61 protein-coding genes (2 of these 61 only partly in view) are annotated in these 54226 nt (G+C 63.9%); 31 read left to right on the top strand and 30 right to left on the bottom strand.

From position 1 onward, the window contains the following. The 4 genes from KUW17_RS12815 to KUW17_RS12800 all read right to left on the bottom strand — a co-directional run. Positions 1-110 carry the start of an aldehyde dehydrogenase gene (locus tag KUW17_RS12815; RefSeq protein WP_222479766.1) on the bottom strand. 1333 nt of this gene lie to the left of the window's left edge, so the window shows 110 of its 1443 coding nt (coding positions 1-110); its start codon is at positions 108-110; its stop codon lies beyond the left edge, outside the window. Next, complete coding sequence (locus KUW17_RS12810; RefSeq protein WP_222479637.1) at positions 17-1636, bottom strand: tripartite tricarboxylate transporter permease; 1620 nt, start codon at positions 1634-1636, stop codon at positions 17-19. Before KUW17_RS12810 ends, KUW17_RS12815 begins: the two co-directional genes overlap by 94 nt. A gap of 9 nt (positions 1637-1645) precedes the next feature. Continuing rightward, positions 1646-2176 (bottom strand): tripartite tricarboxylate transporter TctB family protein, encoded by a 531-nt coding sequence (locus KUW17_RS12805; protein WP_222479635.1) that lies wholly within the window; start codon positions 2174-2176, stop codon positions 1646-1648. A gap of 69 nt (positions 2177-2245) precedes the next feature. Next, the gene (locus KUW17_RS12800; protein WP_222479633.1) at positions 2246-3193 is read right to left on the bottom strand and encodes a tripartite tricarboxylate transporter substrate binding protein; all 948 of its coding nucleotides are present in this window, start codon (positions 3191-3193) and stop codon (positions 2246-2248) included. A gap of 161 nt (positions 3194-3354) precedes the next feature. On the opposite strand from KUW17_RS12800, the gene KUW17_RS12795 reads away from it, so the two are divergent. Both KUW17_RS12795 and KUW17_RS12790 read left to right on the top strand, forming a co-directional pair. Then, complete coding sequence (locus tag KUW17_RS12795) at positions 3355-4134, top strand: IclR family transcriptional regulator (RefSeq protein WP_222479630.1); 780 nt, start codon at positions 3355-3357, stop codon at positions 4132-4134. Positions 4135-4178: 44 nt separating this feature from the next. Further along, positions 4179-5534, top strand: a complete 1356-nt coding sequence (locus KUW17_RS12790) for an aspartate aminotransferase family protein (protein WP_222479627.1) — start codon at positions 4179-4181, stop codon at positions 5532-5534. A gap of 161 nt (positions 5535-5695) precedes the next feature. Here the strand turns inward: KUW17_RS12790 and KUW17_RS12785 are convergent, their stop codons facing one another. The 3 genes from KUW17_RS12785 to KUW17_RS12775 form a co-directional block, all read right to left on the bottom strand. Continuing rightward, entirely contained in the window at positions 5696-6007 is a 312-nt protein-coding gene (locus KUW17_RS12785) for a 2Fe-2S iron-sulfur cluster-binding protein (protein WP_222479625.1), read from the bottom strand. Positions 6008-6026: 19 nt separating this feature from the next. Then, on the bottom strand, positions 6027-7316 hold the full coding sequence (locus KUW17_RS12780) for a glutamine synthetase family protein (protein ID WP_222479623.1): 1290 nt from the start codon (positions 7314-7316) through the stop codon (positions 6027-6029). 110 nt (positions 7317-7426) lie between these two features. Further along, complete coding sequence (locus tag KUW17_RS12775; protein ID WP_222479621.1) at positions 7427-8686, bottom strand: cytochrome P450; 1260 nt, start codon at positions 8684-8686, stop codon at positions 7427-7429. An 81-nt stretch (positions 8687-8767) separates the two neighbouring features. Here KUW17_RS12775 and KUW17_RS12770 point away from each other — a divergent pair, with 81 nt between their 5' ends. Beyond that, complete coding sequence (locus KUW17_RS12770; protein ID WP_222479619.1) at positions 8768-9475, top strand: type 1 glutamine amidotransferase; 708 nt, start codon at positions 8768-8770, stop codon at positions 9473-9475. 101 nt (positions 9476-9576) lie between these two features. Here KUW17_RS12770 and KUW17_RS12765 read toward each other — a convergent pair whose 3' ends face one another. Both KUW17_RS12765 and KUW17_RS12760 read right to left on the bottom strand, forming a co-directional pair. Beyond that, the gene (locus KUW17_RS12765) at positions 9577-10227 is read right to left on the bottom strand and encodes a GntR family transcriptional regulator (protein WP_222479617.1); all 651 of its coding nucleotides are present in this window, start codon (positions 10225-10227) and stop codon (positions 9577-9579) included. Between the two features lie 129 nt (positions 10228-10356). Beyond that, positions 10357-11982, bottom strand: a complete 1626-nt coding sequence (locus KUW17_RS12760; RefSeq protein ID WP_222479615.1) for a sulfatase-like hydrolase/transferase — start codon at positions 11980-11982, stop codon at positions 10357-10359. Positions 11983-12108: 126 nt separating this feature from the next. Between KUW17_RS12760 and KUW17_RS12755 the strand changes: the two genes are divergently transcribed. From KUW17_RS12755 to KUW17_RS12645, 23 genes are all read left to right on the top strand, one after another. Further along, positions 12109-12636, top strand: coding sequence for a GNAT family N-acetyltransferase (locus tag KUW17_RS12755; protein ID WP_222479613.1), 528 nt, complete (start codon positions 12109-12111; stop codon positions 12634-12636). 272 nt (positions 12637-12908) lie between these two features. Beyond that, positions 12909-14111 carry a 3-oxoadipyl-CoA thiolase gene (gene pcaF, locus KUW17_RS12750; RefSeq protein WP_222479611.1) on the top strand — a complete coding sequence of 401 codons (1203 nt, stop codon included), beginning with the start codon at positions 12909-12911 and terminating at the stop codon, positions 14109-14111. A 24-nt stretch (positions 14112-14135) separates the two neighbouring features. After that, complete coding sequence (gene paaA, locus KUW17_RS12745) at positions 14136-15113, top strand: 1,2-phenylacetyl-CoA epoxidase subunit PaaA (RefSeq protein ID WP_222479609.1); 978 nt, start codon at positions 14136-14138, stop codon at positions 15111-15113. 73 nt (positions 15114-15186) lie between these two features. Then, a complete protein-coding gene (gene paaB, locus KUW17_RS12740; RefSeq protein ID WP_008557866.1) occupies positions 15187-15471 on the top strand; it encodes a 1,2-phenylacetyl-CoA epoxidase subunit PaaB in 285 nt (94 codons plus the stop codon). Continuing rightward, a complete protein-coding gene (gene paaC / locus KUW17_RS12735) occupies positions 15471-16232 on the top strand; it encodes a 1,2-phenylacetyl-CoA epoxidase subunit PaaC (RefSeq protein WP_222479607.1) in 762 nt (253 codons plus the stop codon). Before paaB ends, paaC begins: the two co-directional genes overlap by 1 nt. A 127-nt stretch (positions 16233-16359) precedes the next feature. Then, positions 16360-16833: a 1,2-phenylacetyl-CoA epoxidase subunit PaaD gene (paaD, locus tag KUW17_RS12730; RefSeq protein WP_222479605.1), complete on the top strand. Its 474-nt coding sequence runs from the start codon at positions 16360-16362 to the stop codon at positions 16831-16833. A gap of 10 nt (positions 16834-16843) precedes the next feature. Continuing rightward, the gene (gene paaE / locus KUW17_RS12725; protein WP_222479603.1) at positions 16844-17917 is read left to right on the top strand and encodes a 1,2-phenylacetyl-CoA epoxidase subunit PaaE; all 1074 of its coding nucleotides are present in this window, start codon (positions 16844-16846) and stop codon (positions 17915-17917) included. 24 nt (positions 17918-17941) lie between these two features. Continuing rightward, positions 17942-18703, top strand: a complete 762-nt coding sequence (locus KUW17_RS12720) for a Phenylacetic acid catabolic protein (protein WP_222479601.1) — start codon at positions 17942-17944, stop codon at positions 18701-18703. Between the two features lie 200 nt (positions 18704-18903). Then, positions 18904-19416, top strand: coding sequence for a VOC family protein (locus tag KUW17_RS12715; RefSeq protein WP_222479599.1), 513 nt, complete (start codon positions 18904-18906; stop codon positions 19414-19416). 205 nt (positions 19417-19621) lie between these two features. After that, on the top strand, positions 19622-20485 hold the full coding sequence (locus KUW17_RS12710) for a branched-chain amino acid aminotransferase (protein WP_222479596.1): 864 nt from the start codon (positions 19622-19624) through the stop codon (positions 20483-20485). Positions 20486-20616: 131 nt separating this feature from the next. Beyond that, entirely contained in the window at positions 20617-21072 is a 456-nt protein-coding gene (locus KUW17_RS12705) for a universal stress protein (protein ID WP_222479594.1), read from the top strand. A 21-nt stretch (positions 21073-21093) separates the two neighbouring features. Next, complete coding sequence (locus KUW17_RS12700; protein ID WP_222479592.1) at positions 21094-21693, top strand: 2-hydroxychromene-2-carboxylate isomerase; 600 nt, start codon at positions 21094-21096, stop codon at positions 21691-21693. A 69-nt stretch (positions 21694-21762) separates the two neighbouring features. Continuing rightward, positions 21763-22329, top strand: a complete 567-nt coding sequence (locus KUW17_RS12695) for a NifU family protein (protein ID WP_222479590.1) — start codon at positions 21763-21765, stop codon at positions 22327-22329. 21 nt (positions 22330-22350) lie between these two features. Next, on the top strand, positions 22351-22947 hold the full coding sequence (gene tsaB, locus KUW17_RS12690; RefSeq protein WP_222479588.1) for a tRNA (adenosine(37)-N6)-threonylcarbamoyltransferase complex dimerization subunit type 1 TsaB: 597 nt from the start codon (positions 22351-22353) through the stop codon (positions 22945-22947). Next, positions 22940-23365: a GNAT family N-acetyltransferase gene (locus tag KUW17_RS12685; RefSeq protein ID WP_261397172.1), complete on the top strand. Its 426-nt coding sequence runs from the start codon at positions 22940-22942 to the stop codon at positions 23363-23365. Before tsaB ends, KUW17_RS12685 begins: the two co-directional genes overlap by 8 nt. Before the next feature lie 155 nt (positions 23366-23520). Further along, the gene (locus KUW17_RS12680) at positions 23521-24516 is read left to right on the top strand and encodes a BMP family protein (protein WP_222479586.1); all 996 of its coding nucleotides are present in this window, start codon (positions 23521-23523) and stop codon (positions 24514-24516) included. A 17-nt stretch (positions 24517-24533) separates the two neighbouring features. Further along, positions 24534-24887: a nuclear transport factor 2 family protein gene (locus KUW17_RS12675; RefSeq protein WP_222479583.1), complete on the top strand. Its 354-nt coding sequence runs from the start codon at positions 24534-24536 to the stop codon at positions 24885-24887. Beyond that, positions 24884-26413 carry an ABC transporter ATP-binding protein gene (locus tag KUW17_RS12670; protein ID WP_222479581.1) on the top strand — a complete coding sequence of 510 codons (1530 nt, stop codon included), beginning with the start codon at positions 24884-24886 and terminating at the stop codon, positions 26411-26413. The genes KUW17_RS12675 and KUW17_RS12670 overlap by 4 nt, the downstream gene beginning before the upstream one ends. After that, positions 26414-27508, top strand: coding sequence for an ABC transporter permease (locus KUW17_RS12665; RefSeq protein ID WP_222479579.1), 1095 nt, complete (start codon positions 26414-26416; stop codon positions 27506-27508). Continuing rightward, the gene (locus KUW17_RS12660) at positions 27508-28473 is read left to right on the top strand and encodes an ABC transporter permease (RefSeq protein WP_222479577.1); all 966 of its coding nucleotides are present in this window, start codon (positions 27508-27510) and stop codon (positions 28471-28473) included. The genes KUW17_RS12665 and KUW17_RS12660 overlap by 1 nt, the downstream gene beginning before the upstream one ends. A 378-nt stretch (positions 28474-28851) precedes the next feature. Next, positions 28852-29775: a sulfite exporter TauE/SafE family protein gene (locus KUW17_RS12655; protein WP_222479575.1), complete on the top strand. Its 924-nt coding sequence runs from the start codon at positions 28852-28854 to the stop codon at positions 29773-29775. 109 nt (positions 29776-29884) lie between these two features. After that, a complete protein-coding gene (locus tag KUW17_RS12650) occupies positions 29885-30808 on the top strand; it encodes a sulfite exporter TauE/SafE family protein (protein WP_174146096.1) in 924 nt (307 codons plus the stop codon). Between the two features lie 2 nt (positions 30809-30810). Beyond that, entirely contained in the window at positions 30811-31596 is a 786-nt protein-coding gene (locus tag KUW17_RS12645; RefSeq protein WP_222479573.1) for a TIGR02186 family protein, read from the top strand. A gap of 214 nt (positions 31597-31810) precedes the next feature. On the opposite strand, the gene KUW17_RS12640 is transcribed toward KUW17_RS12645, so the two are convergent. From KUW17_RS12640 to KUW17_RS12615, 6 genes are all read right to left on the bottom strand, one after another. Continuing rightward, the gene (locus tag KUW17_RS12640) at positions 31811-32548 is read right to left on the bottom strand and encodes an SDR family oxidoreductase (RefSeq protein WP_222479571.1); all 738 of its coding nucleotides are present in this window, start codon (positions 32546-32548) and stop codon (positions 31811-31813) included. Continuing rightward, on the bottom strand, positions 32545-34083 hold the full coding sequence (locus tag KUW17_RS12635) for an ATP-dependent RecD-like DNA helicase (RefSeq protein WP_222479569.1): 1539 nt from the start codon (positions 34081-34083) through the stop codon (positions 32545-32547). The genes KUW17_RS12640 and KUW17_RS12635 overlap by 4 nt, the downstream gene beginning before the upstream one ends. A 63-nt stretch (positions 34084-34146) precedes the next feature. After that, a complete protein-coding gene (locus KUW17_RS12630) occupies positions 34147-34788 on the bottom strand; it encodes an acyl-homoserine-lactone synthase (RefSeq protein ID WP_222479567.1) in 642 nt (213 codons plus the stop codon). A gap of 93 nt (positions 34789-34881) precedes the next feature. Continuing rightward, positions 34882-35601 carry a helix-turn-helix transcriptional regulator gene (locus KUW17_RS12625; RefSeq protein ID WP_222479565.1) on the bottom strand — a complete coding sequence of 240 codons (720 nt, stop codon included), beginning with the start codon at positions 35599-35601 and terminating at the stop codon, positions 34882-34884. A gap of 354 nt (positions 35602-35955) precedes the next feature. Then, positions 35956-37242: a crotonyl-CoA carboxylase/reductase gene (gene ccrA / locus KUW17_RS12620; RefSeq protein ID WP_222479564.1), complete on the bottom strand. Its 1287-nt coding sequence runs from the start codon at positions 37240-37242 to the stop codon at positions 35956-35958. Positions 37243-37355: 113 nt separating this feature from the next. Beyond that, positions 37356-38786, bottom strand: coding sequence for a 1-acyl-sn-glycerol-3-phosphate acyltransferase (locus KUW17_RS12615; RefSeq protein ID WP_222479563.1), 1431 nt, complete (start codon positions 38784-38786; stop codon positions 37356-37358). 169 nt (positions 38787-38955) lie between these two features. On the opposite strand from KUW17_RS12615, the gene KUW17_RS12610 reads away from it, so the two are divergent. The 3 genes from KUW17_RS12610 (at position 38956) to deoD (ending at position 42085) form a co-directional block, all read left to right on the top strand. Then, positions 38956-40923 carry a protein meaA gene (locus tag KUW17_RS12610; RefSeq protein ID WP_222479561.1) on the top strand — a complete coding sequence of 656 codons (1968 nt, stop codon included), beginning with the start codon at positions 38956-38958 and terminating at the stop codon, positions 40921-40923. A 119-nt stretch (positions 40924-41042) separates the two neighbouring features. After that, positions 41043-41360, top strand: a complete 318-nt coding sequence (locus tag KUW17_RS12605) for an H-NS family nucleoid-associated regulatory protein (RefSeq protein ID WP_222479558.1) — start codon at positions 41043-41045, stop codon at positions 41358-41360. Between the two features lie 20 nt (positions 41361-41380). Further along, a complete protein-coding gene (gene deoD, locus KUW17_RS12600) occupies positions 41381-42085 on the top strand; it encodes a purine-nucleoside phosphorylase (protein WP_222479556.1) in 705 nt (234 codons plus the stop codon). Positions 42086-42263: 178 nt separating this feature from the next. Here the strand turns inward: deoD and KUW17_RS12595 are convergent, their stop codons facing one another. From KUW17_RS12595 to KUW17_RS12530, 14 genes are all read right to left on the bottom strand, one after another. Further along, complete coding sequence (locus tag KUW17_RS12595; protein WP_222479554.1) at positions 42264-43121, bottom strand: urea carboxylase-associated family protein; 858 nt, start codon at positions 43119-43121, stop codon at positions 42264-42266. A 90-nt stretch (positions 43122-43211) separates the two neighbouring features. Further along, entirely contained in the window at positions 43212-43406 is a 195-nt protein-coding gene (locus tag KUW17_RS12590) for a hypothetical protein (protein WP_222479551.1), read from the bottom strand. 71 nt (positions 43407-43477) lie between these two features. Continuing rightward, positions 43478-43633 (bottom strand): hypothetical protein, encoded by a 156-nt coding sequence (locus KUW17_RS12585; protein WP_222479549.1) that lies wholly within the window; start codon positions 43631-43633, stop codon positions 43478-43480. 123 nt (positions 43634-43756) lie between these two features. Then, complete coding sequence (locus tag KUW17_RS12580) at positions 43757-44467, bottom strand: ZIP family metal transporter (RefSeq protein WP_222479547.1); 711 nt, start codon at positions 44465-44467, stop codon at positions 43757-43759. 44 nt (positions 44468-44511) lie between these two features. Then, a complete protein-coding gene (locus KUW17_RS12575; RefSeq protein WP_222479545.1) occupies positions 44512-44781 on the bottom strand; it encodes a hypothetical protein in 270 nt (89 codons plus the stop codon). A gap of 111 nt (positions 44782-44892) precedes the next feature. Then, entirely contained in the window at positions 44893-45672 is a 780-nt protein-coding gene (locus KUW17_RS12570; RefSeq protein WP_222479543.1) for a succinate dehydrogenase iron-sulfur subunit, read from the bottom strand. Between the two features lie 11 nt (positions 45673-45683). Next, positions 45684-47489 (bottom strand): succinate dehydrogenase flavoprotein subunit, encoded by a 1806-nt coding sequence (sdhA, locus tag KUW17_RS12565; protein ID WP_222479541.1) that lies wholly within the window; start codon positions 47487-47489, stop codon positions 45684-45686. 19 nt (positions 47490-47508) lie between these two features. Next, positions 47509-47880: a succinate dehydrogenase, hydrophobic membrane anchor protein gene (sdhD, locus tag KUW17_RS12560; RefSeq protein ID WP_222479539.1), complete on the bottom strand. Its 372-nt coding sequence runs from the start codon at positions 47878-47880 to the stop codon at positions 47509-47511. 19 nt (positions 47881-47899) lie between these two features. After that, positions 47900-48283, bottom strand: coding sequence for a succinate dehydrogenase, cytochrome b556 subunit (gene sdhC, locus KUW17_RS12555; RefSeq protein WP_222479537.1), 384 nt, complete (start codon positions 48281-48283; stop codon positions 47900-47902). 194 nt (positions 48284-48477) lie between these two features. After that, the gene (locus KUW17_RS12550) at positions 48478-49179 is read right to left on the bottom strand and encodes a DUF1194 domain-containing protein (RefSeq protein WP_222479535.1); all 702 of its coding nucleotides are present in this window, start codon (positions 49177-49179) and stop codon (positions 48478-48480) included. 138 nt (positions 49180-49317) lie between these two features. Continuing rightward, on the bottom strand, positions 49318-50349 hold the full coding sequence (locus KUW17_RS12545) for a MaoC family dehydratase (RefSeq protein ID WP_222479533.1): 1032 nt from the start codon (positions 50347-50349) through the stop codon (positions 49318-49320). Next, entirely contained in the window at positions 50349-50552 is a 204-nt protein-coding gene (locus KUW17_RS12540) for a DUF1737 domain-containing protein (RefSeq protein ID WP_027235108.1), read from the bottom strand. Before KUW17_RS12540 ends, KUW17_RS12545 begins: the two co-directional genes overlap by 1 nt. Before the next feature lie 23 nt (positions 50553-50575). After that, complete coding sequence (locus KUW17_RS12535) at positions 50576-51124, bottom strand: NnrU family protein (RefSeq protein WP_222479531.1); 549 nt, start codon at positions 51122-51124, stop codon at positions 50576-50578. 34 nt (positions 51125-51158) lie between these two features. Then, positions 51159-52013 carry an HpcH/HpaI aldolase/citrate lyase family protein gene (locus KUW17_RS12530; protein WP_222479529.1) on the bottom strand — a complete coding sequence of 285 codons (855 nt, stop codon included), beginning with the start codon at positions 52011-52013 and terminating at the stop codon, positions 51159-51161. Between the two features lie 350 nt (positions 52014-52363). Between KUW17_RS12530 and KUW17_RS12525 the strand changes: the two genes are divergently transcribed. After that, the gene (locus tag KUW17_RS12525; protein WP_222479527.1) at positions 52364-52678 is read left to right on the top strand and encodes a hypothetical protein; all 315 of its coding nucleotides are present in this window, start codon (positions 52364-52366) and stop codon (positions 52676-52678) included. Positions 52679-52777: 99 nt separating this feature from the next. On the opposite strand, the gene KUW17_RS12520 is transcribed toward KUW17_RS12525, so the two are convergent. Continuing rightward, the gene (locus tag KUW17_RS12520; protein ID WP_222479525.1) at positions 52778-53533 is read right to left on the bottom strand and encodes a sulfite exporter TauE/SafE family protein; all 756 of its coding nucleotides are present in this window, start codon (positions 53531-53533) and stop codon (positions 52778-52780) included. A gap of 159 nt (positions 53534-53692) precedes the next feature. Here KUW17_RS12520 and mdh point away from each other — a divergent pair, with 159 nt between their 5' ends. Then, on the top strand, positions 53693-54226 hold the 5' portion of the coding sequence (gene mdh, locus KUW17_RS12515; RefSeq protein ID WP_222479523.1) for a malate dehydrogenase. It continues 429 nt past the right edge of the window; 534 of the gene's 963 nt are visible here — the first part of the coding sequence; its start codon is at positions 53693-53695; its stop codon lies off the right edge, out of view.

The following is a 54226-nucleotide window of genomic DNA, read 5'->3' as shown; positions in this document are numbered from 1 at the left end:
GCGCCCGCCAGCGTGGTCAGAACAGATCCGTCAACCGGCGAAGCAACTTCGAGTGTCTGGCCCGAACCTTCTTGCCATGATCCTTCAAGAAAGAGTTTCTGCGGCGCCACATCAAGCTTCCGAAGCTCGTCGATGCGCGGTTGGTCTGCCATTCGGCCTCCTTCAGTTCCTTCCGGTCCTTCAGCACCCGCAGGATGTGGACCGCCAGAACGATGATGATGATGATGAACAGGATGAACGCCACCGGGCGGTCAATAAAATCAAGGGGTTCCTTCACCCGCGCCATGCCTGCCCGCAGCTTCACCTCCATGATACCGCCAAGCACCATGCCCAGGATGATCGGCACCGAAGGCAGCGACAGCCGCTTGAGGATATAGCCGAGGATGCCAAAACCTGCCGCCATCACGCAATCGGTGGCGGAGTTGCGCAGGGAATAGACCCCGACAAAACTCAGCGTCAGGATGCAGACTCCCAGGAACCGGTTAGGAATGCGCACCACCTGGATGAGCGACCGGGTGGCAAACAGCAGGAAAAGAAGCACCAGAACGTTCAGCACCAGCAGAGCGAGATACAGCGCGACGACAAAATCCATATCGTTCTGGAACAGACCCGGCCCCGGCACCACGTTGTGCACATAAAACACTGACAGCATCATCGCCGTCAGCGCCTCGCCCGGAATGCCCAGCGCCAGCAACGGCACCATGGCTGCGGCGGGCACCGCGTTGTTGGCGGTCTCCGCCGCGATCAGCCCTTCGGAGGAGCCGTTGCCAAAGTCCTGCGGCCGCTTCGAGGTCTTCTGCGCATAGGTGTAGGACATGAACTGCGCGGTGAACTCACCCACGCCGGGGATCATCCCCATCAGCACGCCGAAAGTGGCGGAGACACCCGCCACCCGCGGATGGCGTGCCAGCTCGCGCAGACCCTGGAACATGCCGCCGCGCAGGCGGGTCATGCGGACCTTCTCGTCCTCGTCCGTCAGCAGAACAAACGCCTGAGAGATCGCAAACAGCCCCAGCACCACAACGATCAGGTTGATGCCGCCGCCCAGGAAATCCTGCCCGAAGGTGTAGCGCTGGGTGTATTTCACCGGCTCCAGCCCGATGGTCTGAAGGAAGATCCCGAAGCAGGCCAGCGTCCCGGCAATCAGCGCCTGGCCGCGGTGCGCGACCACCACCAGGATGAGGCCCAGAAGCGCCGCCATGAAGATCTCGCGCGACCCGAACATCGGCGCGATCTTTGCCAGCACCGGCGCAAACAGGATCAGGCAGATGACCGAGAAGATGCCGCCAAAGAAGCTGGCGGAATAAGCCAGGCTCAAGGCCCGTCGCGGCTCGCCCCGCGCGGTCATCGGATAGCCGTCATAGGTGGTCAGCGCATTGACCGCGGTGCCGGGTGTGTTGATCAGAATTGCCGGGATCGAGCCGCCGTACATGGACGACCCGTAGATCCCCAGCAGCACCGTCAGCCCGACAATCGGGTCCATCGAGAAGGTCGCGGGCAGCAGGATCGCAATTGCCACCGCCGGGCCAACGCCGGGAATGGCGCCGATCAGCACGCCGCCGACTGAGCCCGCCAGCAGCGCCAGCGCCACGTCCCAGCGCATCAGGATGTCTATCGCAGAAAAGATCAGGTCCATGGCGGGCACTCAGAGATAGAGAATGAAGAAGCTGCGCAGCGATCCTGGCAGATACTCATAGATGAGCGCTCCGGGGATCTTGACCGACAGCAAGGCCTTGAACAGCACCACCACGGCCACGGCAAAGACGGCGCTGGTCCACAGCATGAAAGGGCTGCGGTAGCCCATCCTCCAGCTCAAGAGCGGCACGAACACCAGCGTCACAGGCAAGTAACCGATGATCGGGACCAGCAGGACATAGCCCATGAACCAGCCTGCGAACTCAAACACCTGGCCCCAGCGTTTGACCTCCCACCGATCATAGCGGCTGACCCGCCGCCAGGGCAGTTTGTAGAGATGCAAACCGCCCATCAGCACCATGCCGCCGATGGCGACGGCAGGCCAGAACCGGGGCTGGGCAAACAGTTTGGTTTTCTTGACCCAGGCGGTCTGGTCGCCAATCAAGGCCAGCAGCAGAAGTGCTACGCCCACCAGGATGAGGGCAAAGACAAGCTGCCCGCGCCGGGGCCCGACAAAGCGGTGTTCACGTTCCGAAGGCATGTGAGGATTTCTTTGTCCGCGCTTCAAAAAGGCACCGGGGCCGGACGGCCCCAGTGCAGTGGGGGAGGATTACTCCGACAGCAGGCCGCCGATGCGGGCCATGGTGTCGATGTCATTGGCGACCCGGGCCGCGCTGTCCTCGGCGCTCTGCCAATAGACCAGCGCGCCGGTTTCCTTGGCGATATTCTGGGCGCGCTCGCTCATCACCGTTTTCTCGGCAACAGCAACAATCTTGTCGCGCACGTCCTGCGGGGTGTCCTTGGTCACGAACAGCCCGTTCCACAGGGCGATATTCAGGCTTTCGTCCAGCTCGCCGATGGTCGGCGCATCAGGCGCCAGCGGGATACGCTCGTCGGTGATCGAAACCAGCACCTTGACCTGATCCAGACAGGGCAGCACCAGCTGCAGCGTGGTGTTAATCACATCCGCATCGCCGGAGGCCAGCGTGTTGCAGTCCAGCGCGTCAAAGGCAGCATCAGACCCCCACTCGAACCCGGCGTTCTTGGCATAGGCCTTGGTCACCTGGGTCGGGGTCAGAACATCGCCGAAATGGCCCAGCGCCACGTCGTTCTCCTGGGCATAGGCCGCCAACTCTTCCATCGTGCTGTAGGGCGCATCACCGGAGGTGGCGATCACAAAGGGATAGGTCAGGAAGATCCCCAGCGGATCGAACTTGGCGGGTGTCAGCGGCGGGATGTCGATCTGATGGCCCATCACTGGCACCCCGATCACGAAGGAGCCAATGGTGTAGCCATCTGCCGGCGCATTGGCGACCTCAATGGCACCCGGGAAAGGGCCGCCACCGCCGCCGGGCTTGTTCACCACTGCTGCAGCAACGCCGTATTCGTTCTGGAAATCCTCGGCGATCATCCGCGTCAGCACATCCTCCAGGTCACCCGGCGGCCACGGCACGATGAAGTTCACCGGCTTCTCCGGATACTCGGCCTGCGCCGCTGCCGCGCTCAGCCCCAGTGCCGCCGCTGCGGCCGCCCCTTTCATGAGGGTTTTGAGTTTCATGGCTTTCCTCCCAGTTTTGCCATTTGGTTCACTATTCGAACCATTGGTTTGAATTTAGATTGACAGGCCGCCCCGTTATCTGTCAACAAAATTGCATCGCGGGTGCGTCTTTTTCCGGAGACGCCACCCGGCAAGACCAAACAGGGAGCATGGGCAAGCGCATGGGAACGGTATCCAAAGCCTTGTCGTTACTGACATATTTCAATCACGGCCGGACCGAAATCGGGCTCAGCGATCTCACGCGACTGTCCGGCATGAACAAGGCAACGGTCTACCGGCTTATGAGCGAGCTGCAGGAATCAGGCTTTGTCGAACAGGCCGGCGCTGACCGCTCCTACCGGCTCGGCCCGCAGGTTCTGCGCCTCGCAGCCCTGCGCGAGGCGGCGGTGCCGATTCTCTCGGTCTCCCGCCGTGTGCTGCGCGACCTCAGCGACGAAACCGGCGAGACCACCCACCTGTCGCTGCTGCAGGGCAGCCAGCTGAACTCGCTGTCGCATGCCTACTCCCCCCGCAATGCCACCAAGGTGATGATGGAGGACGCCGAGGTGCTGACATTCCACGGCACCAGTTCCGGCATGGCGGTGCTGGCTTATGCCGACCCGGCCTTCGCCGAGGAGGTGCTGTCGCAGCCGCTTGAGGCCCGCACCCCCGAAACAATCACCGACCCGCAGGAAATCCGCGCCCAGCTGGGTGAGATCCGCAGCACCGGCATTGCCCAGTCCATCGGCGGCTTCGAGGCGGATGTGCATTCCCACGCGGTTCCCGTCTTTGGCCCGGACCGCAAGGTGATCGGCGCTCTGGCCGTTGCCGCGCCGGTTTCCCGCATGAGCGCAAAACAGAAACAGCTGATCCCGGAGGCCCTGCGCCGCGCGGGTGCCACTCTTACCCATCGCATCGGCGGCTCGGCCCCCGCGGACTATCCGCAGGACACCACCGCCTGAACCCTTCACCGGCCCGGACCGGGCCGCATCCAGGAGCTGCCCCCATGAAAGACTCCAACTTTCTGAAAGAACACAATGCCAAATCCCTCTGGCACCCGATGGCGCATCCCGGCGACAGCCTGGCCAACCCGCCCGCGATCATAACCTCGGCCCAGGGGGTGAAAATCACAGACATTGACGGGCATGAAGTTGTCGATGCTGTTGGCGGCCTGTGGAACGTGAACCTCGGCTTTTCCTGCCAGCCGGTAAAGGATGCCATCGCCGCGCAGCTTGATGTGCTGCCGTACTACTCCACCTTCCGCGGCACCACCAACGACCAGGTGATCCAGCTGGCCGAGGAGCTTCGCAAGTTCTTTGCACCCGACGGGCTCACCCGCGCCTTCTTCACCTCTGGCGGCTCGGATTCGGTGGAAAGCGCCCTGCGGCTCGCACGCCAGTACCACAAGATCCGCGGCGAGGAAGGCCGCACCAAGTTCCTGAGCCTCAAGAAGGGCTACCACGGAACCCACATGGGCGGTGCTTCGGTGAACGGCAATGCGAACTTCCGCACCCAGTACGAACCGCTCCTGCCCGGCTGCCACCACATCCCGGCGCCCTACACCTACCGCAACCCGTTCAACGAGACCGATCCGGAACGCCTTGCCCAGCTCTGCCTGCAGGCGCTGGAGGATGAAATCGCCTTCCAGGGCGCGGGCACCATCGCCGCCTTCATCATGGAGCCGGTTCTGGGTGCAGGCGGGGTGATCCCGCCGCACAAAAGCTTCATGCCCGGCGTGCGCGAGATCTGCTCGAAACACGGCATTCTCCTGATCGCCGATGAGGTGATCACCGCTTTCGGCCGCACCGGATCGTGGAGCGGCTCTCGCCACTGGGGCGTGCAGCCCGACATGATGGCGACAGCCAAGGCCATCACCAATGGATACTTCCCCTTTGGCGCAGTGATGATCGCGGACCACATGACCGAAACCTTCGAAAAGGATACCACCGGCAAGGCCGCCATCGGCCACGGCTACACCTATTCGGGCCACCCGGTCGGCGCTGCCGCCGCCCTAGCCTGCCTTGCAGAGACCCAGCGCCTGAACGTGCCGGAAAACGCTGCCGCCCGCGGCAGCCAGATCCACCAGGGCCTGCTGGCGATGCAGAAGAAATACCAGCTGATCGGCGACGTCCGCGGCGGCCACGGCCTGATGTGCGCGCTGGAACTGGTTTCCGACCGTGCCACCAAGGCCGCGGTTGACAAAAAGACCATCGGCAAGCTGCAAGAGGTGGCTTATGAGGCCGGCGCCATGGTGCGGGTGTCCGGCCCCAACATCATCCTCTCCCCGCCGCTGGTGCTGAGCGAGGCGGAGGCCGCCACAATCCTGACGGCGCTCGACGCAGGTTTTGCGGCGGTGAGCTGACGCCTGCACCAGGCGCCGCCTGATACTATGGCGGGCCCGAGGCACATGCTTCGGGTCCGCACTTTCGGCGGCGCCACTGACGCGGCGCGGTGTCGCGATACGGAATAAGGTGCAGCTTTCGCGGCCACGCCTGTTCAACTGCCTCCGCGCAGCCAGAAACCTCAGCTTGCGGGCACTTCCAGAACCAGCCCGTCCAGATCCGGATGCGTCTCTAGCTGGCAGCTCAGGCGGCTTGTCTCCCGCCGGTGCTCCGCCAGATCCAGCATGGCGCCTTCGAACTCCCCTGCCTCACCGCATTTTGCGGCCCATGCCGGGTCCACGTAAACGTGGCACGTCGCACAGGCGAGACTGCCGCCGCACTCCCCCGCCACGCCCGGCACATCATTTGCCAGCGCAGCCTCCATCAAGCTCTGGCCATAATCCACCGTTGCCGTGACAGCCTTGCCGCCCGGCAGCCTCCAGGTCACTTGCATATGCCTCTTCTGCGGGCGATCAGATGAAATGCACGTAGAAATCGCGCATCCCATCCCCTTCCAGATCACGGGTCTTGCGCACTTCCTTGCGCTTCATGAAGACGTGGCTGGCCACCAGCTCCGGCCCGACCGCCTCCGTCAGCACGGTGTCTTTCTCCAGGTCGGCAACCGCCCCCTTCAGGTCCACTGCGGTGCCCTCGCGCGCATCGGTGCGGTCGAACCCGTCGCCGGTCTCCATCGGCGGCAGCTGGCGGCCGTTCTCCACTCCCAGCCGCGCCGCCTGCAGCACAGCCGCCACCGCGGTGTAGGGATTGGCCGAAGCATCCGCCATCCGATGCTCCAGCCTTGCCTTGGCGCCGCCCTCAGAGCTGATCCGCGTGGTCACATTGCGGTGATCCCCGCCCCAGTTCTGCCAGTACCCCGACAATGAGCCCGGCTGCAGCCGCATGTAGCTGTTGGCGGTCGGTGCGATCAGCCCTGCAAGCCCCTTATGGTGATGCAGCAAGCCAGCCAGGCAGCCGCGCGCCAGATCGTTCATATGCGCAGGCCCGCTGCGCGGCCCGGACGAGAGCGCATTGCCGCCCGCCTCATCCAAAAAGGAGAAGTTGATGTGCATGCCCGAGCCGCCGGCCTCGGCAATGGGTTTCGGCATGAACGTCAGGACAATGCCGTATTCCAGCGCCACTTCCCGCGCCATCAGGCGGAACAGCACGATGTCATCCACCGCCTTCACCGCATCGTCAAAGGTCAGCGTGTATTCGAACTGCGGGCTGTCGAACTCGGCGGTGATCATGTCGAGCGAGAAGCCCATATCGTCCGCCATCGCCCAAATCCGGTCATTGAACCGCAACGGGTCGGCAAAGGGCCCGGTGCCATAGACCACCCCGCCGGGCGCATCATAGGGCATCAGCCGCCCGCGGTCGTCCGCTTGCAGCGCAAAGGCTTCCAGCTCGATCCCGACCTTGGGTGTCAGCCCGTGCTTTTGCCAATCCGCCACTGCACGCTTCAGCGCCCAGCGCGGGCACAGCGCCAGCGGCTGGCCCTCGTCATCATAAAGATCGCCCAGCACCACCTGGGTCGAAGCATGCCAGCTGTCCCGGATATTGTCATGCAGCCATCTCAGCTCCATATCGGGCAGGCCCTGCTTGACCATCGCACCCGGCGCGTCCAGCAGGTCCTTGTCATAGTGGGTGCCAAAGACCGACCGGCAGAAACGCGTGCTGCCGTCGCCGATCTTGGAGTTCGGCAGATACTTCCCCCGCATAATGCTGAGGTGGTCGCAGAACATCGCGCGCAGCCGGGTTTTCATGGCTCAAGGTCCTTCCCTGTTGGACAGTCTACGGCATCGTTTTCCCGTGCCCTAATACTTAACATATTTAGCGGTATTGGCAGAGTCTTTCCTGCAGAAAAGCCCCGCCGCTACACTGCCTCGACCCGCACCGGCAGTTCCTTGATGCCGCCAACGAAGTTGGAGCGCAGGAACTTGTGCGGCCCGGCAGCCTCGATATGCCGGATCCGCTTGGCCAGCTCTTGAAACAGCACCGTAACCTCCAGCCGCGCCAGCCACATGCCCAGGCAGACATGCGGGCCGAACTGGCCGAATGACAGATGCCGGTTCGGGCTGCGGTGCAGATTCACGTGAAATGGATCGTCGAACTGCGACTCGTCCCGGTTGGCCGAGACAAACCAGTACAGCACCTTGTCGCCCTCGCGGATGGTCTTGCCATGCATTTCCACATCCCGCGTCGCGGTCCGGCGGAAGTAGAGCGCGGGCGTCGCCCAGCGGATGATCTCATCCGCCGCGGTGTCCCAGACCGCACCGCCCTCCTGCATCTGCACCAGCAACTCCGGCTGATGGCACATCGCTTGGATGCCGGCGGCGATCGAATACCGCGTGGTGTCATTGCCCGCCGCCACCAGCAGGCAGAAGAAATTGCGGAACTCAGTCTCGGTGATCACCGAGCCGTCCTTGGCTGGCTCTAGGATCAGGTTCAGCACACCGGAGGTGTCGCCCTTGCGCGCCTTTTCCTCCATCAGCTCCTTGGCGTAGATGTACAGTTCCGCCCCGGCAGGAGAGTTGAACGGCATCATCCGGAACTCATCTGTCTGCATCTTGTCCAGCACATGCGAGGTGAAGTCCGGATCGGTATTGGCGATCAGCGCATCGCCCTTTTCCACCAGCCAAGGCAAGTCCGCCTCCGGCAGGCCCACCACCCGACCGAGCATCCGCATCGGCAACTGGCGGGCGATCTCCTTGGTGGCGTCGAATTCCCCCTTGGCCAGCGCCTGATCCAGAATATCCGCACAGAGGTCGCGGATATCCTGTTCATACTGCGCCATCGTGGTCTTGGAAAATGCCTTCAGGAGTTTCATCCGCACTTTGGAATGCTCCGGCGGATCGGTCTCCTGGAAGGTGCGCCGCGCCAGATACTCCTCGTAGGACTGATCCTCCATCCGGATCCCGCGGGCAGACGAGAACACCTCGGTGTTCTTGTTCATCACCGTGATGTCCTCATAGCGGGTCACCGACCAGAAGTTCTTGCCGCCCGCGAATTCGGTCCAATGCAGCGGGTCCTCACGCCGCAGACGCGCAAAGGTGTTGTGCGGCGCGCCATGGGCAAAGGTGTCGTGGCTGCTCAGATCCGCATAGCCGTCGTCCGTGGGGGTCCAAACTGTCATTGCGGGCTTTCCTAATCTGCTTGCCAAATGTATATTAATAGTGATCATAAATATGTAAATGAAAATCTTGCGAGCATTCCTATGCACTTGGCCATTCTGATGACCAACACTGACGAAAGCGAATTCGCCCAAATGCACCCCAAGGACGGCGAGAAATTCACCGATCTGATCCAGATGGCCCGGCCGGGCTGGCGCACCACGGTGTTTTCCGTGAAGGACGGGGTCTTCCCGCAGGATCTGTTTGAATTCAACGGCGCGATGATCACCGGCAGCCCGGCGTCCGTCCGCTCCGGCGCGCCGTGGGTCACGCAGCTGCTGGAGCTGATCCGCGCCGCCCGCTCCAGGCAGTTCCCGCTGTTCGGCGCCTGCTTCGGCCACCAGGCCATTGCAATGGCCCTTGGCGGCAGCATTAACCGCAACCCGGACGGCTGGGTCCATGGGCTGACCCGCAACCAGCTGCTCCACCGCCCGGAATGGGCCGCTCCGCTGCCCGATGAAGTCAAACTCTACGGCTCCCATTGCGAATGCGTCCGCACCCTGCCGGACGGCGCAACCCCGATGAGCGAAAGGGATGGCACGAACACAGGCTTCACCTTGGCCCGGCACATCTTCACCACCCAGCACCACCCGGAGATGACCCACGAATTCATTATCGCTCTGTGCGATGAAATGCGGGACGAACTCGGCCCGGCTGTTTATGCCCGCGCCCTGGACAGCCTGGCAGAGCAGTCCGATCAGCAAGCCTTTGCGGAAAGCCTCGCGCGCTTCTTCGAACAAGCCATCACCTGAGAATTCATCTTTCCCAAAATTACTCGCGCCACGCTGCCCGGCAGGCTTCTATGCCGCCGAGAGGGGAGGCACGGGGCCGTCAGGCCCCGTTCAGCATCCTTTCAGCCAAGCGCCGCCAGCAGATCCATCACCGTGACTTGGTCGAACTGCACATGCGCGGTCATCGCCGCCTCTGCCGCTTCCCGGTCATGAGCAAGGATCAGCGCAGCGATCTCCCGGTGTTCCTTGGCTGACTGCGCTATAACGCCGGGATACTTGTAGCGCGCCCGGTAATAGGCCATCAGCTTGCGCGCGTTGGTCTTGATCATTTCGACCAGGAACGGATTGCCGGAGCCTTCCGCCACACAGGCATGAAACCGCAGGTTCAGCTGGTAGTAACCGGCCGGATCGCCGTCCCCCTTCTCCGCAGCGTGCTTCTCGCAGGCGGCCACCGCCGCCTCCAGTTCCCTGGCCTGCGCCGGCGACAGCCGCCGCGCGGCCAGCGCCGCCGCCTGCCCCTCCAGCCGGGCATGCACTTCCAGGATTGCCAGGAATTCCTCCAGCGTCGGCTTGAACAGCACCGCCCCCTTGCGCGGCAGCCGCTTGATCAGCCCGATCGCCTCCAGCTGGATAAAAGCCTCCCGCACCGGCGTCCGCGAAACCCCGTGACGCTCCACCAGCTCGCTTTCCTCAAGCGGCGCGCCGGGCACCAGCCTTCCGGCCTCGATATCCTCAAGGATTGCGTTCAGAACCTGTTCCGTCTGCCCTGCCATTGCGCCGCCTTTGATGCGTTTCCGGTCAATTTATGCGCCCCTCCGCTGCTTGGCAACGCGGGCTGGGGCGCTGCCCCCGCCCTGCGGGCTCCCCCGGAGTATTTGCGCAAAGGTGAATGAGCAGGACGGTTACCGGGGCACGGGACCGCGGTACTTCTCCGTCAGTTCCTGCGCCACTTCATCCGCTTCATAAACCCCCAGCAGGATCCCCTTGCGCCCGGACTTGCCGCGCCGCGCCTTGATCTGCGCATCCGACAGGGTGATCCGCTGCGACATCCTGAGGCCCCATTCCAACAGCCGGTCGTACATCAGATCGATGACCTCCTGATGCGCATCGCCCTTGGCCAGGTCCACCATCTCCTCCGGGTCGTTCTGCATGTCGAACAGCATCGGCCGCAGCCCGCCTTCGGCATGCATGAATTTCCAGCGCTTGTCGGTGACCATGAACAGCCGCGCGTCCTTCGGCGCCAGCCCCAGTTTTTCGCACAGCGGCATGGTGGAATAGTCGAACTCGGCAATCGCATAGTCGCGCCAATCCGGGCTTTCGCCGCGCAGGAACGGCATAAGCGAGCGCCCCTCCAGGATATGCGGCGCCGGTTCGCCGCCTGCCACTTCCAGGAAAGTGGGCAGGAGGTCAATCGCCTCCACCAGTTCGTCGCAGGTGGTGCCGCGTGTCGCATCAACCTCCGCACGCGGGTCATAGATGATCAGCGGCACCTTGATCGAAGGCTCGTGGAACAGGTTTTTCTCTCCCAGCCAGTGATCGCCCAGATAATCGCCATGGTCCGAGGTCACCACGATCATCGTGTCCCGCATCCGGCCGGTTTCCTCCAGCCAGGCAAACAGCCGCCCCATCTGGTCATCCGCCTGCTTGATCAGCCCCATATAGGCGGGGATTACCTTTTCCCGTACCTCGTCACGGCTGAAAGTCTTGCCGATCTGGTTGTTCATCATGCCATCGAAGACCGGATGCGCATCCTCGCGCTCCGCCTCCGACCGCACCACCGGAAGCACATGCTCCGGTCGGTACATATCGTGGTAGGGCGCAGGCACGATGTACGGCCAATGCGGCTTGATATAGCTCAGATGCGCGCACCAGGGACCTTCCGCCTGTTCGATGAACGCCATCGCCTGAGTGGTCAGCCAGGGTGTTTCACTGTCTTGCTCGGCGATATTGGCAGGCTTGTCTGCGTTGACCATGAACCAGCCGGAGGCAATGTCATCGCCGTCAATCCCGGCATTGGCAAAGTCGTTCCACGGGTTTTCACCCGGATAGCCCTTTTCCTTCAGGTATTCATTATAGGGGCTGCGCTTGCTGTCGTAAAAACCATCCGGCCCTTCCGCCCACAGCCCGTCGTCGCGCACCCACGGATCGAACCCGCATTCCGACTGGCGCACGCCGATCACGCTGTCCGGCGCCAGCCCCAGCCGCCGCATCCCTTCAGCATCTGCCACCATATGGGTCTTGCCGATCAGGTGGCAGCCCATCCCCGCCTTGCGCAGATGGTCGCCCATTGTCCACTCGCCTACCCGCAAGGGGTAGCTGTTGAACTGCACCCCGTGGCTGGAGGGATAGCGCCCGGTATAGCTCGACATCCGCGACGAGCCGCAAGTGGGCGACTGCACATAGGCGCGGGTGAAGCGCACCCCCTTGGCGGCCAGCCCGTCAATGTGTGGCGTGTGCAGATGCGGATGGCCCGCGCAGCTCAGATAGTCGAACCGCAGCTGGTCGAACATGATATAGAGAATGTTCATCGGCGCCTCCCGCTCAGTGCCACCCCATTAATAAACAAGTGAAGCAATTTTGGCGAGGAGATCTTCTTGACCCCAGCGCCCGCTGCCTGACTATGGCGCGTGTTTTTCTTATTCCTTTTGGCTTTCATGACCAGACCCATGCTGCAAACCGCGATCCGCCCCGCCGCCGCAGGCGACTGCACCAGCCTCGCGGCCCTGTCGATCGAAGTTTGGACAGGCACCTACCTGCGCAACGGAGTCAGCGGGCATTTCGCAGACTATGTGCTCAGCCACTACACCCCAGCGCATTTTGCAGAGGCCCTGAATAACCCTGCCGAGCGCCTGCTGGTTTCGCAGAACCGGGACGGCATCGACGGCTACATCCGGCTCGCGCACGGGCGGCCAAGCCCAGCCGGCGGGGCGTCCCGCACCGAGATCGCGACACTCTATGTTCAGCCCCGGCACCACGGGCATGGCACCGGCCTCCGCCTGCTGCAGGCCGGGCTTCAACTATGCCGGTCAAATGGCTGGGACGCGCCCTGGCTCACCAGCAATTCGGAAAACGCGCGCGCGATCTCGTTCTATCTGCGGAACGGGTTTGAGCAGGCAGGCCAGACCCATTTCAGCATCGGACAGGCCAATTACCCCAACACTGTCCTGCAATACCGGGCCTGATAGGGCGCCCCAAGGCCGGCCCGTCTCTTCCCGCCTTTACCGGTCGTTCCCGCAATAACTTTTTTTAGTTGCGCCTGGCGCTGCTGAAGGCGCCGCCAGATCAAACGCCCTGCCTGAACCGGCCGGCCCACGCTCTGCCGCACCAATTCGTTACAGATTTTTCAATCAAACATTTTTCACGTTACATTTCACTTGCTGCGAATCATCTTCCAGCGTAATACCGACCCAACGGTCGGCTTTTCCTGCCGCCGCCACAGGAGACGCGAACACCCATGGATGCTTTCATCTGCGATGCCACCCGCACCCCGATCGGCCGCTACGGCGGCGCGCTGAGCCAGGTGCGGACTGATGACCTTGCCGCTCTGCCGATTGCCGCGCTAGCCGCGCGCAACCCGGACGTTGACTGGGGCAGCCTGGATGATGTGATCCTGGGCGATGCCAACCAGGCCGGCGAAAGCAACCGCAACGTGGCCCGCATGGCGGCACTGCTGGCGGGCCTGTCGACCTCAGTGCCCGGCACCACCATCAACCGCCTCTGCGCCTCCGGCATGGATGCGGTGGGCATGGCGTCCCGCGGCATCAAGGCAGGCGACTATGACATGGCCATCGCCGGCGGTGTCGAAAGCATGTCGCGCGCGCCCTTCGTGATGCCCAAGGCCACCAGCGCCTTCACCCGCGCCAATGCGGTCTATGACACCACCATCGGCTGGCGCTTCGTGAACAAGAAAATGCACGAGATGTACGGCACCGACTCGATGCCGCAGACCGCCGACAACGTGGCAGAGGATTACGGCGTCTCCCGCGAGGATCAGGATGCCTTTGCCGCCCGCAGCCAGGCCCGCTGGGCCGCCGCGCATGAGGCCGGCATCTTCAAGGACGAAATCACCCCGGTCACCATCCCGCAGCGCAAGGGCGATGATCTGGTGGTGGACACCGACGAACACCCCCGCCCCGGCACCTCGGCAGAGAAGCTGTCGGGCCTCAAGGGTGTCAACGGCCCGGACAAGAGCGTGACCGCTGGCAATGCCTCCGGCGTCAACGACGGCGCCGCGGCGATCCTGATGGCGAATGAGGCTGCGGCCGCGAAAAACGGCCTGAAACCGATGGCCCGCATTGTCGGCATGGCCGCCGCCGGCGTCGAGCCGCGCATCATGGGCATCGGCCCGGTGCCCGCCACCCGCAAGGTGCTGGCCCGCACCGGCCTGACCATCGGCCAGATGGACGTGATCGAGCTGAACGAAGCGTTTGCCTCGCAGGGCCTCGCCACCCTGCGCGAGCTTGGCCTTCCGGACGATGCGCCCCATGTTAATCCCAACGGCGGTGCAATTGCACTGGGCCACCCGCTCGGCATGTCCGGGGCGCGGCTGGTGCTGACCGCCGCCTACCAATTGCAGCGCACTGGCGGGCGTTATGCCCTGTGCACCATGTGCGTCGGCGTCGGACAGGGCACCGCCCTGATCCTGGAACGCATTTAACGAAAACCTGAGGAGGTCCCAGACATGTATGCTCAGATGGTCCAATCCGAAGCGACCCAGGACGATCCCGAAAAGCTGGCCGCCTTCCAGGCGCGCATCGACGCGGGCGAGAAGATCGAGCCCAAGGACTGGATGCCCGAAGGCTACCGCAAGACGCTGATCCGCCAGATCGGCCAGCACGCCCACTCGGAAATCGTCGGCCAGCTGCCCGAGGGCAACTGGATCACCCGCGCCCCCACGCTGGAGCGCAAGGCGATCCTGCTCGCCAAGGTGCAGGACGAGGCGGGCCACGGCCTCTACCTCTACTGTGCGGCGGAAACCATGGGCGTTTCGCGCGACGAGCTCACCGAAATGCTGCTCGACGGGCGCATGAAGTATTCGTCGATCTTCAACTACCCGACGCTGAACTGGGCCGACATCGGCGCGGTGGGCTGGCTGGTTGACGGCGCGGCGATCATGAACCAGGTGCCGCTGCAGCGGACCTCCTTCGGCCCCTATTCCCGCGCGATGATCCGCATCTGCAAGGAAGAGAGCTTCCATGCCCGCCAGGGGTTCGACGCCATCCGCAAGATGGCCGAGGGCACGCCTGCGCAGAAGAAAATGGCGCAGGATGCGGTCAACCGCCTTTGGTTCCCGGCGCTGATGATGTTCGGCCCGTCCGACAAGGACTCGGTCCACTCCGCCCAAAGCATGGCCTGGAAGATCAAGATCAACACCAATGACGAGCTGCGCCAGAAATTCGTCGACCAGACGGTGCCGCAGATCGAATTCCTCGGCCTCGACCTGCCGGATCCCACCATCAAGTGGAACGAAGAGCGCGGCCACTACGACTACAGCGACCCGGACTGGTCGGAGTTCTTCGAGGTGATCAAGGGCAACGGCCCCTGCAACGTCGACCGCCTTGCCGCCCGCAACAAGGCCTGGGACGACGGCGCCTGGGTCCGTGATGGCCTGCTTGCCCACGCCAAAAAGAAAGCCGCGCGCCAGCACGCCGCCGAGTAACCCCAAGCATTCCGGCGCTCCGCCCCCAATTAGGACCCGGCGCAGCGCCCCCTCAGCCAGGAGGATTTGAGACATGAAAAACGAATGGCCCCTCTGGGAAATCTTCATCCGCGGCCAGCACGGCATGAGCCACCGCCACGTCGGCTCCCTGCATGCGCCCGACGCTGAAATGGCGATCAAGAACGCCCGCGACGTTTATACCCGCCGCAACGAAGGCGTGTCGATCTGGGTGGTTGAAGCAAACCACATCGCCGCCTCCTCGCCCAGCGACAAGGGCCCGCTGTATGAACCGTCGGAGTCCAAGGTCTACCGCCACCCGACCTTCTTCGACATCCCCGAAGAAGTGGGGGCGATGTAATGACCCGCGAAGACGCATTTTCCCAGTTTCTGCTGCGGATGGGGGACAACACCCTGGTCCTCGGCCACCGGGTCAGCGAATGGTGCGGCCACGCGCCGGTGCTGGAAGAGGACATCGCGCTGGCCAATACCGCGCTCGACCTGATCGGGCAGACCCAAATGTGGCTGGGCCTCGCGGGCGAGGTGCAGGGCGGCAGCAAAACCGCCGACGACCTCGCCTTCCTGCGCGACGCCTGGGATTTCCGCAACGTGTTGTTGTGCGAGGTGCCGAACGGCGACTTCGGCCGCACCCTGATGCGCCAGTTCCTGTTCGATGCCTGGCATTCGATCCAGCTGGGCCGGCTGATGAAATCCTCGGACGAGCGGGTTGCAGCGATTGCCGAAAAGGCCTCGAAAGAGGTTGCCTATCACCTGGAGCGTTCCGCCGACACCGTGGTGGGCCTGGGCGACGGCACCGAGGAAAGCCGCCGCCGGATGCAGGAGGCGCTGGACTACCTGTGGCCCTACGTCGGCGAGATGTTCCAGTCCGACGAGGTCGACGCCGAGATGGTGAAGGCGGGCATCGCCCCCGATCCAGCCTCCCTGCGCGAGGAATATGACGCGCTGGTCTCCCGCATCCTGGGCGACGCGACGCTGACCATTCCGGAGAGCAGCTTTGCCCACAAGGGCGGCCGCACCGGAGCGATGCATACCGAGCACCTGGGCCATCTGCTGACTCAGATGCAATGGCTGCAGCGCGCCTATCCGGGCGCCAAGTGGTAAGGCCGCGGCCAAGGAACTGAAGGCATCGCCCGTCCGGCAAGGCGGGTGGCAAACTCCCGCCTCCCAGGCGGCTGGACGGGTGTTGCCCGGCATGCTGCCGGGCAGAACAGCCAATGAGGGTAACCGCATGAGCCAAGTGACAACTCAGCCAAGCATTGACCAGATCTGGGAATGGCTCGACGCTGTGCCAGACCCGGAAATTCCGGTGATCTCGCTGGTGGACCTGGGCATCATCCGCGATGTGGCTTGGGAGGGCGAGACCCTGGTGGTCACCGTCACCCCGACCTACTCCGGCTGCCCGGCAACTTCGGTGATCAACATGGACATCGAAACCGCCCTGCGCGGCCACGGCATCAAGGATCTGAAACTCAAAACCCAGATCTCTCCTGCCTGGACCACCGACTGGCTTTCCGCCAAGGGCCGCACCAAGCTGGAGGGCTTCGGCATCGCCCCGCCTCAGCCTGCAGGCGGCCCCGAAAAATGCCCGCACTGCGGCAGCAAGAATCTCACCAAGGTCAGCCAGTTCGGCTCGACCCCCTGCAAGGCCCACTGGCGCTGCCAGGACTGCCTGGAACCCTTTGATTATTTCAAGTGCATCTAAGGAGACCCTGATGGCGCGCTTTCACGACCTTGAAGTCACCGACGTCCGCAAGACCATCCGCGATGCGGTGGTTGTCACCCTGAAGCCCGTGAACGGCGCGGCTGCAGAGTTCGATTTCACCCAAGGCCAGTACCTGACCTTCCGCCGCGACTTTGACGGCGAGGAACTGCGCCGCAGCTACTCGATCTGCGCGGGCAAGAACGAAGGCGTCCTGCAAGTCGGCATCAAGCGCGTCGACGGCGGCGCGTTTTCGACCTGGGCCAACACCGAGCTCAAGGCCGGCGACACCCTGCAGGCGATGGCGCCGATGGGGACCTTCTTCACCCCGCTCGACGGCACGGCGGAAAAGCACTACCTGGGCTTTGCCGGCGGCTCCGGCATCACGCCCGTCCTGTCGATCCTCAAAACCACGCTGGACGCTGAACCCAAATCGTCCTTCACGCTGGTCTACGCCAACAAGGGCGTGAACACGATCATGTTCCGCGAGGAACTGGAGGATCTGAAAAACCTCTACATGGGCCGGTTCAACGTGATCCATGTGCTGGAATCGGATGCCCAGGAAATCGACCTGTTCTCCGGCCTGGTCACGCAGGAGAAATGCGCCCAGCTGTTTGAGCACTGGATCGACATCCAGTCGGTCGACACTGCCTTCATCTGCGGCCCGGAGCCGATGATGCTGGGCATCGCCGCGGCGCTGCGCACTGCCGGCCTCACCGACAGCCAGATTAAGTTCGAGCTCTTCGCCTCTGCCCAGCCGGGCCGCGCCAAGCGCAAGGCCGCCGCAAGCGACGCAGGCACCAGCGCCAACCAGACCAGGGCAGCGATCACCCTGGACGGCGCCACCCAGACCATCGACATGGGCAAGGACATGACCCTCTTGGACGCGGCGCTGGAGAACGCCATGGACGCGCCCTATGCGTGCAAGGCAGGCGTCTGCTCCACCTGCCGCTGCAAGGTGCTGGAGGGCGAGGTCGAAATGGTCGCCAACCACGCGCTGGAGGACTACGAAGTCGAAAAAGGCTATGTGCTGTCCTGCCAGGCCTATCCGGTGACCGATAACGTCGTGGTCGATTACGACCAGTAATGCCTGCGCGAGGGAGGAAAGATCATGACTGACGAGATGAGCATCGCAAGCTATCTGGCCCAGGGCGGCGTGCTGAGCAACCCGTCCAACGTGCCGCCGCGCTACCGCGCCGAGCTGATGAAGATGATGGCAACCTTCGTCGACAGCGAGCTGGCGGGTGCTGCCGGCTTTGCCGACATCATCAACGAAGGGCCGGGCATCAAGGCGCGCATCGCTGCCGCCAAGATCGTGCTGGAGAAATCCGACAGCGCCGAAAAGGTGCTGCGCATCATGGGCGATTTCGGCGCCGATACAGAGCGTTATGCCGACCACCACCCCTGGACCGCGCGGCTGGAGCGGGACGCCGACATCGGCCAGACCCGCACCAAGCACGACATGCGGCTGGCCGTGTTCAACTACCCGCTGGAAGGCTGGGCGGATGCGGTGGTGATGAACCTGCTCATGGGCGCCGCCGTCACCGTGCAGCTGGAAGAGCTGAGCCACGTCTCCTACCAGCCGCTGGCCGAGGCGTTCCGCGCCATCCAGCCCATCGAGGCGCATCATGCCGAACTGGCGGAGGAAGGGCTGATGGTGCTGGTGGAGGCGCAAGGCGCCGATGCCCTGCAGGAACTGACGAACTACTGGTGGCCGCGGGTCGCTGCCAGCTTCGGCTCGGAGACCTCGCAAAAGTTCGAAGGGCTCAAGTCCATGGGCCTGCGCCGCACCCCGAATGCGGAGCTGAAGGCGCGCTGGGAACAGGCCGCCTCTGCCGTGCTGGCCAAGGCCGGATTGAAACCGGCCGCCTGACCTTCAAATGGATAACTCCCGCCCGGGCATCAGCGCATCACAGATACGCAGGCCCGGTTGGGCCCGGCGCGCCTGGCAGCGCGCTGGCCGTGCTGCGCCGCCAGGCTGTGCAAATCCACAGGGAAAAGGTGCGGCGCTGCGGAATGGCATCGTGAACGCCTGGCCCCCATCTTTGCAGCAACAGACAGATGGAGGCTGCAATGAGCACCGGCACAGCAACACTTCCCGCAGGCACTGGCATCGGCCATGTCCACCTCAAGGTATCAGACCTGGAGCGGGCAATCGGATTCTACAGCGGCATCCTGGGCTTTGACGTGACCCAGCGGCTGGGCAGCTCTGCCGCCTTCCTTTCAGCTGGCGGCTATCACCACCATATCGGCCTCAACACCTGGCAGTCGCGCGGCGGCCCTGCCCCGGCGCCCAACATGACCGGCCTCTACCATACCGCCATCCTGCTGCCGGACCGCAAGAGCCTGGCCGCGGTGCTGCGCCGGGTGCTGGACGCAGGCATCGCGCTGGAGGGCGCAGCCGATCACGGCGTGTCCGAGGCCATCTACCTGCGCGACCCGGACGGCAACGGAGTGGAGCTGTACCGCGACCGGCCGGAGGCGGAGTGGCCCCGTGCATCGGACGGCAGCCTCGCCATGGGCACGGAGGCCCTGGACTTGCAGGCTTTGCTCGCGGAGGCTGAGCAGGTCAGCAACGATGCCTGAATGTTTTGCGCGCGAAACAATTGGTCAGACATGCTGACTTAATGGACGCTACGTAAATTTTCGACCATCAACAGGCCAAGCCTCTGCAACAAAACATAAAACATGCTCCACCGATGCCGTATCACCGGCATTGACGAGCGATGTTAGGTCTGGACCTCTGACCTTCCTCTGCCTACCCTTGCGGCAAGCACAGGGAGGCAGAACCATGGCTGTGGGCCGCACAATCCGCACTTACTTCAACGGCAGCTGGCAGGATGGCAACCCGGCGGTGATGCGGGCTGCGGACCATGCGATGTGGCTTGGCTCGTCGGTGTTCGACGGCGCACGGCTGTTTGACGGCATGACGCCGGACCTGGATCTGCATTGCGCCCGCACCAATGCCTCGGCAGAGGCGTTGATGATGACGCCCACGCACACGGTTGAACAGATGGTGGAAATCGTCCGCGAAGGCCTGCAGGGCTTTGTCCCCGGCGCCGCGGTCTATATCCGGCCGATGTACTGGGCCGCCGATGGTGACGAGACGCTGATTGCCCCCGACGCCGACAGCACCCGGTTCGCCGTCTGCCTGGAGGAAGTCCCAATGGCAGCTCCTGAGGCCTCAGCCACCCTGACCCGCACCCGCTTCCGCCGCCCGGTGCTGGAGAGCGCGGTGGTGAATGCCAAGGCGGGCTGCCTTTACCCCAACAACGCCCGGATGCTGCGGGAGGCGCGCAGCAAGGGGTTCAGCAACGCGCTGGTGCTGGACGCCATGGGCAATGTCGCAGAAACCGCCACCACCAATGTCTTCATGGTCCGCGACGGCGAGGTCTTCACCCCGATCCCCAACGGTACCTTCCTGGCCGGGATCACCCGCGCCCGGCACATCAGCAACATGCGTGCCGACGGCATCACCGTGCATGAGTGCGTGCTGGGCTATCAGGATTTCGAGGAGGCCGACGAGGTCTTCCTCTCCGGCAATATGAGCAAGGTAACCCCTGTCACCGCTTTTGACAGCTGCCGCTATCAGGCCGGCCCGGTCGCCAAGCGGGTGCGGGACCTCTACTGGGACTGGGCCGCTGGCCGGACCTAACTTCCGGCCCCGGCACCGTTTGCACTGCCAGCGATAGGGCCAGATGCCGTAACCCTATGGCGGCTTTTGGCTCTCTTGCCTGATGGCCCGGCTTGCGCCATGATCCGCGGTGCAACAACGAGAGAGCGAAGATGCGCAAATTCCTTGTGGTCCTGGACGATAGCCGCGAATGCCTGAACGCCATGCGCTTTGCCGCAATGCGGGCAGCGCATACCGGTGCGGGCGTCATCATCCTATCGGTCATCCCGCCGGATGAATTCAACCACTGGATCGGCGTCGGCGAAGTGATGCGGGAGGAAGCCCGCGAGCGGATCCACGCCCATTTCGAGGTATTTGCCAAATGGATGCGCGACCGCCAGAACGTTGACCCTGAGCTGGTGATCCGCGAAGGCGAACCGGTGCCGGAGATCCTCGACTATATCGAGGGCGACCCGGAAATCGGCGTGCTGGTGCTGGGCGCGGGCACCGGCCGCAAGGGGCCGGGGCCGCTGGTCACCCAGCTGACCAAGAACTCCGGCACCCTGCCGGTGCCGATCACCATCGTGCCCGGCGATCTCAGCAAGGAAAAGCTGGAAGCAATCACCTGATTGAAGGGCATGGCAGAGGCGATGACCGGCAGGATTACATTCTGGTTCGAATTCGCCTCCAGCTATTCCTATCTCAGTGTGATGCGCATCGGTGAACTGGCCGCCGCCCGCAATGTTGCTGTGACCTGGAAGCCGTTTCTGCTGGGCCCGATCTTTGCCGCCCAGGGCTGGGACACTTCTCCTTTCAATATCTACCCGGCCAAGGGGCGCTACATGTGGCGCGACATGGAGCGGACCTGCGCGGCTCGCGGCCTGCCCTTCTGCCGCCCGCAAGTGTTTCCCCAGAACGGGCTGATGGCAGCGCGTCTGGCCTTGGCTGCGGCCGAAGAGGACCGCATTGAAGCTTTCGCCAAGGCGGTGTTTCAGGCGCAGTTCGGCGCGGGCTCGGATATTGCACGCGAAGCCGTTCTGAAGGACTGTCTGCGCCAGAGCGGCCTTGATGCGGCGTTGATGCAGTGCACGCAAAACTCCGCAATCAAATCGGCATTGAGGGCGCAGACTGACGAGGCCATTGCAGCGGGCATTTTCGGCGCGCCCAGCTTCACCAGCGGTGCGGAATTGTTCTGGGGCGATGACCGGCTGGAGCAGGCGCTGGACCACGCGGCAGGCGCTATGATTTAGAATCGTTCCAAATCTTGACTTGGCGGACCGCAGGGCGCATATCGGGGGCACGCTTAACGGAGACCCGACATGTTCATTCAGACTGAATCCACGCCCAACCCGGCGACGCTGAAATTCCTGCCGGGCCAGACCGTTCTGGAGGTGGGCACCGCCGACTTCCCCAGCGCAGACGCCGCCGGCAAATCGCCGCTGGCCTCCCGTATCTTTGCGGTCGAGGGCGTGACCGGCGTGTTCTTCGGCAACGACTTCGTGACCGTCACCAAGGCAGAGGGCGTTGAGTGGGACCACATCAAACCCGCCATCCTGGGTGCGGTGATGGAACACTACCAGTCCGGCCAGCCGGTGATGGCGGATGGCACTGCCGACCCGGCTTCGGGCCATGCCGAGCATTCCGGCGAGGACGCCGAGATCGTCAACCAGATCAAGGAGCTGCTGGACAGCCGGGTGCGCCCTGCGGTGGCCCAGGACGGCGGCGATATCACCTTCCACGGTTTCGACCGCGGCGTTGTCTACCTGCACATGCAGGGCGCCTGCGCCGGATGCCCGTCCTCGACCCTGACCCTGAAGATGGGCATCGAGAATCTGCTGCGCCACTACATCCCGGAAGTCACCGAGGTGCGTCCGGTTGCCGTCTGACCGGTTGCGAAAGGACATCTGATGGCTTCCGAACCGCTGGTTCTGGGATTTGACACATCGGCCGCGCATTGCGCGGCCGCTTTGCTGCGCGGTGATGCGGTGCTGGCCTCCCGGCTGGAAGAGATGTCCCGCGGACAGGCCGAACGGCTGGTGCCGCTCTTGGAAGAGGTGCTGGCGGAGGGCGGTGCCGCCTGGGCCGGCCTCGACGCCATCGGCGTGGGCATCGGCCCCGGCAATTTCACGGGCATCCGCATTGCGGTTTCCGCCGCCCGCGGGCTGGCGCTGGGGCTGGAGGTGCCAGTTGTGGGCGTGGACGGTTTTGAGGCCCGCGCCGCCGAGGGCACCCTGCCCGCGGTGCCTGCGCCGCGCGATCAGGTCTATGCCGCCCTGCCCGGGGAGGCACCGCGTCTGATGCCGCGCCAGGAGGCCGAGGACGCCGCCCGCGGTGCCGGGCTGGCCTGTGCGCCCGAAGCAAGCCCCGCCGGGATCGCCGAAGCTATAGCACGCATTGCAGCCGGGCGGTTTCAAACCGTGACAGAGCCGCCTGCGCCGCTGTACCTGCGCGCGGCTGATGCGGCGCCCTCCAGCGACGTGCCGCCGGCGCTGATTGATGAGTGATCCGCTGACACCGGAAGCGATGGCCGCCACCCATGCCGCGGCCTTCACCCAGTCGCGGCCCTGGTCGGCAGCAGAATTTGCCGGCCTCCTCGACAGCCCGCTGGTCTTTGCCGCCGGCAGCGCCCGCTGTTTTGCTCTGGTGCGGGTGATTGCGGATGAGGCCGAAATGCTGACCATCGCCACAGATCCGGCCCATCAGCGCCAGGGGCTGGCCCGCGCCTGCATGGCGGACTGGGAATCAGCCGCCCGCGCGCGCGGCGCCGCCGAGGTGTTCCTGGAAGTGGCCGCCGACAACGCGCCCGCACAGGCGCTGTACCGCGCCTGCGGATTCGCGGAATGCGGGCGCCGGGTGGGATATTACCGCCGCCAGGACGCAAAAGCCGCGGACGCAATCCTGATGAGAAAAGCTTTACGCTAGGCCAGTTGCGCGGATTTCGCACCATTTGGTCAAAAAGCGGTTGACCCCCTCCCTGCCCTGCAGGCTAAATTGCCGCACCCTCTAAGGCCTGAACGGGGCCGGGCAGCGGAAAACCCCCGCTGCATCCAACAAAAATGACAGTGGGAGTTAACCTGATGACCCTGATGAAACCGCTGATGGGCGCAGCCGCGTCGCTGGCCCTGACCGCAGGTGCCGCGCTGGCGGAACCGGCGCTGATCTTCGATCTGGGCGGCAAGTTCGACAAGAGCTTCAACGAAGCCGCGCATGGCGGCGCCCAGCGCTGGGCTGAAGAGACCGGCGAAACCTACCGCGAGATCGAACTGCAGTCCGAAGCCCAGCGCGAGCAGGCCCTGCGCCGCTTTGCCGAGGCCGGCGCCAACCCGATCGTGATGGTGGGCTTTGCCTTCGCCGATGCCCTGGGCCAGGTGGCTGCCGATTACCCGGACACCAAATTCACCATCATCGACATGGTGGTTGAGGGCGACAACGTGCGCTCTGTTGTCTTCAATGAACACGAAGGCTCCTATCTGGTCGGCATGATGGCGGCGATGGCGTCCAAGTCGAACACCGTCGGCTTCATCGGCGGCATGGACATCCCGCTGATCCGCAAGTTCGCCTGCGGCTATGCCCAGGGCGTCAGCGCAGCCAACCCGGATGCCAAGGTCATCGCCAACATGACCGGCACCACCCCGGCGGCTTGGAACGACCCGGTCAAGGGCTCGGAGCTGACCAAGGCGCAGATCAGCCAGGGCGCGGACGTGGTTTATGCCGCGGCCGGCGGCACCGGTGTGGGCGTGCTGCAGACCGCAGCCGACGAAGGCATCCTGTCGATCGGTGTGGACAGCAACCAGAACCACCTGCATCCGGGCCAGGTGCTGACCTCGATGACCAAGAACGTCGGCAACGCCGTGTTCGAAGCCTTCTCCGACGGCGCGGACATGGAGACCGGCTTCTCGGTCATGGGCCTGTCCAACGGCGGTGTCGGCTATGCCATGGACGAGCACAACGCGTCGCTTGTCTCTGCCGAAATGCAGTCTGCCGTGGATGACGCTGCCGCCAAGATCGCCTCGGGCGAGATCAAGGTGCATGACTACATGTCCGACGACAGCTGCCCTGCGCTGAGCTTCTAAAGAGAAAGCCCCAGGCCATGACGGATTCTATTCACATTCTGTTTGCGGCCTGGGGCGACCCATCGCCCGAAGCCCGCGCCGAAAAGACGGACGCGGCCATCGGGCCCGGCTTTTATTACTCCGATCCCAACACCCCTGCCCCCATCTCCGGGCGCGACGCCTACCTGGACTATGTCGCGCAGTTCAGCGCGATGATGCCGGGCGCCGCAGCCAGGGTCGTTGCCGTCTCGGAACACCACGGCCATGCGCGCGCCACGGTGGATTTCGAAAAAGACGGCCAGCGCATGGTGCGCGGCCAGTATTTTGCCGATCTGAAAGACGGCAAGGTGGTGCGGCTGATCGGATTCACAGGCATGGGAGAGCCCGATTGACCGCCCCCGCCATCGAACTCAAAGGCATTTCCAAGGCCTTTGGCCCGGTCCAGGCTAACAAGGACATTTCCATCAGCGTCGCCCCCGGCACCATCCACGGCATCATCGGTGAAAACGGTGCAGGCAAATCGACGCTGATGTCGATCCTCTATGGGTTTTACAAGGCCGACAGCGGCGAGATCTGGATCAAGGGCAAGAAGACCGCGATCCCGGACAGCCAGGCAGCCATTGCCGCGGGCATCGGCATGGTGTTCCAGCACTTCAAGCTGGTGGAGAATTTCACCGTGCTGGAAAACATCGTGCTGGGGGCCGAGGACAGCGGCATGCTGATGCCCTCGCTGCGCCGCGCCCGCAAGGAGCTGAAGGCGCTGGAGGAGGAATACGAGCTGTTCGTGGACCCTGACGCCCGCATCGACGAGATCGGCGTCGGCATGCAGCAGCGGGTGGAGATCCTCAAGGCGCTTTACCGCAAGGCTGAAATCCTGATCCTGGACGAACCCACCGGCGTGCTGACGCCGTCAGAGGCCGACCAGCTGTTCCGTATTCTCGACCGGCTGCGCGCCGAAGGAAAGACCATCATCCTGATCACCCACAAGCTGCGGGAGATCATGGAATACACAGACACGGTGTCCGTCATGCGCCGCGGCCAGATGACCGCCACCGTCAAGACCGCCGAGACCAGCCCCGAGCACCTGGCAGAGCTGATGGTGGGCCGCAAGGTGCTGCTGCGCGTTGACAAGATTCCGGCCCAGCCCGGCGCCCCGATCCTGGAGATCGAGAACCTGCGTGTGGTGGACAGCGCCGGGGTCGAGCGCGTCAAGGGCATCGACTTGACCGTGCGCGCAGGCGAGATCGTCGGCATTGCCGGTGTGGCCGGCAATGGCCAGTCGGAGCTCTTGGAGGTTCTGGGCGGCATGCGCCCCGGCACCGGTAGCATCAAACTGCATGGCACGCCCCTGCCCCTGCACGGCCAGGGCTCGGATGCCGCCGCGCGGCGCGCCGCCCATATCGGCCATGTGCCGGAGGACCGCCAGCGCGAGGGCCTGATCATGGACTTCCACGCCTGGGAGAACGTGGCCTTCGGCTATCACCGCGACGCCGCCTATCAGAACGGTATTCTGATGAACAACGCAGCGCTGCGCGCAGATACCGAGGCCAAGATGGAGAAATTCGACGTACGCCCGCCCGATCCCTGGCTGGCGGCCAAGAACTTCTCCGGCGGCAACCAGCAGAAAATCGTCGTGGCGCGCGAGATCGAGCGCAACCCCGACCTCTTGCTGGTCGGCCAGCCGACCCGCGGCGTCGACATCGGCGCCATCGAATTCATTCACAAGCAGATCGTCGAACTGCGCGACCAGGGCAAGGCGATCCTGCTGGTCTCGGTCGAGCTGGAGGAGATCCTGTCGCTCGCCGACCGGGTTGCGGTGATGTTTGACGGCATGATCATGGGCGAACGGCCTGCCGATCAGACCGATGAGAAAGAACTGGGCCTCTTGATGGCCGGTGTCGCGGGGGAGGCCGCGTAAATGGACAAGATGCCGAAATGGGCCGATGTGGTCCTGATTCCGCTGATCAGCCTGATCCTGGCCGCGATCCTGTCGGCCTTGGTGATCCTCGGGATCGGCGAAGACCCGGTTGCCGCGGTCAAGCTGATGGTCGAAGGCGCCTTGGGCTCCACCTATGGCTGGGGCTATACGCTGTACTACGCCACCAATTTCATGTTCACCGGGCTTGCGGTGGCGATTGCCGCCCATGCGGGCCTGTTCAACATCGGCGGCGAAGGCCAGGCGATGCTGGGCGGGCTTGGCGTCGCGCTGGTCTGCCTGCTGATCCCCTGGCCGCACTGGACGCTGGCGCTGGTCTTTGCGGCGCTCGGTGCCGGGATCTTTGGCGCAGCCTGGGCCGCAATCCCCGCCTATCTGCAGGCCAAGCGCGGCAGCCACATCGTGATCACCACCATCATGTTCAACTTCATCGCCGCGGCGGTGCTGAACTATGTGCTGGTCAACCTCTTGCGCCCCGTGGGCTCCATGGACCCGGCCACTGAACGCTTCCCCGAGTCCGTGCACTTGCCGTCCCTGCATGAGCTGCTGGCTCCGATCGGGATCGAATTTTCGAAGTCCGCCCCCGCCAACGTCAGCCTGCTGGTGGCCGTCGGCGCCTGCCTGTTTGTCTGGCTGCTGATCTGGCGCACGCCGCTGGGTTATGAAATCCGCTCCCTGGGCAAATCGGAGCCGGGCGCGCGCTATGCCGGCATCTCCTCTGTCCGCACCATCATGATCGCGATGCTGATCTCCGGCGCTCTGGCCGGCATGATGGCAATCAACAACGTCATGGGAGAGGCTGAGCGGCTGGTGCTGAACGCCACCGAAGGCGCCGGTTTCATCGGCATCGCGGTGGCGCTGATGGGGCGCAACCACCCGTTCGGCGTGTTCCTGGCGGCGATCCTCTTTGGCTTCCTCTACCAGGGCGGCGCCGAGCTGGCGCTCTGGACCTCGATCCCGCGGGAGCTGATCGTGGTGATCCAGGCGCTGGTGATCCTGTTCACCGGCGCGCTCGACAACATGGTGCGGATGCCGCTTGAGAAGATCTTCCTGGCGGTGCGGAAGGGGCAGAACTGATGGATTTCCTGACGATCATCCAGCTCTTGGATTCCACCGTCCGCCTGGCCACGCCTTTGCTGCTGGCCTGCCTTGCGGGGCTGTTTTCCGAACGCGCAGGCATTTTCGACATCGGCCTTGAGGGCAAGATGCTGATGGCCGCCTTCTTCTCCGCCGCTGTGGCAGCCGTCACCGGCAATGTCTGGCTGGGGCTGCTGGCCGGCATCGGTTCGTCGCTGCTGCTGGCGGCGCTGCACGGGGTGGCCTCCATCACCTTCCGCGGCAACCAGCTGATCTCCGGCGTGGCGATCAACTTCCTGGCGGCGGGCATGACAGTGCTGATCGCCCAGGACTGGTTCCAGCAGGGCGGCCGCACCCCCTCGCTGATCGGCGGCGGCCGCTTCACTCCGTTCGACCTGCCGTTTGCCGGGAGCGTCTCTGGCGTGCCGGTGCTGGGTCCTATTTACTCCGAGCTGCTCTCGGGCCACTCGATCCTGGTCTACATCGCTTTCCTGGCGGTACCCGCCACCTGGTGGGTGCTGTTTCGCACCCGCTTTGGCCTGCGCCTGCGCGCGGTGGGGGAAAACCCGGCCGCGGTCGATACCGCCGGGGTTTCGGTTGTCGGCCTGCGCTACGCGGCTGTTTTGATCTGCGGTCTGTTGTGCGGCATTGCGGGCGCCTACCTGGCCACCGCGCTGCAAGCGGGTTTCGTTAAGGACATGACCGCCGGCCGCGGCTTCATCGCCCTGGCGGCGCTGATCTTTGCCAAGTGGCGGCCCTGGCACGCGATGGGCGCCTGCCTGCTGTTCGGCCTGCTGCAGGCGATCGCGCTGCGCTTTCAGAACATTGAGCTCGGCGGCATCACCATTCCAGTGCAGGCAATGGATGCGCTGCCCTACGTGCTGACGGTGGTGATCCTGGCCGGTTTCGTCGGCAAGGCGATCCCGCCCCGGGCCGGCGGCGAGCCCTACGTCAAGGAGCGCTAAGCGCTGTCTGCAGCTGTTGCAACGCCCGCCCCCTCGCCGGGCGTTGCATTTTCCCGCCCTTCGTCTTTTCCGGGTCAAGGGCCGCGCAGCGGCGGCGCGCAGGCGCCGTTCACCGTTGACGCGGAAAAGACGCAAGCACACTTGGCATGGCCATCTGAGGGGCAGCCCTGCCCGTCAGAGGCCTCTCAGCAGAACCTCTTTCCCGCCGCACGCAGTGCGGCGCCCGGCCCAAGGCCGTCAAGGCGAAGGGCCATGGCCTTCACCTGCAGTCGCAGGAGCACCTGCCCTTAGGTCCAGTTCACCACACTCTGTCGGTCCTGTCCGCCGCAGTGCCGCCTGGCCGGTTGACCCCTTGCGTTCTGATTGCTGTATGGCCCCATGCACGTGTTCCTGCCCATCGCCGAAGTCTCGGTCAACTTTCTGCTGCTCTTGGGCATCGGCGGCGCTGTGGGCGTACTGTCGGGCATGTTCGGGGTCGGCGGCGGCTTTTTGATCACGCCGCTGCTGTTTCTGATCGGCATCCCGCCGGGGGTTGCGGTTGCCACCTCTGCCAACCAGGTGGTGGCCTCTTCCGTGTCCGGCCTGATGGCGCATTTCCGTCGCCGCACCGTGGATCTGAAGATGGGCTATGTGCTGCTGGGCGGCGGGCTTCTGGGCGCCGCGCTGGGGATGGCGGTCTTCAACTGGCTCAAACAGCTTGGCCAGGTCGATCTGGCGGTGCAGCTTTGCTACGTGCTGTTCCTCGGCGTGATCGGCGCGCTGATGTTCATCGAAAGCGTCAACGCCATCCGCAGGGCACGCCAGGCCGGCGGCGCCCCCGCCTACAAGCGGCGCCAGCGGTCCTGGGTGCACGCCCTGCCCTACAAGATGCGCTTCAAGGCCTCCGGGCTTTATATCTCGGTGATCCCGCCCGTGCTGGTCGGCTTCGGCGTTGGCATCCTGTCGGCGATCATGGGCGTCGGCGGCGGATTCATCATGGTGCCAGCGATGATCTACATCCTCGGCATGCCCACCAAGGTGGTGATCGGCACCTCGCTGTTCCAGATCATCTTTGTCGCCGGGTTCACCACGGTGATGCATGCCACGACCAACCACACGGTTGACGTGGTGCTGGCACTGTTCCTGCTGGTCGGCGGCGTTGCGGGCGCCCAGCTGGGCACTCTGATCGGCGCCAGGCTCAAGGCCGAGCAGCTGCGCGTTCTGCTCGCGCTGCTGGTTCTGTCAGTCTCGGTCAAGATCGGGTTCGAGCTGCTGCTGGAACCCGCCGACCTGTTTTCCCTGACCGTGCTCAATCTGCCCTAAACCGCGGGCCGGCAGCTATAAGTCCAGTTTGCAACGGCAAATCAGTCCTGCACGCTGCAGAGCGGCATAGATCATTGATTTTTGATATGACTGCGGTTTAACAAAGAACATGCAGATCTACCTTCCCATAGCTGAGGTCTCAGTGAATGCCTTCCTTCTCCTGGGACTTGGGGGAATGGTGGGGGTTCTCTCGGGCATGTTCGGAGTTGGCGGCGGTTTCCTGATGACGCCGCTTCTGTTCTTCATCGGCATCCCGCCCGCAGTGGCGGTGGCCACCGAGGCAAACCAGATTGTCGCCTCTTCTTTCTCCGGCGTGCTGGCGCATTTCCGAAGGCGCACGGTCGACATCAAGATGGGGCTGGTGCTGCAGGCCGGCGGCCTGATGGGCGCGGCGCTGGGGGTTGTGGTGTTCAACTACCTCAAGGCGCTCGGCCAGGTCGATCTGCTGGTCAAGCTCTGCTACGTCGTATTCCTGGGCGTTGTCGGCGGGCTGATGTTCATCGAAAGCCTGAACGCGATCCGCAAGTCCAAGAAGGCAGGCGGCGCCGCGCCTGCGGCCCGGCGCCAGCGCGGCTGGGTGCATGCGCTGCCGTTCAAGATGCGGTTCCGCACCTCCGGCCTCTATATCTCGGTGATCCCGCCTATTCTGGTCGGCGTCTGCGTCGGCATCCTGGCCGCGATCATGGGTGTCGGCGGCGGTTTCATCATGGTGCCTGCGATGATCTACATTCTCGGCATGCCAACCAAGGTGGTTGTCGGCACCTCGCTGTTCCAGATTATCCTGGTCACCGGTTTCACCACCATGCTGCACGCCACCACCAACTATACCGTGGACATCGTTCTGGCGGTTCTGCTGCTGATCGGCGGCGTGGTGGGCGCCCAGATCGGCACCCGCATCGGGGTCTACCTCAAGGCCGAACAGCTGCGCATCCTGCTGGCGCTGATGGTCATTGCGGTCTGCGTGAAGCTGGGCCTCGACCTGCTGCTGCAACCCTCTGAGCTGTTCACGCTCGGCGAAGCAGGAGGCCACTGATCATGCGCAAGCTGCTTCTCTCTGCCCTCGCTGCCGCCGCCCTGGCGCTGCTGCCGCAATCCGCGGCCCGGGCCGCCAAGGAGGAGGTCGTGCTGGGCCTCAGCCAGGACCGGGTGGCGATCACCGCCACCTTCGACGGCTCCGAGATCCTGATCTTCGGTGCGGTGAAAAGGGAAACCCCGATCCCGCAGGACGACCCGCTGGAGGTGGTCGTGGCAGTCTCCGGCCCGGCCCCGTCCGTGATGGTGCGGCGCAAGGAAAAGAAGCTGGGCATCTGGGTCAACGTGGACAGCGTGCTGGTCGACTCGGCGCCGGCCTTCTACGCGGTCGCCACCAGCGCCCCGTTTGCCAAAGTTCTGAAAGATACCGAAGACCTGCGTTACCGGATTTCGATCAAACGCGCGATCCGCTCGGTCGGCGCGGCAATGCACATCCGCGGCGCCCAGGCCTTTGCCGATGCGGTGATGCGGATCCGCGAGAAGAACGGGCTCTATTCGCTGCGCGAAAACACCGTGGCGGTGGATGAGCAGACCCTGTTCCGCACCGCGATCAAGATGCCTGCCGACCTGACCGAGGGCGATTACCTGACTCGCATCTTCCTGACCCGCGGCGGCGAGGTGGTGTCGCAATATGAGACCACCATCGACGTGCGCAAGGTTGGGCTGGAACGGTTCCTGTTCTCCCTCTCGCGCGAGCAGCCGTTCCTCTATGGCCTGATGTCGCTGGCAATTGCCATTGCCGCCGGCTGGGGCGCATCTGCGGCCTTCAGCCTGCTCAGGAACCGGTAAGGAGGGGCTGCACCTCTTGGCCTGACGGCCAATTCACCGCGGAGTATTTTGCTGCAAAGAAGAAGCCCCCCAGTTCTCCTTTGTAAAAGTACTCCCGCCCCGCTGCCTGGCCGGCGGCTTTGCCGCCAAAAGCGGAGCCACGCTGCACGCCAGCGCAGCGCCGTGCCTAACGGGAGCGGCGCATCCGGGATGCGCCTGCGACGGGCGGGAGAGCCTAGCCGCGGCCGATGTAGGGCATCTTGGTGGCCATCACCGTCATGAACTGCACATTGGCCTCCAGCGGAAGATTGGCCATATGCAGCACCGACTTCGCTGCGTCCTCCACCGCAAATGTGTGCATCATCTCAGCGCCGGGGTTGGCTTCAGCGTGGCGCTGGCTCAGGTCCTCCACCATCGGGGTGCGGGTGTTGCCGATGTCGATCTGGCCGCAGGCGATGTCAAAGGGGCGCCCGTCCAGCGACAGGCTTTTGGTGAGGCCGGTAATCGCCGCCTTGGTCGCCGCGTAAGGCGCTGAATGGGGCCGCGGCACGTATGCGGCGATGGAGCCGTTGTTGATGATCCGCCCGCCCTGCGGCGCCTGGTGGCGCATCTGCCGGAAGGCGGCGCGGGCGGTCAGGTACATGCCGGTGAGGTTCACGTTCACCGAGGCGAACCAATCCTCCAGCGGGATCTCGTCGATGGTGCCCGGCGGTGTGAAGATGCCCGCATTGTTGAACAGAACATCCAGCCGGCCCGCCGCCATTACAAAGCTGTTCACCGCATGGTCCACCACCGCCGGGTCGGTCACATCGGCAGGCAGCACATGTGCGTTCGTGTGACCCTGCGCCACCTCTTCCAGCTTCTCCGCCCGGCGGGCCGCCAGCCCGACCTGCCAGCCCTCTTCCAGAAACAGTTCCGCCACGGCGCGGCCGATGCCGGAGCTGGCGCCAGTGATCAGGATTGTCTTGCTCATGCCGGGGTTTCCTCCTGTGCTTCCAGCGTCAGCGCCGCGGCCGGCACCGCCTTCAGGTCATCCACCTGCAGCGGGCCTGCGGGCTTGGCCAGGCGGTTCCTGACCACCCAGATCAGCCGCTCCTGGGCGCGCGTGATGGCCACATAGGCCAGCCGCTTCCACAGCGGCTGGCCAGCCTCCACCCGGCCCATGCGGGCGGCGGCATAGATATCGGGCGCAAAGACCTGGGTGGTATCCCATTGCGAGCCTTGAGCCTTGTGGATGGTCACTGCGGCACCGTGCAGAAACGTTGCCCCCATGCGGGCGGCGTAGGGGATGAACGGCTCTTCCTCATCCGGTTTCTCGATCTTGACGATGGAAGCGGCAGAGACCTGTGGGTCCTCCGCCCCCATCACATGCAGGCGCGAGAAGCCGGGCTTGCGGCCGGGGCCGAGAAAGATCACCTGGGCGCCCTTGATCAGCCCGCGGGCCTCCAGGTCCAGGCGTTTCTTGCGGTGCTTCATCGGCAGCTCAATGCCGTCGCAGATCAGCGGCTCGCCGGCGATCAGCTCATCCTCCGGCGCGCCGTAGACGGTGCGGAAGGCATTGATCAGCCGGATGCGGGTGTTGTTGCGCCAGACCAGCACCGGCGAGCGCGCCATCAGGTCGACCTCCACCCGCTGGCCCCAGACCACGCGGTCATCGCGGCGGGCGGTATCCTCCACCATGCGCTCGAAATCCTCGAACCCGAGCTGCGGGTCGGCCAGCGCATGGGCCAGGTCCAAAATCGGGTTCCCGGCCTCCTGCCGGTGGATGCGGTTCAGGATGAGGCGGCGCGGCTCCGGCAGCGCGTCGAACACCATCGACCCCGACTGGTTCACCGGCGCCAGCTGCGCCGGGTCGCCGAACAAAATGAGGTTCGGGAAAATTTCCTTCAGGTCCTCGAACTGGCGGTCGTCCAGCATCGAGGCCTCGTCGACGAAGCCGATGTCCAAGGGCTCCTCGCGCCGTTTCCAGCCGGTGATGAAATCGGAGCCGCGCAGCCCCGCGGCAGCCAGCGCGCCGGGGATCGACTTGTTCTTCTCATAGAAGGCGGCGGCGCGGGCCAGCGCCTCCTCAGTCAGCCCTTCGATCTCGGGCTGGTCGCCCTGCCCCGCCAGCCATTCGGCGATCTTCTCGAACTCCGGATCATAGACCGGAGTATAGAGAATGCGGTGAATGGTGGTGGCCGGCACTCCACGCAGGCGCAGCACGCTGGCGGCCTTGTTGGTCGGCGCCAGGATTGCCAGGGTGCGACGGTCGTCGCCTTTCTTGCGGCTTTCATAGTCGCCGGAGACAACCTCGACGCCTGAATTCTCAAGCGCCTTGTAAAGCTCGGCCAGCAGCAGCGTCTTGCCCGATCCGGCCTTGCCGATCACCGCCATCACCCCGGCGTCGCCGCGGGGCGGGTGCAGTAGCCCGTCATCAAGGTCCACCCCCGCCTTGCGCAGGAGCTCGGTCACGCTGTCATAAGCGGTGGCCTGGTCATCGGAAAACTGTACGGGCAAAGCTGTCATGGCGCGACCCTACAGCCGCGGGGCCGGGTCCGCCAGAGGAACCGGCCCCGGAATCCGTCGCCGTCAGGCGGTCAGCGCCAAGGGTTTCGCCGCACGCGCTCCGCCAAAGGAGCGGTCGAACCAGAGCTGTGAGAGTTCCGGTGCTATGCCCGCCTTGGCGGCCACGTTCCGGTAGACTTCCGGCGTGTATTCCCACAGCCCCAGGCAGATGCGGTCGCGTCCTTCGCCTTGGGTGCCGATGACCTCCGGGCTGAAGCCAAGGCTGCGGTAGATCCGCACCATCCGGCGGTCGAAAACGCCGGCGAAATGCGCAACCGAGAAATTGCGCATGATCTCAACTCCGCCCAGGGTCAGCGCCCCGGCCACATTGCCGCCGGCTTCCCGCGACAGGCAGAAGCGGGTGCATTCCCAGATCAGCGGGCTGCAGACCGGCACACCGCCCGCAAGATCCAGGAACACGTCATTGACCATCACCGGTCCTGTGGTCGGCAGAAACCGCATGGAGCCGCCGTGGCTGCCGTCGGGCATTTCCCAGATCACATACAGCGGGTCCAGCGCGTCATACTGATCGCGTTCCTCGCCGTTGCGGTCGACCTGCACCTCCCAGCCCAGCCGGTCCCTGAACTGGTCCGCCCGGTCCCGGAACATCGAATGCGCCAGAAATGCGTGGTTGTGAAGATCGCGGCCATAGATGTAGCGAAGCATGAATTTGTCCCCTTCTGGTTGAACAGTGGGGACAGGGTACGGTTACATCACACAATCTCAGAATGTATTTAAGATAGATTTCTCAACCTGGCGCTAAATTACAATTAAACCAAGCGACATGGCGCGGGCAATCGCGTGCGTGGTATTGATCGCCCCCAGCTTGAAGCGGGCGCTTTCGATGTAGACGCGCAGCGTGTGTTCGGAGATCGACAAAGTCTTGGCCACCTGCGCGCGGCTGTAGCCGATCGCCAGCAAGGTCAGAGCGTCTACCTCGCGCGGCGACAGCGGCTGGGCCTGCTCCGGGCTGCGGTCGGGCTCAAACTCCAGCGCCTTGCGGTTGAAGTAATGCGCCATCAGGATCATGTCGCGGCTGTAGCGCTCCGTCAGCTTTTCCCAAGCTTCGTCGTCGCAGCTATGGCTGACGGTGAACACCGCAAACTGCCCGTTCGGCCCGCGGATCGGGATCGAATACCCCTGGTTGCCCACCCCGTGCTCCAGCGCGTCTTTGAGGAACTCCCGGGCAGGCTTTGGCGACCAGTCCAGCCGCTTCCAGTCCACCGGGTGAAAACGCTGGTAGCAGCCGGCCACAACCGGATCGACCCGGACATACGATTTCTTCTGATAGCGCTCGACCCAGCCCTGCGGGTAGGTGCCGAAGTAATAATGATCCCCGGCGCTGTCGACCCAGTGATACATGGCGTGATCGACGCCGAACACGGCACAGACCTGCTCGATGATCAACTGGAGGCCATCCAGCGTCTCCGTCGCATCAAGCGACTCGAGGATACGGTCCAGTTCTGCCTTGTTCGCCATCAGCAATGCGCCATTCCCTTGGGGGCCTGCTCCCTTAAGCCGCTGGGTTCCGTCGGGAACCCGGCAAGAGGCAGACCGGTTAAGCGGACCTTTCTGCAGCGCCAGCTACCCGAAGGTCAATGGCAACGTACTGAAATCATTCCGCTCGAGCGGCAGAAACCGTGAGACACGCTGAAAACTCGAAAAAGCGCCACAATTACACAGGCACGCGCCGCAATAGCATCGCCTGTCCCCATAAACAGCGCGGAGGCGGCTGCTGACAGTCCGAATTGGATAAAATTGTAAATAAAATTCCCCGCGTTTCACATAAGCGAAGCGCGGGGAATACCATTCAGGTCCGGGTGCGGAGCCAGGTCAGCTGCCTGCTTCGAGCACATCCTGCAGGGTGCGCAAGCCGGTCTTCGGCGCCTGCACCAGCACCGACATGTTGCCCGGCAGGTGCTCGTTCCGCAGCATCTTCATGTGCGCCTCGGGCAGGTCGTTCCAGGTGAACACCTCGGACATGCAGGGGTCCAGACGGCGTTCGACCATCAGCTTGTTGGCAGCTGCGGCCTGCTTGAGGTGGGCAAAGTGGGAGCCCTGCAGACGCTTCTGGTGCATCCACATGTAACGCACGTCGAAGGTCAGGTTATAGCCGGTGGTGCCCGCGCAGATCACGACCATGCCGCCCTTCTTCACCACGAAGGTGGAGACCGGGAAAGTTGCCTCGCCGGGGTGCTCGAACACCATGTCGACGTTCACACCCTTGCCGGTGATGTCCCAGATCGCCTTGCCGAACTTGCGGGCTTCCTTGAACCACTCAGCATATTCCGGGGTGTTGACCGTGGGCAGTTGGCCCCAGCAGTTGAAGTCCTTACGGTTCAGAACACCCTTGGCGCCCAGCCCCATGACAAAGTCGCGCTTGCTCTCGTCCGAGATCACGCCGATGGCGTTGGCGCCGGCGGTGTTGATCAGCTGGATTGCATAGGACCCCAGGCCGCCCGAGGCGCCCCAGACCAGCACGTTCTGGCCCGGCTTCAGGTCGTGCGGCTCATGACCGAACAGCATCCGGTAGGCAGTGGCCAGGGTCAGCGTGTAACAGGCGCTTTCTTCCCAGGTCAGGTGCTTGGGGCGCGGCATCAGCTGCTGGGCCTGCACGTTGGTGAACTGGGCAAACGAGCCATCCGGGGTCTCATAACCCCAGATCCGCTGGCTGGGGGAGTACATCGGGTCGCCGCCGTTGCATTCCTCGTCGTCGCCGTCGTCCTGGTTGCAGTGGATCACGACCTCGTCGCCGACCTTCCAGCGGGTGACCTTGGAGCCCACCGCCCAGACGATGCCCGAGGCATCGGAACCGGCAATGTGATAAGGTGCCTTGTGGCCGTCAAACGGCGAGATCGGCTTGCCAAGGGAGGCCCAGACGCCGTTGTAGTTGACGCCGGCCGCCATCACCAGGACCAGCACCTCGTTGCTGTCCAGCTCCGGCACATCGACCACTTCCTGCTGCATCGCAGTGTTCGGCTCGCCGTGGCGCTCCTTGCGGATCGCCCATGCGTACATCTTCTTGGGCACATAACCCATCGGGGGGATTTCCCCAAGCTCATAGAGATCTTTCTCGGGCGCCTCGTACGACATGACGTCAGTCTGGGTATCCAATGCCATGATGGCCTCCTTTGTATCCTGTTCTTTTGCCGCGGTGCAGAATCGCAGCGGTTACCTGAGGGATAGGATTGGAAGAGTAATATTGCAACCTCTTTTGCGGCATTTGGGTAATTTTATGACCTTGCGGATGCAGCATCACCTTTAGCAGGTGCAGAAAAATCACGGCTTCCGCCGGACAATTCACTGCCGCCGGGAAGCAGGTGGCGGATCGAATTGGCATAAAACGCCAGCAGGTCGCGGCCCTCTTCTGCCGGCACGATGCGGCCATCGGCCTCAGTGACCAGACCGCGCCGCAGCAGCTGGCGCAGTCCGGCCTCGGCCGCATAGGACAGGTTTTCCCGCGGAATGTGGACGTGCGCCAGCGGCATCGCCGCGGCCAGATCCTCCAGCCGGTGCTCGATGGCGGCCCGGCTGAGCGGCCCGTGCCGCAGCAGGATGGCCGCGATCATCGGCACCGGCAGCACCGGCACAATGGCGCTGATCCGCTGCATCAGTTCCCGTGCCAGCGGTTTGGTGATGTCGCCCTGACGCCCGGCGCCGAACCCGGCCAGGCTCAGCGGGCGGCCGAAATTCACCCCGGCATAGCCGGAGCGGTGGTAGCGGCCGGTCATCCACAGCCACAGCTGCCGCAGCAGCCGCAGTGCCACCAGCCCGATCCGGGCGCGGAAGCGGCGGTCGCCCGCCTTGGCGGCAGAGGTCAGGATCTTGTCCTCCAGCACCCGGTCGTAGTTCAGCGCCACCGGCACAAAGACCACGTCGCGCCGGTCCGGATCGTAGCCCTCGACGATGTATTTCAGCAGCCCAAGCTTGGGCGCGGCCAGCGCGCCATCAAGGCTGAGGCCGCCCTCGGGAAACATCGCCTGGGTGGAGCCGCCGCGGGTGGCCAGGCGTACATAGGCCGCCAGCACCTTGCGGTAGAGATCATTGCGCGAGCGGCGGCGGATGAAATAGGCGCCCATCGCCCGGATCAGACGGCTGAGCGGCCAAACCCGCGCCCACTCCCCCACCGCATAAGACAGCGCCGAGCGCTCCGCCGCCAGGTAGGTGACCAGCACGTAATCCATGTTGGAGCGGTGGTTCATCACAAAGACCACGGTGGCACTGGGGTCGATGGCGCGCAGCGCTTCCTCGTCCTGATGGCCCAGCCGCACCCTATAGACCGCATTGGACAGGAACCGCGCCGCCCGGATTGCCAGGCTGAAATAGGCAAAAGCGGAAAACCCGGGCACGATTTCGCGTGCATAGCGGCGCACCTGCTCGAACGCCACGTTTTCCGGGATGCCTTCTGCCGCAGCGTGGTCCGCCGCGGCCTGCGTGACCTGCGGGTCGTGAATCAGCCGCTGGATCATGTCGTGGCGGCGCGCAAGCTTGAACGGCTCGATCGGCCGCTCCAACCGTTTGTTCAGCCGCGCCACTGCCCGTTCCAGCCGCCGCCGGAAAAACCAGCGCACCGAGGGGAACAGGAAATGCGACGCAAAGGTCACCGCGGCAAAACCGACGATAAGCACAAAGAGCCACAGCGGAAGTTCCACGGTTTGCGTCATAGTTGAACAGTTGCCCATGGCAACAGCCTTTACAAGCGCCAAGCCTGCAGGGTTTGCCGCCCCGGCAGCGGAATTGCCGCAACGCAGCGAATTGACATGGGTTGAAAATTGCAGTTTACATCTGTTTGACGAAATAAAATTACCGACACACTGACTCGCGAGGCCCGACATGCCGCAGATGCAAAAAGACCGCCCCTGGCTGATCCGCACCTATGCCGGCCATTCCACGGCATCGGCATCCAACGCGCTTTACCGCGCCAACTTGGCCAAGGGGCAGACCGGCCTCTCGGTCGCCTTCGACCTGCCGACCCAGACCGGCTATGACAGCGACCATGTGCTGGCCCGCGGCGAAGTGGGCAAGGTGGGCGTGCCCGTCTGCCACCTGGGCGACATGCGGACCCTGTTCGACCAGATCCCGCTGGAGCAGATGAACACCTCGATGACCATCAACGCCACCGCCCCCTGGCTGCTGGCCCTTTATATCGCGGTGGCAGAGGAACAGGGCGCGGATGTGTCCAAGCTGCAGGGCACGGTGCAGAACGACCTGATCAAGGAATACCTCTCGCGCGGCACCTATGTCTGCCCGCCCAAGCCCAGCCTCAAGATGATCGCGGATGTGGCGGAGTACTGCTACACCAACGTGCCCAAGTGGAACCCGATGAACGTCTGCTCCTACCACCTGCAGGAGGCCGGCGCGACGCCGGAGCAGGAGCTGGCCTTTGCCTTGGCGACCGCCCAGGCGGTGCTGGACGAGCTGAAGCCGCGCATCGCGCCGGAGGACTTCCCGGCGATGGTGGGCCGCATCTCCTTCTTCGTGAACGCGGGCATCCGGTTTGTCACCGAGATGTGCAAGATGCGCGCCTTTGTCGATCTGTGGGATGAAATCTGCGAGAAACGCTATGGCGTCGCCGACCCCAAGTTCCGCCGCTTCCGCTATGGCGTGCAGGTGAACTCGCTGGGCCTGACCGAACAGCAGCCGGAAAACAACGTCTACCGGATCCTGATCGAGATGCTGGCGGTGACGCTGTCGAAAAAGGCCCGCGCCCGCGCGGTGCAGCTGCCCGCCTGGAACGAGGCGCTTGGCCTGCCCCGCCCCTGGGACCAGCAGTGGTCGATGCGGATGCAGCAGATCCTGGCTTATGAGACCGACCTTCTGGAATACGGCGACCTGTTCGACGGCAACCCGGCGGTGGACGCCAAAGTGGAGGAGCTGAAGGAGGGCGCCCGCGCCGAACTGGCCAACCTGGAATCGATGGGCGGCGCGGTTGCCTCGATCGAATACATGAAGGGCCGCCTGGTCGATTCCAACGCCGAACGGCTGAACCGGATCGAGAAGAACGAGACCATCGTGGTCGGCGTCAACAAATGGACCGCGGGCGAGCCCTCGCCGCTGCAGACCGAGGACGGCGGCATCATGGTTGTCGACCCGGCGGTGGAGCAGGAACAGATCAGTCGGCTGAATGCCTGGCGCGGAGATCGTGACGATGACGCGGTGCAATCGGCACTGGCCGCCCTGCGCGCGGCCGCCCAAAGCGGCGCCAATATCATGGAACCCTCGATTGCCGCCGCCAAGGCCGGCGTCACCACCGGCGAATGGGCCGAGGAAATGCGCAAGGTCCACGGCACCTACCGCGGCCCGACAGGCGTTTCGGCCTCCGTCTCCAACAAGACCGAAGGGCTGGACGACCTGCGCGATGCGGTCAATGCCGTCAGCGACGTGCTGGGCCGCCGGATCAAGTTCGTGGTCGGCAAGCCTGGCTTGGACGGCCATTCCAACGGCGCCGAGCAGATTGCCTTCCGCGCCCGCGACTGCGGCATGGACATCACCTATGACGGCATCCGCATGACCCCTGCGGAACTGGTGGAAGCGGCGCAGAAGGACGACGCCCATGTGGTCGGCTTGTCGATCCTGTCGGGCAGCCACCTGCCGCTGGTGGAGGAGATGATGCAGCGCATGCGCGACGCCGGTCTGGACCATATTCCGGTAATTGTCGGCGGCATTATCCCGGATGAGGACGCGCAAAAGCTGAAATCAATGGGAGTCGCACGCGTCTATACGCCCAAGGATTTTGAGCTGAATTCAATTATGAGCGACATTGTCGACCTGGCAAAGCCACCTCAAATTGCAGCGAATTGACCCTTAACAGGCAAATTCCCGCAAATAGCCGAAAAAGATGCTGAAACGCGTCTGGAATTTGGGCCATAAGGAATGACATACCGGTTTTTCCGGTATGTCATTTTTATATGGAGTTCAAAATGACCGTCGATCTTTCAGCAATGAGCAGAAAAGAACTTCTTCAGCTGCAAACCGATGTTGCTGAGGCGCTGCGCGACGCAGAACTGCGCGAACGCCAGGAAGCATTGAAAGCGGCCGAGGAAGCGGCCGCAAAATTTGGTTTTTCACTGGATGAAATTGCCGGCGCGAACCGCCAGGGCGCCAAGAAAACCAAGGCTGCTCCGAAATACCGCAACCCGAGCAACCCCGAGGAAACCTGGACCGGCCGCGGCCGCAAACCGCATTGGGTGCATGCCGCCCTGACCGCGGGCATGGATATTTCCGACCTGGAAATCTGACACCGCAGCGGAGCAAGGCGATGACCATTCATATCGGCGCCGCGCAGGGCGACATTGCTGAAACCGTTCTGATGCCCGGCGACCCCTACCGCGCGAAATGGGCGGCCGAAACTTTTCTCCAGGATGCCCGGCTGGTCAATGAAGTGCGCGGAATGCTGGGCTATACCGGCACCTGGAACGGCCACCGCGTCACCATCCAGGGCAGCGGCATGGGCATGCCCTCGCTGTCGATCTACGCCAATGAGCTGATCCGGGACTACGGCGCAAAGACCCTGATCCGCATCGGCTCCTGCGGCGGCATGCAGGACAAGGTCAAGGTCCGCGATGTAATCCTGGCAATGACCGCGAGCACCCTGAACAGCCCCTCCAGCGGCATTTTCCGCGAGCTGAACTTTGCGCCCTGCGCCGATTGGGGCTTGCTGCAGGCATCTGCGCAGGCTGCCGCCAAACGCGGATCAACCACCCACATCGGCGGCATCTACTCATCGGACGTGTTCTATGACGAACGCCCCGACCTGAACGAGCAGATGGTCCGCCACGGCATCCTTGGCGTCGAGATGGAGGCAGCGGAATTGTACACGCTGGCCGCCCGCCACGGCTGCCGTGCGCTGGCGGTGCTGACCGTGTCCGACCATCTGGGCACCGGCGAGGCCTTGCCGTCCGATCAGCGCGAACGCAGCTTTGGCGATATGGTCGAAATTGCGCTGGAAGCCGCATTCAGCTGAAGCCGCGCAGAACAAATCAGAAAAGGGCGGCAGATTTTCTGCTGCCCTTTTCTTTCCACCGGCCGTTCATTCCAGCGATGCCGGCCGAACCTTAAAGTTCCCATTTTGAAAATAAGTGAGCCGATTTTTCCGGACGGCAGTATTGGCAGCCGCTCCGCATTCCAATTGGCTCACCGGTTCACCCGCGGCCATGGCTGCGGTCATAGCCATTGGGCGGCGGGCTTTGCCAATCATCCAGCGCGCCTTTTTCCGGGGCAAAAATCTCAACCAGCAGCGGATAACAGGCGGCTGTATCGCTGGAATGCTCGGCCGAGCAATCACCGCCTGGGCAGGCGCTGAGGCTGCCCAGCAAATCAATTTCGGCAAAAAACTCCAGATAATCGCCGGGACGCACCGGGCTTGCCTTCATGAAATACTGGCCGGTATCGCGGGTGAAGCCGGTGCACATGAATACATTGAGGACATCATGCACATGCGGTTCCGCTTCTGCCAGGGGAACGCCCAAATGATCCGCCAGCGCCCGAGTCAGGTTGGAGTGACAGCAATGGTGGTACTGGCTGCCCGCCAGCAGATTGCCGGTGTAAGGGTCGCAGCGGGTGCCGATCACATCATGCACCGAACCGCCGTATTCATCCATGCCGTACCAGCCCAGCGTGTCCGCCACGATGGTCGCCATCGGGCGCAGATGCGGGAAGCTGGTCCACATCCGTTCGCCGGTGGTGATATGGGTGCCGTGCAGGGCGCGGGTCTTGCCGGAATAGAACCGCTCGCTGAGGTCATTCCTGTTCCACAGGTTCAGGTCGCCCACCTGCGGCCCCTCAACCGAGCTGATGCGGAAGAAATGCCCGGCGGGCACCTCGAAACAGGCGGCATCGCGGGGCGGCACCCGCACCTCTCCGGTCTTCACCGCGCCCACGCGCGCCTGGCTGTAGAGCGCCAAGTCCGGCACCGGCAGGGTGTCATTGGGGTAGCAGATTACCGGCTTGACGGCACGGCGGGCCGCCGCATCGGCGGGGGCAGCGGGAGTGCTGGACATTTGGGCAAACCTTCCTGTTCGTTTGCCCCATCAAGACCGCATCCCCGCCGGGGTGCAAGCCCTTCGCGCCACTGCCGCAAGCACATCTTGTCAGGCGCTGCGTTCCGGATTGCGGCAGATGCGCGGTGCTTCGCTGCCCGCGTCCACCGCACCGCAATAGCTGCAGCGCCACTGCCCTTCAGATTTCACCTGCCGCCAGCGGCAGTTGCGGGTCAGATCCAGCGCGCGGTGGCGCCACAGGAAATAGCAGAAGACGCCAACCGCCAGAACAGCAATGAGTATCATGCGGCCTGTCTAGCCCCGCCTGCCCCGCCCTTCAAATGGAAATGCCAGGCAGAACAGAGGCGCAACCGGCATCACGCTGCCTGGTAATATTCAAACAGCTGCTCCTGCTCCTGCACAGGCGCCACCGGCGCTTCAGGGGTGTAATAGGCATAGGCCTGCTCCAGCGCCTCAAGTGCGGCGCGGGCTTGCTGATCACGCTGATCTTGCTGGGTTTCAACAGGTTTCATCGGGCGGTCTCCTGACTTTCGGCACCATCCTCCCCTAAGCCGCAGCCTAGCCCGCGGCGCCGGCCTGCGCACCGCATGATTTTGCAGGTTTGCCATGCAGCCGCCGCAAGTCCTGCACCAGCCTCAGTTGATCAGCATGTGCCCTGCCAGCCCCAGCGCAAACCCGGCGACCGCCCCCAGCGCAGGCGCATTGCTGCGGCTGCTGTACGCATTGGGCGCGATATCCTGGAACAGCAGGTAAAGAATGCCGCCGGCGGCAAAGATCATGATCGCCCCCAGTGCGGCCTCGGCCTCAGCCAGCCAGACCAGCCCGGCCAGCGCACAGGCCGGGCCAAGCGCGGCCAGCCCCAGAAACAGCAGCAGCACATGCCAGCCCGGGCTGTCGCCGCTCCAGACCTCGCGGAAAGCGGCAAAACCCTCGGGCAAGTTCTGCAGAAAAATCATCAGCGCCAGCAGCTTGGCAGTGGCGGCATCAGCCACCAGCATTGCCCCCAGCGCCATCGCCTCCGGCAGGTAATCCAGCAGCATCGCCAGCAGCAGCGCGCCGCTGCCGCCACTGCGCTGCAAAACGGTATCGATCAGGTAGAAAACCAACCCGCCCGCAGCAAACAGGCCGACCGCCCAACGCGGCGGCAGCGCGTCTGCCGCCTCGGGCACCAGCACCAGCGCCACCGCTGATGCCAGCGCCCCGCCGCCAATAGCCGAGATGGTGTGCAGCACCCGGTCGCGCAGCGCTGGGTTGGTGATGTGCTCGCACCAGGCAAGCAGCCCGCCCAGCGGCATCGACAGGCCGGCAAAACCGGCCAGGAGTACGGCATAAACGTGCGGTTGCATTCCGGCAGGTTAGAACCGCGGCCCACCTGCCTCAACAGCAAAAATCACACGTTGATGCAGGAGGTTGCCTGCGCTGCCTGCGCCTCTGTCACATTCGGCCCGGACTGCACATTGCGCAACACAGTGGCCCCGGCGCCATGGCCCAGGAACTCGGTGCTGATCCGGACCTGGCCGGTGATCCCGGCCTCCGCGATACAGCCCGGAATCCTGGCGTCCGTTGCCGCCAGCTGGCCGCCGATACGGTCGTGATCCGTTGCCGTCATGCAGCCCGCCATCAGGGTCAGCGCACCTGCGGCGCATCCAAGAAGCCTCATGCCCGTAAATCCATTGCCTGCCAAAAACACACCCCCGGTTTCGCAGGAAACCGGGGGCCTTGCAATTTTCATCGCGCGAGACGGCGGATCCTTGCAGACCGCCTGCGGTGTTCAGACCGCGCGCTCGACCATCATCTTCTTGATATGCGCAATCGCCTTGGCCGGGTTCAGGCCTTTGGGGCAGGTCTTGGCGCAGTTCATGATGGTGTGGCAGCGGTAAAGCTTGAACGGGTCCTCGAGGTTGTCCAGACGCTCGCCAGTGGCCTCGTCCCGGCTGTCGATGATCCAGCGGTAGGCATGCAGCAGCGCGGCCGGCCCCAGGTAGCGGTCGCCGTTCCACCAGTAGCTCGGGCAGGAGGTCGAGCAGGATGCGCACATCACGCATTCATAGAGGCCATCCAGCTTCTTGCGGTCCTCGATGGACTGCTTCCACTCTTTCGCCGGGCGGTTGGTCTTGGTCTCCAGCCACGGCATGATCGAGGCATGCTGGGCATAGAAATGCGTCAGATCCGGGATCAGGTCCTTCACCACCGGCATATGCGGCAGCGGGTAGATCGCCACATCGCCCTTGATCTCATCCATGCCGTAAATACAGGCCAGCGTGTTGATGCCGTCGATGTTCATCGCGCAGGAGCCGCAGATCCCCTCGCGGCAGGAGCGGCGGAAGGTCAGGGTTGGGTCGATCTCGTTCTTGATCTTGATCAGCGCATCCAGAACCATCGGGCCGCAGCTGTCCATATCGACGAAATAAGTGTCGACCCGCGGGTTCTGGCCGTCATCCGGGTTCCAGCGGTAGATCTTGAACTTGCGCACATTGCTGGCGCCGTCCGGCTTGGGCCAGGTCTTGCCCGTGGTGATCTTGGAGTTCTTGGGGAGGCTGAATTGAACCATGGTCTGTCTCCTTAGAACGTCCGCGCCTTGGGCGCGATTTTCTTGAGGCTGATGCCGCCTTCGTCTTCGGTGGTCAGCGGATCCACGATCACCGGACGGTAGCTGAGATCCACCTTGTTGCCCTCAACGCGGGAGACGGTGTGGACACGCCAGTTCTCGTCGTCGCGGGTGGTGAAATCCTCATGCGCGTGGGCGCCGCGGCTTTCCTTGCGCGCTTCGGCGCCAACGATGGTGGCCAGCGCATTCGGCATCAGGTTCGTGAGCTCCAGCGTCTCCATCAGGTCGGAGTTCCAGACCAGCGAGCGGTCGGTCACCTGCAGGTCATCGAGCTTGGCCGCAATCGCGGTCATCTTCTCGACGCCTTCCGCCATGGTCTTGGAGGTGCGGAACACCGCCGCGTCTGCCTGCATGCACTTCTGCATCTCAAGGCGCAGGTCCGCGGTCGGGATGCCGCCTTTGGCGTTGCGCAGGGTGTCAAACCGGTCGAACGCCTTGTCGACGGAGGCCTGGTTCAGCACCGGGTTCGCTGCGTCGGCGTCCACAACCTTGCCCGCGCGGATGGCAGAGGCACGGCCGAAGACCACCAGGTCGATCAGCGAGTTGGAGCCAAGCCGGTTGGCGCCATGCACCGAGGCGCAGCCCGCCTCGCCCACGGCCATCAGGCCCGGCACCACGGCGGTCGGATCCTCGGCGGTCGGGTTCAGCACCTCGCCCCAATAGTTGGTCGGGATGCCGCCCATGTTGTAGTGCACGGTGGGCAGAACCGGGATCGGCTCCTTGGTCACATCCACGCCGGCAAAGATCTTGGCGCTTTCCGAAATACCCGGCAGCCGCTCCGCCAGCGCCTCGGCCGGCAGGTGGGAGAGGTTCAGGTGGATATGGTCGCCCTCGGCGCCGACGCCGCGGCCTTCACGGATCTCCATGGTCATGGAACGCGAGACATAGTCGCGCGGCGCCAAGTCCTTGTACTGGGGCGCATAGCGCTCCATGAACCGTTCGCCTTCGGAGTTGGTGAGATAGCCGCCCTCGCCCCGTGCGCCCTCGGTGATCAGGCAGCCGGAGCCGTAGATGCCGGTCGGGTGGAACTGCACGAACTCCATGTCCTGCAGCGCCAGGCCCGCGCGCGCCACCATGCCGCCGCCGTCGCCGGTGCAGGTATGCGCCGAGGTGGCGGAGAAGTAGGCGCGGCCATAGCCGCCGGTCGCCAGCACCACCATCTTGGCGTTGAAGACATGCATGGTGCCGTCATCCAGCTTCCAGCACACAACCCCCTGGCACTGCCCGTCCTCGGACATGATCAGGTCGATGGCGAAATACTCGATGTAGAATTCCGCGTTGTTTTTCAGCGACTGGCCATACAGCGTGTGCAGGATCGCGTGGCCGGTCCGGTCAGCGGCGGCGCAGGTGCGCTGCACCGCGGGGCCTTCACCGAATTCGGTGGTGTGGCCGCCGAACGGGCGCTGGTAGATCTTGCCTTCCTCGGTGCGCGAGAACGGCACGCCGTAATGCTCCAACTCGTAAACCGCCTTGGGGGCCTCGCGCGCCAGATATTCCATCGCGTCGGTGTCGCCCAGCCAGTCGGAGCCCTTGACGGTGTCATACATATGCCATTGCCAGCTGTCCGGGCCCATGTTGCCCAAGCTGGCGGCAATGCCGCCCTGCGCCGCCACGGTGTGGGAGCGGGTCGGGAACACCTTGGTCACACAGGCCGTGCGCAGCCCCTGCTCCGCCATGCCCAGCGTCGCACGGAGGCCAGCCCCGCCGGCGCCAACCACGACCACGTCATATTCATGTGTTTCGTATTCGTAAGCAGCCATTGATGAAAACCTCGGGGAGTTACAGGGCCAGGCGGATCAGCGCGTAAACGCCGGTCGCGGCCACGGCATAAGACAGGCAGGTGACCAGGATGATCGTCAGGCGGCCCTTAAAGCCGTGCACGTAGTCCTCGATCATGGTCTGGGCGCCCGATTTGAAATGCATCATGCCGACCACCAGGGTCAGCGCGGCCACGATGGCCGGGAACGGACGCGAGTAATAGGCGGTGATTTCCTCATAGGAGCCGCCCAGCGCGCTGCCGAAGGTGAAGACAAACAGCGGCACCAGGATCAGCAGCCCGATGGCGCTCACCTGCATGGACCAGTGATGGGCGGTGCCCGATTTGGCGGCGCCCATGCCAACGGCGCGCTTGCGGTCGGTCAGATAACGCATGGCGAAACTCTCCCTTGGCTCAGACGATGACGATGGTGATGAGGGTCAGGACAACAGAGCCGATCACGACGGCCCAGCCCAGCTTCTCGGCCTGCTCCAGGTCCAGCATGTAGCCGTTGTCCCAGATCAGGTGCCGGACGCCCGCCAGCGTGTGATACCACAGGCCCAGCGCCGACAGCGTCATCACCAGATCGCCGAACCAGCTGGTCAGCAGGCCGTTGGCAGTGGCGAAATAGTCAGGCGAGGTTGCGGCGGCCAGGAACCACCAGGCGATCAGCAGCGCGGAAACGATCAGCGCGTTGCCGGTGATCCGCGTCAGGATCGACGTCACGGAGGTCAGCTGCGGCCGGTAGACCTGCAAATGCGGCGAAAGCGGGCGGTTGCCCCGATTGACATCGGCCATGTTGGCTCCTTTTCAGGTTGGCTGACGACGTTTTAGCCGATTTTTACGGCGTGTCACCCGGCGGATCGGTCAAATCCGGCAGGTTTCTGGCCTGTTGGCGCTAAAACGCCACGGCTTGTGATCACAGCAAATAATTAGTGATCACAAATCCTCTGGTTGAAAATTTTTTGCAGAATCACAAGGCAATCTGCAAATCACTGCAAAGCCGCGCCGCCCTGGCGGGCCCCGGGCAGCAGCGCCGCAGTCTGCCGCGCCACTTCCCGCACCAGCTTCTTGCGGATGCGCGACGGGTAGTCGGCAAAGCTCGCGGCAGAGACCACAAAGGCCCCCTCGCCGCGGATCACATTTTCGAAGAAATAGGCGGTCAACTCCGGCTCGCTCTGCTCGATGGCGATGGCATTCACGGTCACATTGGCAGCCGCCAGCGCTGCATGCGCCGCCCGCGGCTCAACCCCTTCATTGGAGAAACCGTCGCCGGAGACATCGATCACCCGGCGCCTGCAATGCGCCACCGCCGGAAACTGCTCAAGCGCCAGAAACAGCGCCTCGCCCACGGCGGTCGAGTAGTTGCGCCAGGGACGCGGCGCCTGCTCGATCTGCTGCGCCAGCGCTTCCACATCGCCGAAGGTCCGGATTTCAGCCCAGGGCAGTGTCACTTCCTGCCGCGACTGCCCGGACCATTGCATCAGCAGCACCTGGGCGCGTGCCTTGACCAGCGCCTCAGAGACCACCCCGTCGCGCAGCCCCGCCGCCAGACCGTCCATCTGAATGCGGTATTCCTCGGCATCGACAGAGCCAGAGACATCCACCGCCAGCACCAATGCCAGATCGCAGGCCGCTGCCTTCAGCGGCCAGAGGGAGAGCATGGAGAAAACCAGAAGCTGCAAAACCCGCATGCCGCCAGCTTAAGCGGCAATGGCGCGAAAGGTCATCACAATTCTGCCAGCCGCGGGAAAACCCCGCAGCTACTTTGCTGATTTGAAGCACCTTGCGGATGAGCGCCAGCGGCGGCAGGGGCCGGCGCCCCTGCCCGCTCACTTCGGCATCAAAGCCCAGTAATCCAGATCCAGCAGCACATCCGGCAGATACTTGCCGTCCTCGCCCTTCAGCTCAAACGGCGCGCCGCCCTTGGTCGCGACCAGCCGCAGCCGGATCGCGCCGACGCCGGGCGCCGCGGTGTCGGCCTTGTCCAGCACCTCGGACCAGGCCCGCACGGTAAGACCCGACAGGCAGGGGTTGGCGTGCGCTCCGCCATTCAGGCCGACAATCATCTGCGCGTTGGCCAGCCCGTTGAAGCTCAGCGTCCGCGCCATCGAGATCACATGGCCGCCATAGATCAGCCTTGTGCCGTCGGGCCGCGCGGTGTTGTCGAAATGCACCTTGGCGGTGTTCTGCCACAGCCGGGTCGCCATCATGTGCTCGGCTTCCTCGATGGTGACGCCGTCCACATGGTCGATGGTCTCGCCCACCTCATAGTCGCCCCAGCGGTGCGGCTCGCCTGCCAGGGTGAAATCGTAGTTGGAGAAATCCAGCCCAGCCGGGATCACCAGCTGATCTGCCGGGATCACCTTGTTCAGCTCGGGGATCACCGTCTCCGGCGCCGGCGCATCCAGGTCGCGTTTGCGCACCATCACCCAGCGCACGTATTCCATCACGCATTCATCGCGCTGGTTCAGCCCGCGGGTGCGCACATAGACCACGCCGGATTTGCCGTTGGAGTTCTGCTTGAGGCCGATCACCTCGGACTCCGAGCGCAGCGTGTCGCCGGGATAAACCGGCAGCAGCCAGCGCCCCTCGGCATAGCCGAGGTTCGCCAGCGCATTGAGGGAGATGTCCGGCACCGTTTTGCCGAACACCACATGGAAGGCCGCCAGATCATCCAGCGGCGCTGAGGGCAGACCAGAGGCCCGGGCAAATTCATCCGAAGAATAGAGCGCATGGCGCGCCGGGTAGAGCGCGTGATAGAGCGCCCGCTCGCCGCCTGACACCGTGCGGGGCACCGCATGGGCGATCACCTCGCCCACGGTGTAATCTTCGAAAAACCGGCCCGGATTGGTCTTGGCCATCAGTGCTCTCCCAGTTTGGTCTCAGGGGTGTAGGTTCCGTCCGCTTCCTTCACCACCGCTTGGCCGCAGCGCATGATCCCCTTGACGGGATCAAAAGCCTGGGTCGGGCTGCCGTGCAGTTCCCAGCCCTTGTTCAGCGCATCGGTCACCTTGTGGCAGAAGGCGGAGGTGTCGTCCTCGGACAAAAATCGGTACAGTTTCATGGCTTCCTATCCTGCTCTCGGGTCTATCCGCCAAACGGCGACGGGCCGACCAGGCCATGGACGTAGCCGATCACCCCCATCAGGACAATCGAGGCGGCAAGGAACATCCCGTCCTTGGCGATGGTGCCCTTGGGGCCCGGCTGCCAGCCCGGCTCGGCGCGGTTGATCACGACCTTCTCGGCGATGGACCAGGCCCACAGACCGCCGAACAGGACAAAGGACGCCGGATCCCAGTTCACCAGCAGGTGCGCCAGCGCCCACAGGCCGAAGCCCGTCAGCATCGGGTGGCGCATCTTGTAGAACAGCGCCCCCTTATGCGGGCCGGGGCTCATGAAATAGATCGCAACCAGAACCAGCAGGTTGTTGATGTGTGTCAGGAACGGCGGAACCAGCGCCAGGTCGAAGCTCTCGGCGGAGCGGTAGCCCAGCACCATCAGCACCACACCGGCCACGAGCACCAGCGCCACCACGCCGCGCCCGCCATTGCCCATGGAGGCGCGCATATCCGGCGCCAGCCGTTTGAACAGGTGGCCGCCCCACCACAGCAGAAGTCCCAGGATCAAAAGCGCCATATCAGCCCCTCTTAGATGTTAAGCTGATTAACACCTATGCGGAAAGCGCGGCGATTGCATCCGCTTTTGCCAGAATCTCACGCGCCGTTACAACATGCAGGTTCTCGACTATCTTGCCGTCGACCACGGCAACACCCTGCCCTGCGGCCTGCGCCTCATCAAATGCGGCAATCTGGCGGCGGGAGGTGTCGATCTCGCGCTCAGTCGGGGCAAAGGCCGCATTGGCCACCTCCACCTGCGCCGGGTGGATCAGGGTCTTGCCGTCAAAGCCCATGTCGCGGCCTTGCGCGCATTCCGCGGCCAGCCCCTCCACGTCCTTGAAAGCGTTATAGACGCCATCGACAATCACCAGCCCCTCGGCCTTGGCCGCCAGCAGACACAGGCCCAGCCCCGCCATCATCGGCATCCGGTCGGGGCGGTAGCGGGTCTGCAGTTCCTTGGCCAGGTCGTTGGTGCCCATCACCATGCCCTGCAGCTTGGGATGCGCGGCAATTGCGGCGGCGTTCAGCATACCGCGCGGGGTTTCCATCATGGCCCACAGCGGAATGTCCCCGGTTATCTCCGCCAGCGCGTCCAGATCCGCCGGCGCGTTCACCTTGGGCAGCAGAATCGCGTCGCAATCCATCTTGGCCGCGGCGATGGCATCTTCGCGGCCCCATTCGGTATCCAGCCCGTTGATCCGCACGATCTTCATCCGCGCGCCAAAGCCGCCGGCCTCCAGCGCCTGTGCCAAAGTCGCGCGGGCATTGGGTTTTTCGTCGACAGAGACCGCATCCTCAAGATCAAAGATCACCGCGTCCACCGGCAGGGTCTTGGCCTTCTCCAGCGCACGGGGCTTGGAGCCGGGAATATACAAAACCGAACGGTAAGGGCGCGTGCGCGGGTCCATCGAGCCTCTCCTAAAGTTATTTTGTTGCGTAAAGCGGTACAGATTCGACTGTATACTTTCAAGTACAATTCCGCCGCAGCGCAGCGTAACCTGTCGCGCATTTGCAGCAAGCAGCTGATAACATGCGTGAATTTTCAGCGCACGCCCGGTTAACCACTTATCAGCACCTGACCGGCACACTGAAAGATACCAAGGCACAGGATCACCGCCGCCCGACCGGGCCGCACCTGATGCCCGCAGGCATGGGGCCTGCATTCCGCACCGCGTCACACACCGGCCCGCTCAGGGATACCGGGGGCTGCCCTCCAGCTCCCCGCCCTGCCCGGCCGTTCCGGAAAGGGTAAAACGAGATGAAAAAGACACTTCTTGCACTCCCGCTGGCCCTGGCCGCATTTGCCATGGCCGCCGCTCCCGCCGCCGCGCAAAGCCGCAACTGCGCCCCGCGCGACATTGTGGTGAAACGGCTGGCGGAGAAATACGGCGAAAGCCGCCAGAGCATCGGCATGGGCCAGCAGGGCATGGTGATGGAAACCTTCGCCTCTGCCGACACCGGCAGCTGGACCATCACCGTCACCACCCCCAACGGCATGACCTGCCTGGTGGCCTCCGGCCAGTCCTATGAAGTGCTCGCAGAAGCACTGCCAAACACCGACAGCGACGCCTGAGCAGCCCGAGCAGTTATTCGAGCAGTTATTGAGGCAGGTATCCCGGCTGCATTCGCTGCGGCCGGGGACGCCACGGCGGGCGGCGCCTGGATATACAGGTCAGGTCAGCCCGTCCCAGATCAGCTTGCTGCCGGTCACCAGCAGCAGCACATATGTGAGCGCAAAGAACCAGCGCTCCGGGATGGAATGGTGCAGCTTCACCCCCAGCCAGGCCCCCAGCAGGGCAAATGGGGCCAGCAGCAGATCCAGCAGCAGGGTTTCACGTGTGAACATCCCCAGCCCGGCATAAGGCACCGCCTTGGCGATGTTGATGGCCCAGAAGATCAGCACCGTGCTGGCCTGGTATTCGGTCTTCCGCAACTTCAGGCTGAGGAGGTAGACCGCGGCCGGCGGCCCGCCCGCATGGCTGACAAAACTGGTGAACCCCACCGCCAGACCGGCCAGCGCCCCCGCGCCCGTGGAAAGCGGCGCATCTGCTGCCAGCCGCAGCCCCAGCCGCGCCCGCAGCTGCCACAGCACAAAGCCGACCGACACCGCCCCGATCAGCACCCGCATCGCATCCGCATCCACCGCCGCATAAAGCCAGGCTCCCAGCGCCACGCCGGGCAATCCGCCGCCGATCAGCAGCAAGGACGCCCGCAGGTTCCAGCGCCCCCAGTAGGGTTTCAGCGTTGCAACATCGATCAGCATCAGCAAGGGCAGCATCAGCGCCAGCGCGGTGCCCGGCTCCAGCACCAGCGCCAGAATCGAAGCCGAGGCAAAGGCCGCGCCGGACCCGAAACCGCCCTTGGAAACGCCCGCAAAAACGACCGCCGGGATGGCAAAAACGAAAAACATCGCCTCAAATCCCGCCATGGCACGCTCTCCGAAACCCCCAGATTACAGACGGTTTAGCGGTATCAGCATGGTATACACAAGCATACAGAGCCGAATGCCGCAGCGCAGAACCCTTGCACGGGCGGCGGATAGGCCGTAGGCATCAGGAAATTTCAACCGGACCGGAGACATTTTCCAATGGCACGACCCAAAATCGCCCTCATCGGCGCAGGTCAGATCGGCGGCACCCTCGCGCATCTCGCAGCTCTCAAGGAACTGGGCGACGTCGTTCTGTTCGACATCGCCGAAGGCATCCCCGAAGGCAAGGCGCTGGACATCGCAGAATCCGGTCCTTCCGAGGGCTTCGACGCCTCGCTGAAGGGCACCCAGTCCTATGAGGACATCGCAGGCGCCGACGTCTGCATCGTCACCGCCGGCGTGCCGCGCAAGCCGGGCATGAGCCGCGACGACCTGCTGGGCATCAACCTCAAGGTGATGAAATCCGTCGGTGAAGGCATCCGCGACCACGCGCCGAACGCCTTCGTCATCTGCATCACCAACCCGCTGGACGCGATGGTCTGGGCGCTGCGCGAATTCTCCGGCCTGCCCCACAACAAGGTTTGCGGCATGGCCGGCGTGCTGGACTCGGCCCGCTTCCGCCACTTCCTGGCCGAGGAATTCGGCGTTTCCATGCGCGACGTCACCGCATTCGTGCTGGGCGGCCACGGCGAC

The sequence above is a fragment of the Leisingera aquaemixtae genome, from assembly GCF_019801145.1.
GTDB lineage: Bacteria > Pseudomonadota > Alphaproteobacteria > Rhodobacterales > Rhodobacteraceae > Leisingera > Leisingera aquaemixtae_A.
Note: the sequence above shows the minus strand (reverse complement) of the source record. Positions and strands in the feature narration are given on the sequence as shown.

What these genes read in the sequence shown, in the direction of transcription:
- KUW17_RS12810 (WP_222479637.1), bottom strand. Translation starts at nt 1,636, where the DNA reads ATGGACCTGATCTTTTCTGCGATAGACATCCTGATGCGCTGGGACGTG.
- KUW17_RS12805 (WP_222479635.1), bottom strand. Translation starts at nt 2,176, where the DNA reads ATGCCTTCGGAACGTGAACACCGCTTTGTCGGGCCCCGGCGCGGGCAG.
- KUW17_RS12800 (WP_222479633.1), bottom strand. Translation starts at nt 3,193, where the DNA reads ATGAAACTCAAAACCCTCATGAAAGGGGCGGCCGCAGCGGCGGCACTG.
- KUW17_RS12795 (WP_222479630.1), top strand. Translation starts at nt 3,355, where the DNA reads ATGGGAACGGTATCCAAAGCCTTGTCGTTACTGACATATTTCAATCAC.
- KUW17_RS12790 (WP_222479627.1), top strand. Translation starts at nt 4,179, where the DNA reads ATGAAAGACTCCAACTTTCTGAAAGAACACAATGCCAAATCCCTCTGG.
- KUW17_RS12785 (WP_222479625.1), bottom strand. Translation starts at nt 6,007, where the DNA reads ATGCAAGTGACCTGGAGGCTGCCGGGCGGCAAGGCTGTCACGGCAACG.
- KUW17_RS12780 (WP_222479623.1), bottom strand. Translation starts at nt 7,316, where the DNA reads ATGAAAACCCGGCTGCGCGCGATGTTCTGCGACCACCTCAGCATTATG.
- KUW17_RS12775 (WP_222479621.1), bottom strand. Translation starts at nt 8,686, where the DNA reads ATGACAGTTTGGACCCCCACGGACGACGGCTATGCGGATCTGAGCAGC.
- KUW17_RS12770 (WP_222479619.1), top strand. Translation starts at nt 8,768, where the DNA reads ATGCACTTGGCCATTCTGATGACCAACACTGACGAAAGCGAATTCGCC.
- KUW17_RS12765 (WP_222479617.1), bottom strand. Translation starts at nt 10,227, where the DNA reads ATGGCAGGGCAGACGGAACAGGTTCTGAACGCAATCCTTGAGGATATC.
- KUW17_RS12760 (WP_222479615.1), bottom strand. Translation starts at nt 11,982, where the DNA reads ATGAACATTCTCTATATCATGTTCGACCAGCTGCGGTTCGACTATCTG.
- KUW17_RS12755 (WP_222479613.1), top strand. Translation starts at nt 12,109, where the DNA reads ATGACCAGACCCATGCTGCAAACCGCGATCCGCCCCGCCGCCGCAGGC.
- pcaF (WP_222479611.1), top strand. Translation starts at nt 12,909, where the DNA reads ATGGATGCTTTCATCTGCGATGCCACCCGCACCCCGATCGGCCGCTAC.
- paaA (WP_222479609.1), top strand. Translation starts at nt 14,136, where the DNA reads ATGTATGCTCAGATGGTCCAATCCGAAGCGACCCAGGACGATCCCGAA.
- paaB (WP_008557866.1), top strand. Translation starts at nt 15,187, where the DNA reads ATGAAAAACGAATGGCCCCTCTGGGAAATCTTCATCCGCGGCCAGCAC.
- paaC (WP_222479607.1), top strand. Translation starts at nt 15,471, where the DNA reads ATGACCCGCGAAGACGCATTTTCCCAGTTTCTGCTGCGGATGGGGGAC.
- paaD (WP_222479605.1), top strand. Translation starts at nt 16,360, where the DNA reads ATGAGCCAAGTGACAACTCAGCCAAGCATTGACCAGATCTGGGAATGG.
- paaE (WP_222479603.1), top strand. Translation starts at nt 16,844, where the DNA reads ATGGCGCGCTTTCACGACCTTGAAGTCACCGACGTCCGCAAGACCATC.
- KUW17_RS12720 (WP_222479601.1), top strand. Translation starts at nt 17,942, where the DNA reads ATGACTGACGAGATGAGCATCGCAAGCTATCTGGCCCAGGGCGGCGTG.
- KUW17_RS12715 (WP_222479599.1), top strand. Translation starts at nt 18,904, where the DNA reads ATGAGCACCGGCACAGCAACACTTCCCGCAGGCACTGGCATCGGCCAT.
- KUW17_RS12710 (WP_222479596.1), top strand. Translation starts at nt 19,622, where the DNA reads ATGGCTGTGGGCCGCACAATCCGCACTTACTTCAACGGCAGCTGGCAG.
- KUW17_RS12705 (WP_222479594.1), top strand. Translation starts at nt 20,617, where the DNA reads ATGCGCAAATTCCTTGTGGTCCTGGACGATAGCCGCGAATGCCTGAAC.
- KUW17_RS12700 (WP_222479592.1), top strand. Translation starts at nt 21,094, where the DNA reads ATGACCGGCAGGATTACATTCTGGTTCGAATTCGCCTCCAGCTATTCC.
- KUW17_RS12695 (WP_222479590.1), top strand. Translation starts at nt 21,763, where the DNA reads ATGTTCATTCAGACTGAATCCACGCCCAACCCGGCGACGCTGAAATTC.
- tsaB (WP_222479588.1), top strand. Translation starts at nt 22,351, where the DNA reads ATGGCTTCCGAACCGCTGGTTCTGGGATTTGACACATCGGCCGCGCAT.
- KUW17_RS12685 (WP_261397172.1), top strand. Translation starts at nt 22,940, where the DNA reads ATGAGTGATCCGCTGACACCGGAAGCGATGGCCGCCACCCATGCCGCG.
- KUW17_RS12680 (WP_222479586.1), top strand. Translation starts at nt 23,521, where the DNA reads ATGACCCTGATGAAACCGCTGATGGGCGCAGCCGCGTCGCTGGCCCTG.
- KUW17_RS12675 (WP_222479583.1), top strand. Translation starts at nt 24,534, where the DNA reads ATGACGGATTCTATTCACATTCTGTTTGCGGCCTGGGGCGACCCATCG.
- KUW17_RS12665 (WP_222479579.1), top strand. Translation starts at nt 26,414, where the DNA reads ATGGACAAGATGCCGAAATGGGCCGATGTGGTCCTGATTCCGCTGATC.
- KUW17_RS12660 (WP_222479577.1), top strand. Translation starts at nt 27,508, where the DNA reads ATGGATTTCCTGACGATCATCCAGCTCTTGGATTCCACCGTCCGCCTG.
- KUW17_RS12655 (WP_222479575.1), top strand. Translation starts at nt 28,852, where the DNA reads ATGCACGTGTTCCTGCCCATCGCCGAAGTCTCGGTCAACTTTCTGCTG.
- KUW17_RS12650 (WP_174146096.1), top strand. Translation starts at nt 29,885, where the DNA reads ATGCAGATCTACCTTCCCATAGCTGAGGTCTCAGTGAATGCCTTCCTT.
- KUW17_RS12645 (WP_222479573.1), top strand. Translation starts at nt 30,811, where the DNA reads ATGCGCAAGCTGCTTCTCTCTGCCCTCGCTGCCGCCGCCCTGGCGCTG.
- KUW17_RS12640 (WP_222479571.1), bottom strand. Translation starts at nt 32,548, where the DNA reads ATGAGCAAGACAATCCTGATCACTGGCGCCAGCTCCGGCATCGGCCGC.
- KUW17_RS12635 (WP_222479569.1), bottom strand. Translation starts at nt 34,083, where the DNA reads ATGACAGCTTTGCCCGTACAGTTTTCCGATGACCAGGCCACCGCTTAT.
- KUW17_RS12630 (WP_222479567.1), bottom strand. Translation starts at nt 34,788, where the DNA reads ATGCTTCGCTACATCTATGGCCGCGATCTTCACAACCACGCATTTCTG.
- KUW17_RS12625 (WP_222479565.1), bottom strand. Translation starts at nt 35,601, where the DNA reads ATGGCGAACAAGGCAGAACTGGACCGTATCCTCGAGTCGCTTGATGCG.
- ccrA (WP_222479564.1), bottom strand. Translation starts at nt 37,242, where the DNA reads ATGGCATTGGATACCCAGACTGACGTCATGTCGTACGAGGCGCCCGAG.
- KUW17_RS12615 (WP_222479563.1), bottom strand. Translation starts at nt 38,786, where the DNA reads ATGACGCAAACCGTGGAACTTCCGCTGTGGCTCTTTGTGCTTATCGTC.
- KUW17_RS12610 (WP_222479561.1), top strand. Translation starts at nt 38,956, where the DNA reads ATGCCGCAGATGCAAAAAGACCGCCCCTGGCTGATCCGCACCTATGCC.
- KUW17_RS12605 (WP_222479558.1), top strand. Translation starts at nt 41,043, where the DNA reads ATGACCGTCGATCTTTCAGCAATGAGCAGAAAAGAACTTCTTCAGCTG.
- deoD (WP_222479556.1), top strand. Translation starts at nt 41,381, where the DNA reads ATGACCATTCATATCGGCGCCGCGCAGGGCGACATTGCTGAAACCGTT.
- KUW17_RS12595 (WP_222479554.1), bottom strand. Translation starts at nt 43,121, where the DNA reads ATGTCCAGCACTCCCGCTGCCCCCGCCGATGCGGCGGCCCGCCGTGCC.
- KUW17_RS12590 (WP_222479551.1), bottom strand. Translation starts at nt 43,406, where the DNA reads ATGATACTCATTGCTGTTCTGGCGGTTGGCGTCTTCTGCTATTTCCTG.
- KUW17_RS12585 (WP_222479549.1), bottom strand. Translation starts at nt 43,633, where the DNA reads ATGAAACCTGTTGAAACCCAGCAAGATCAGCGTGATCAGCAAGCCCGC.
- KUW17_RS12580 (WP_222479547.1), bottom strand. Translation starts at nt 44,467, where the DNA reads ATGCAACCGCACGTTTATGCCGTACTCCTGGCCGGTTTTGCCGGCCTG.
- KUW17_RS12575 (WP_222479545.1), bottom strand. Translation starts at nt 44,781, where the DNA reads ATGAGGCTTCTTGGATGCGCCGCAGGTGCGCTGACCCTGATGGCGGGC.
- KUW17_RS12570 (WP_222479543.1), bottom strand. Translation starts at nt 45,672, where the DNA reads ATGGTTCAATTCAGCCTCCCCAAGAACTCCAAGATCACCACGGGCAAG.
- sdhA (WP_222479541.1), bottom strand. Translation starts at nt 47,489, where the DNA reads ATGGCTGCTTACGAATACGAAACACATGAATATGACGTGGTCGTGGTT.
- sdhD (WP_222479539.1), bottom strand. Translation starts at nt 47,880, where the DNA reads ATGCGTTATCTGACCGACCGCAAGCGCGCCGTTGGCATGGGCGCCGCC.
- sdhC (WP_222479537.1), bottom strand. Translation starts at nt 48,283, where the DNA reads ATGGCCGATGTCAATCGGGGCAACCGCCCGCTTTCGCCGCATTTGCAG.
- KUW17_RS12550 (WP_222479535.1), bottom strand. Translation starts at nt 49,179, where the DNA reads ATGCGGGTTTTGCAGCTTCTGGTTTTCTCCATGCTCTCCCTCTGGCCG.
- KUW17_RS12545 (WP_222479533.1), bottom strand. Translation starts at nt 50,349, where the DNA reads ATGGCCAAGACCAATCCGGGCCGGTTTTTCGAAGATTACACCGTGGGC.
- KUW17_RS12540 (WP_027235108.1), bottom strand. Translation starts at nt 50,552, where the DNA reads ATGAAACTGTACCGATTTTTGTCCGAGGACGACACCTCCGCCTTCTGC.
- KUW17_RS12535 (WP_222479531.1), bottom strand. Translation starts at nt 51,124, where the DNA reads ATGGCGCTTTTGATCCTGGGACTTCTGCTGTGGTGGGGCGGCCACCTG.
- KUW17_RS12530 (WP_222479529.1), bottom strand. Translation starts at nt 52,013, where the DNA reads ATGGACCCGCGCACGCGCCCTTACCGTTCGGTTTTGTATATTCCCGGC.
- KUW17_RS12525 (WP_222479527.1), top strand. Translation starts at nt 52,364, where the DNA reads ATGAAAAAGACACTTCTTGCACTCCCGCTGGCCCTGGCCGCATTTGCC.
- KUW17_RS12520 (WP_222479525.1), bottom strand. Translation starts at nt 53,533, where the DNA reads ATGGCGGGATTTGAGGCGATGTTTTTCGTTTTTGCCATCCCGGCGGTC.